Source organism: Mycobacterium parascrofulaceum ATCC BAA-614, from assembly GCF_000164135.1.
In the GTDB taxonomy this organism is placed as follows: domain Bacteria; phylum Actinomycetota; class Actinomycetes; order Mycobacteriales; family Mycobacteriaceae; genus Mycobacterium; species Mycobacterium parascrofulaceum.
The window spans coordinates 1,419,454-1,470,106 of record NZ_GG770553.1 but is presented as its reverse complement, the minus strand read 5'-3'; the positions used below and the strand labels follow the sequence as shown (position 1 = coordinate 1,470,106).

The following is a 50,653-nucleotide window of genomic DNA, read 5'->3' as shown; positions in this document are numbered from 1 at the left end:
CGGCGCGACGTCGGCCTGCCCGCAAGCCGCCGTCGCCAGCGCGGCGGCGGCGAGGCCGCCCGCCACGATCGCAGTCATTCTCATGGGCGCTTCTCTTCTGCGTGACTCGGCTTTACGGCGCTGGCAGTAAGACACGCCGGGTTCGCTACCGATCCCAAACAGACGCGTCGCGAACCGCGCCCTATGTATTCACATATGCGCATGGATGCACTAATGTGGCGGTGATGCCGCACGACGAGTGAAAGGATGTGTTCAACGTGTTCGAGTTCAGCGAATCGGTCGTGATCGCGGCACCCCACGCGCGGGTGTGGAGCGTGCTCAGCGACATCGACCGCTGGTGGCTGGCTTCCAACAGCGAGCACGGAAGCCTCGAACACCTCGACTCCTTGCCGGCGACGCAGGTCGGGGCGCGATTGCGGATCACCGAGAAGATCGGCGGGATACCCGGGGTGGCCGAGGGGACGATCACCGCCGTGGACCCGGGCACGGCGGTCACCTGGGAGGCCGACGCCCGCTACCGCTGGTTCGGCGTTTCGCTGGACGTGGGCGAGGGTGTGACCTGGAGCGTCGAACCGAGCGACGCGGCGAGCACCCGCGTCAGCGCGCGGGTGTGGGCCACGTTCCCGCGGCACCTGGTGGGGCGCGTCGCCGCCTTCGCCTTCGTGCACTTGCTCAACGGTGTCGTAAAGGATCGCGAGCACACCCGCACCGAGTTGCGCTATCTCAAACGGCTCATCGAAGAGCCGGCGGCGTAGGCGGGGCGCCTAGCCGGGGTGGCAGAACCCTTCGAGCACAAGGCATTCCGCGGCGGGTTCGCCACCGCAGTCGGCCTTCGAGGCCGTGATCAACCCCGCGATGCGGCTTTCGAGGGTCCGTAGTTCCGCGAGCTTCGCCCGCACCGCGGCGAGGTGAAGCTCGGCCAGGTCACGCGCCTCGAGGCAGGAGCGATCGGCGTCGTGGGCGAGTGCGACCAGATCGCGAACCTGCTCCACCGAGAAATCGAGGTCGCGGCAGCGCCGAATGAACGTCAGCCGCCGCACATCGTCGTCGTCATAGCGGCGCTGGCCGCCGACCCGCCGCGGGTCGGGCAGAAGACCGATGTGTTCGTAGTAGCGGATTGTCGGCGCGGTCGTCCCGGTCGCGTCGGCGAGCTGGCCGATTTTGAGACCCATCCGTCCATCGTCCCGCGCACGGTCTTGACCCTCAACCCGCTTGAGGTCTGATCCTGTAGCCATGCAGAAAAATCAGGACCCCGCGGCGGTTGCCTGCGCGCTGACCGCCTCCGACCGCGCGGCCCGGATCGCGTGGATCGAACAACTCAACGCGACGGCGCTGGACGGCTACCGGCGCGACGGTTGCCGAATCCGGCTGCGCTACCGGCCGGAGGCCGCCGCGCGGGCGCGCGAACTGGTGCGTCGCGAACGGCAGTGCTGCCCGTTTCTCCATTTCGACACCGAAGAAGACGACGACGCCTTCGTCGTGACAATCGATGCCCCAACCGGTTTGGCCGCCGACGCCGATGCCCTGTTCGCGCCGTACACCCGATCGGGGGGCCACGAATGATCGAGATCATGCGCGACAGCGACGGCGACGTGCTGGGCGTGCGCGCGACGAACAAGCTGACCGTGGGCGATTACCGCGACGTGCTTGAACCCGCGGTCCAGGCCCTGCTCGACCGCTTCGCCAAGGCGAAGGTGCTGTTCCTCATCGACGAGCCCTTCGACGGGTGGACGCTGCGCGCGGCATGGGTCAACACCGTGTTCGACATCAAGCGCCGCAACGACTTTGCCAAGGTGGCCGTGGTCGGCGCACCACGCTGGGAGCAATGGTGCGTCAACGTCGCCGCCGCGTGGCTGATGAGCGGCGAATTGCGCACATTCGACCGTGAACGGCTGGACACCGCCTGGGAGTGGGTGCGAGCGTAGAGGTCACCATGCGAATAGCGATCAGCGGTGCGGGCGTGGCCGGGGCTGCGCTCGCCCACTGGCTGCATCGCACCGGCCACACGCCGACGTTGATCGAGCAGGCCGCGGGCTTTCGCACCGGCGGCTACATGATTGACTTCTGGGGCGTCGGCTACCAGGTGGCCAAACGCATGGGCGTCGAAGAGCAGGTCCGCGCCGCCGGATACGAGATCCAGCGGCTGCATTCCGTCGGCTCCCGGGGCGAGGTCCTGGCCGACGTCGACGCCAGGGTCTTCAGCCGCATGGTCGGCGACGACTTCACCAGCCTGCCCCGCGGCGACCTGGCCGCCGCCATCTACCGCACCATCGAGGGCTAGGTCGAAACGATCTTCGGTGACAGCATCACCGCCCTCGACGAGCACAGCGACGGCGTCCGGCTGGCCTTCGAGAAGGGCGCGCCGCGCGATTTCGATCTGGTGATCGGCGCCGACGGGCTGCACTCGAACGTGCGCCGGCTCGCCTTCGGGCCGGAGCAGGATTACGACCACTACCTCGGTTGCAGGGTCGCGGCCTGCGTGGTGGACGGCTACCGGCCCCGCGACGAGTTGGTCTACGTCATGTACGCCACTCCCGGCCACCAACTGGCACGTTGCGCACTGCGCGACGACCGCACCATGTTTTTGTTCATTTTCCGCGCACCGCGCGAGGGCACCATCGCGGCACCGAAAGACCAGCTGCGCAACGAGTTCCGTGACGTCGGCTGGGAAGCCCGGGAGATCCTGGCGACCCTCGACGACGTTGAAGACCTGTACTTCGACGTCGTCAGCCAGATCCGCATGGATCGCTGGTCGCGCGGCCGGACGCTGCTGATCGGCGATGCGGCCGCGTGCATTTCGCTGCTGGGCGGCGAGGGCACCGGCCTGGCGATGACCGAGGCCTACGTGCTGGCCGGAGAGTTGGCGCGGGCCGGCGGCGACCACCGCCGCGCCTTCGATGCCTACGAGGCGCGCCTGCGCCCCTTCATCAAGTCCAAGCAATCCGGTGCGGAGAAGAACATTCCGTTCTTCGCGACGAAGACCCGCTTCGGCCTGTGGTTCCGCATCGTGGCCATGCGCACCATGAACTTCGCTCCGATGGCAAGGCTTTTCGCCAGCACCGTGATCGACGACTTCGACCTGCCGGATTACGGCATCTAGCCGGCGGGCCGGGCCGCGGGCGTCGGGGCGGGGACGTCCCTGAGCGCCCTGAGCCGGATGCGGGCGCCCCGATGCGGCACGAGCACAACGAATTTCAGCCGCTGCCGTTCGGCGGGCGCGGCAGTGGTGTCCAGCTCGACGCGGCGCAGGATCTCGCGCAGGACCACCCGCATCTCGACCATGGCGAAGCCGGCGCCCAGGCAGCGGCGGTTGCCGCCGCTGAACGGGAACCAGGTCGTCGGGCTCAGGGTGGCGCCGAGCATCCGGTCCGGGTCGAATCGGTGCGGATCCGGGTACACGGCGGCGCTGGTGTGCACCAGCCCGATACCGGGGGCCACCATGACCCCGGCGGGCAGCCGGTAGCCGGCGACGTCGGCCGGTTCGGTGAGCACCCGGCCCACGTCGAAAACCACCGGCCGGACCCGCAACGTCTCCTTCACCAGCGCGTCGAGGTACTCGTCGCCGGCCGGATCGCCCGCGGCACCGGCCTCGGCCGCGGCCACGGCCCTGGCCAATACGTCCGGGTGGCGGGTCAACCGCTCGAGCGCCCAGGACAAGCCGTTCGCCGTGGTGTCGTGGCCGGCCACCAGCAAGGTCATCAGCTGATCCCGCAGTTCGCGGTCGGACATCGTGCGCCCGCCGTCGTCGGCCCGCACCAGCATCGCCAACACGTCGGTGCGTTCGGCCACGCCGGGATCCGCGCGGCGTTCGGCGATCTCGGCGTACAGCAGGCGGTCGGCCTCGGCCATCGTGCGACGCAGCCCCCGCCACGGCCGGTAGCGCTGCAGCGCCGGCTTCGCCAGCGCCAGCGTCGCCCACGGCCCCACGCTGAGCAGCCGCGGCATGATCGCCCGCAGGGCGGCGAGCCGGGCGGGGTCCGTGGCGCCGATGACCGTCCGCAGGATCACCTCCAGGGTGATCTCCGCCATCTTCGGCGCGGCCGCGAAATTGGCGCCCACCGGCCACGTCGCGATGTTCGCCGCCGCGATCTCGGCCATCAGGCCGGCCTGGCGCGCGACGGCGTCGCGGTGAAAGGGCGGCAGCATCAGGCGGCGGCGATCCCGGTGGACGTCTTCGTCGATCACCAGCAGGGAGGTGTCGCCCAGCAGACCGCTCAGGATGGAATTCGCCTCGCCGGCATGGAAGACGCGCGGGTCGCCGGCGAACACCGTCTTGACGTCGGCCGGGTCGGCCAGATAGACCAGCGTGCCCATCCCCGCGACGCGCAGGGTGAACACGCTGCCGTAGCGACGGCGGCAGGCGGCGACGAAGTGCGACCCACGCTGCAGCATCAGAGCGGCCTGCACCGCCCGGGGCAGCCGGGGCCCCGGCGGAAGTGCCGTACGCGCCGCTGTGCGCATCGCCCCAAATTTTACGGCAGGGGCAGCTGGGCGCTCCCCGATTCGTGCCGGTCGGCGGTCGCGATGAAGTCCTCGATCAATTCCACCACCTGATTGGGCGCCTCCACCTGCGCGAAGTGGCCGACGTCGGGCAGGATCTCGAGCCTGGCGTCGGTGCGTGCCTCGTGGGCGGCGTACGCGTGATCGACCGGGATGATGGCGTCGCGCTCGCCCCAGATCGCCATGACCGGCAGGTCCTCCCGCAGCCGCAGCCTGGTCAGCGCGCTGACCGCCTGGCCTCGGTAGTCGACCACCGATCGCAGCGTGCGCAGGAACGACTGCCGGGTCTCGCCGTCGGACAACGACGAGTACGCGCTCCACATCTCGGCGCCGCGCGGCGAGTGGATGCCGGCGCCGCGCAGCCACGACCTGAGCCGGTTGCCGACGGCCAGCACGGGCTTGGGCGCGATGATCGGCAGCACCAGCTCGGCGCCGGGCGCCGACAGCAGCCGCAGCACCCAGCCGACGTCGGGACCCAGGCCGCCGCTGCTGATCAGAATCAACCGCTTGGCGTAGTCGGGGTGCTGGTAGACGAACTGCATCGCGACCCCGCCGCCGAGCGACTGACCGACCAGGGTGGCCTGGCTGACGCCGAGCTCGTCGAGCAGGTCACGCAGCCAGACCGCGAAGGCGCCCAGCGAATAGTCGGTGCGGGGTTTCGCCGATTCGCCGTGACCGAGCAGGTCGGGGGCGATGACCCGGAACTTCTTGGACAGCGGCGGTATCACCGACCGCCACGTCTCCGAACTGCCGGCCATGCCGTGGATGAGCAGGAGCACCTCTCCCTCACCCTCGTCGCGGTAGGCCACGCGATCACCGTGCAGCTCGAGAAACTTCAACTCACTCATTCCCCGGGTGTACCCGCTGGGGCGGCGCTTAGGGCCGCGATCGGCCGAATCGTGACGGAAACCGCTTCCGGCCTCCACAGTGCCGGACGCCTCAGCGATGATCTAGACCATGACCGAACCGGTTGCCGCCCGCGTGGCCGTCTACCTCGACTTCGACAACATCGTGATCTCGCGATACGACCAGGTCAACGGCCGCAGCTCGTTCCAGCGCGACAAGGCCAAGGGGCTCGAGCAGTATGCCAACCGGCTGGACCGGTCCACCGTCGACGTCGGCGCGATCCTCGACTTCGCGTCGTCATTCGGGATCCTGGTGCTCACCCGGGCCTACGCGGACTGGTCGGCGGACATCAACGCCGGATACCGCGGGCAGCTGGTGGCCCGCGCGGTCGACCTGGTGCAGTTGTTCCCCGCGGCGGCCTACGGCAAGAACGGGGCCGACATCCGCCTGGCCGTCGACGCGGTGGAGGACATGTTCCGGCTGCCCGACCTCACCCACGTGGTCATCGTGGCGGGCGACTCCGACTACATTCCGCTGGCCCAGCGCTGCAAGAGGCTCGGCCGGTACGTCGTCGGCATCGGGGTGGCCGGGGCGTCCAGCCGGGCGCTGGCGGCGGCCTGCGACGAGTTCGTCGTCTACGACTCGCTGCCCGGGGTGCCGGCGCTCGAACCGCAGGGCGCGGACGGCGAGGCGGAAACCAAGGCGTCGAAGCGACGCGGCGGGCGCGGCAAGGCGGCCGAACCCCAGGAACCCGAACCGCCGGACCCACAGGCCGCCGCCACGGCGCTGCTGACGCGCGCGCTGCAGATCGGCCTCGAGAAGGACGACGCCGACTGGCTGCACAACTCCGCGGTGAAGGCGCAGATGAAGCGGATGGACCCGTCCTTCAGCGAAAGGTCTCTGGGATTCCGGTCATTCAGCGATTTCCTGCGGTCCCGGTCCGATGTGGTGGAGTTGGACGAGACGTCGACGACGCGTATGGTCCGGCTTCGTGCGCCGCAGTGAGATTGCACCGCGGCCCCATTGGCTCACCCGCAACGTCCGGGTGCTCTCCGGGGTCTCGTTCCTGCAGGACACCGCCAGCGAGCTGCTGTACCCGCTGCTGCCGATCTACCTGACGGCGGTGCTGGGCGCGCCGCCGTCGGTGGTGGGAGCCGTCGAGGGCGCGGCCGAGGGCGCCGCGTCCCTGACGAAGCTGGCGTCGGGCCCGCTCGGCGACAGGTTCGCGCGCCGCCCGTTGATCGCCACCGGGTACGGGATGGCGGCGCTCGGGAAGGTCCTCATCGCGGTAGCCGCGGCGTGGCCGGGCGTGCTGGCCGGTCGCGTCGTCGACCGGCTCGGCAAGGGCGTCCGCGGTGCGCCGCGCGACGCGCTGCTGGTCGACGGGGTGGACGACGCCCTGCGCGGCCGGGTCTTCGGCTTCCATCGCGCGATGGACACCTTCGGCGCCGTCTTCGGCCCGCTGCTCGGGCTGGTGGGTTACGAGCTGCTGGACCACCGCATCGCGCCGTTGCTGTACGTCGCCATCGTGCCGGCCGTGTTGTCCGTGGCGCTGGTGCTGCTGGTGCGCGAGCGGCGTGACGGCCGACCGCGAGCGCGCCGGAAGTCCATGTGGTCCGGCGTGCGTTCGCTGCCGCAGCCGTATTGGCGGGTGACCGCACTCCTGGTGGTCTTCAGCGTGGTGAACTTCCCCGACGCCCTGTTGTTGTTGCGCCTCAACGAGATTGGCTTCTCGGTGGTCGGGGTGATCCTGGCATACGTCGGATACAACGCGGTGTACGCCCTGGCCAGTTACCCGGCCGGATCGCTGGCCGACCGGATAGGCCGGCCGGCGCTGTTCGGCGTCGGCCTGGCATTCTTCGCCATCGGCTACATCGGGCTGGGTCTGACCACCGACATCGTGACGGCATGGCTGCTGATCGGCGCCTACGGAATGTTCACCGGGTGCACCGATGGGGTCGGGAAGGCCTGGATTTCGGGGCTGGTCGACCCGGAGCACCAGGCCAGCGCGCAGGGCGTGTTCCAGGGCGGCATCGGGCTGGCCGTCCTGGTGGCGGGGTTGTGGGCCGGTTTCCTGTGGGGCGCCAACGGCCAACTGCCCCTGCTGGTTTCGGGGGTCACCGGGGGCGTGTTCGCGGTGGCGCTGATCGGCGGCCAACTGGTCCGCGGCCGGCGAAACGGGTAGTCGCCACACATCCCGTCGTTTTTGTATGGCGTATCGCGCGGCGCGTACCCGCGGATCGTTGACAGCTTCCCGGCACGGCCATACATTGTGTGAAAGTTGTCGCGGGCCGGTGGCCCGCGCGACCTCGAGGAGACCGTCATGACCGTCGGTACCGCTCCCACAAGCGTTTTCGATGCCGATCTGCCGACGCTGACCTACGACGCCGAGGAAACCCCCGCCGAGGTCTATCCGCGCCTGCAGGCGGCGCAACGGCGTGCGCCCGTGGCGATCGGACCCTATGGACCCGAAGTCCTGTCCTACCACCTCGTCCGCTCGGTGCTTCGCGACGCGCGGTTCCAGATCCCACCCGGGATCAACCTGCTCGCCCAGGGCGTGACGTCGGGCCCGCTGTGGGACAAGGTGGTCAACAGTCTGCTGTGCCTGGAAGGGGACGCGCACCACCGGTTGCGCAGCCTGACGTCCAAGGCGTTCACGCCGCGCGCGACCCTGCGGCTGCACGACACCATGGTCGACGTGATGAACGGGTTGGTCGACCGCGTCATCGACGCGGGTCGCTGCGACGTCGTCACCGACCTCGCCCGCCCCTACCCCGTCCCCATCATCTGCGCCTTGCTCGGCGCTCCCCGCGAGGACTGGCAACAGTTTTCGTTGTGGGCCGACGACGTCTTCAAGGCCTTCAGCTTCAGCGTCGACATCCGGGAGGTCGAGCCCGTCGTGATGCGGGCGTGGGGGGAGCTCGACGACTACGTCGACGAGATGGTCGCGCGGCGGCGGCACAGCCTGACCGACGATCTGCTCTCCGACCTGATCCGCGCCGAGGACCCGACTTTTCCAGGCGACCGGCTCGACACCGCCGAACTGCGGATGCTTGCGGGCGGCCTCCTCCTGGCGGGGACGGACACCACCCGCAACCAGGTGGCGGCCTCGGTGCAGGTCCTGTGCGAGCACCCCGGGCAGTGGACCCTGCTCAAGGAACACCCCGAACTCGCGATGCGCGCCGTCGAGGAGACGATGCGCCACTCGCCGATCGCGTGCGGAACGCTTCGGCTGGTGGCCGAGGATGCCGAGGTGGACGGCTACCTGTTTCCCGCCGGCACGATGGTCCTGGTCAACACCGCCGCCGCCAACCGCGACCCGGCGGTCTACGACGACCCGGACCGGGTCGACATCACGCGCGAGGGGGCGCCGCCGATCCTGACCTTCGGCGGCGGGGTGCACTACTGCCTGGGCGCCAACCTGGCGCGGCGGGAGATCGCCGAAGCGCTGAACGTCGTCGCGGGCCGCCTGCTCAACCCGCGCACCGCGGGACCGGTCCCGTGGAAACCGATGGTGAGCCTCAGCGGCCCCAGGAGCCTGCCCATCGAGTTCGACCGGTAAGCACCCGCGCGAGCAGACGCATACTCGCATTCTCCCGCCCGTAGTAGCGCGAGTTTGCGTCTGCTCGCCGCCAATGGCGCCGGGCCGGGCAACACGGTGTGACGAAGACCGCCTGACACAAGTCGCGGCCGACCCCCGCCCGCTTTACGCTCGTTGGTTACACGAACTTAACGGGGGTTTTCGATGCGGGCGTTCACGGGGCAAACTCTGCCCAAAATGCGGCGTGCCCTGGTCGCGTCGACCGCCTGCCTGGCCCTGGTGTCCTGTTCGGAAACCGCGTCCCCGCCCGCGGCGACACCGACCACCTCGACTTCCGCGCAGAAAAAGGCCGCCGGCACCGCCCCGGCGCCCGCGCCGATCACGGGTCCGCTGGAAAAGGACTGGAAAAGCTACGGCGGAACGGCGTACTTCGGCTGCCCCGACAAAATTTCGGTCAGCAAATCCGCACTCGAGGACATCCGGCCCAAAATTTTTGACCCGAAGACCGGGCAATACGTCGCGCCGGGCGTACCCGCGGTCGCCCCCGGCGAGAACCTCACCGGCGCCATCTGCGCGCTGACGGGCACCGCGGACGATATGCGGGTCGTCTACCTCGTCACGACCGCCAAACCCGGGCAACCGCAACAGCCCGAAGCCACCAAGACGACCGCGTACGCCTACGACTTCAAGGGCACGCAGCCGTTGGCGACCAAGGAACTGCAACCGCCGACCCCGGATCTGAAGCTGACCGCGGCGAAGGACTGGGGGCTGGCCTCGACGGCGTCGGGCGTGGCGTGGATCAACGCCTTCACCGACGGGCGCGCCCCCACCTCCCCGCCGCGGACCGTGATCCTGTCCGGCACCGACCTGTCGGTGCCGTGGAACGACCCGCAGTCCGGACGCGCCTGGCAGGACATCCTCGCCTTTCAACGCAACACCGACCCCGCCAAGACGTCGGGCGCCGAGCTGCGGCGCCCCAGCGGAGAGCCGATCTACCAGGACAACGACGTCCGCAGCGTGGACGCCGAATTATCCGACGGCCCGGACAAACTCGTGCAGATCACGCACTGGGATTCCTACCATCCCCCGGTGCTGTCGACCATGTTCTACGACCTGAACGCCAAGGCCGTCATCAAGATCGGCGACTCCGATCGCCTTCCCGGCGGCGGGCTGTCCGCGACGTTGTCCGACGGAAAATTGTTCGTCGACGCCCACGATTCGGACGACTCTTCGTTCGGATTCGGGGTGTGGAACCTGCGCAGCCAGCAATGGGACTTCCTGAAGACGCGCGACGAGGCGAAGCAGATGGGGATCGCCAAGGTGGCGTTCTTCGAAGACCACCTCTACATCACCAAGGTCGGCAATGCGTTTGCCGTGCTCGCCCTGCCCGCGACCGAACCGATCGCGACCACCTGGTCCGTGCGGCCCTTCGCGCGCATATCGGGCTGGACGCTGGTGTGCCGCGGCGAGAACGCCGCCGCCCTCAAGGGAGACTGCAAGGACATCGTGATGGTGCAGGACCAGGACGGCCACTATCCGGGTCCCTGGTCGTAGAACTTCGTCGCCCTCATCGCGGATCCCGCATCAGGTGGCGGCGCAGGAATTCCGCCTGCACCGAGCTGATCTCCTCGAACAGCGCGCCCGTGTAGACGTCGAAGTGCCCGACCGGATACCGGTGCAGCTCAACGTTTTTCATCCCCGACGCGACGCGGGTCGCGAACCTGGGCGACGCCTGCTGGTCGTGGTCCCCCACGCACATCAGGACGGGCATCCGAAGCCGCTCGGCGGTCCCCTCGCGGTAGCGCGGCAACGCGAACAGCATGCGGGGAGCCAGCGCATTGCGCCAGCCGACGGCTTCGCCCCCCAGCGCCTCGAACGCGGCCCTCGCCTCGGGCTCGGTGAATACGGCGGCCGCACCGGAATCGGCGACCACGGGAACCAGATGCGGCGGCCGGCCCAACTTCGCGCCGGCCAAGTCGCACACCGCCGCGACGACGAATTGCGCTGTCCGCCAAGTCACGTCCCAGTTGAGCCGCTCGCGGAGCGTGCGCCCGCGGTGCCAGCCGTCGATCAGCGGCACCTGCGACACCACCGCGGCGATGGCGGGGTCGGCGGCCGCCACCGCGAGCACGTGGCCGCCGCTCAGCGACGTGCCCCACAGGGCGACGCGGCACGGATCGATGTCGTCACGGCCGCGCACGTACCGGACCGCCGCCCGGTAGTCGTCCCGTTGTCCGGCGACGTCGATGACTTGACGCGGCTCGCCCGCACTCGCCCCGAAATTCCGGTAGTCGAACGCCAGCACCGCCACGCCCACCGCGGTGAACTTCGCGGCATAGGCGGGCAGGCCGAGGCGCTTGGTGGCGCTGCCGCCGTGCCCCATCACCACGCAGGCGAGTCCGTCGCCCGCGGTGGCGGGCCGGTAGAGGTCGCCCGCACACCGCACCCCACCGGACTGAAACGACACTTCCTCGGGGACTGACACGTCGGTTCCGTTCTAAGTCGGTGACCTCGCCCCTATTCGACGGTCGCGGTCATGACGCGGCCAGCGCCTTTTGAAACATCTGCTGGTGCGTCTTCTCGTCGCCGGCGATTTCCCGGAACAGGTTGGCGGCGGCCGGGTTTCCCGCCTGATCGGCTTGGCGCGCATAGTCGGGATACATCACGTCGGCCTCGTGCTGTTCGCCGTTGATCGCCTCTTGCAGGTTCGCGTTGGTGTCGGTGGAGACCAGCCCGGCGAGCGTGGCCAGCATCGCGAAATGCTCGTTCAACTCGAAGTTCGCGGTGTTCGTGAAGAGCTGCGCCACAGCCGAGTTGCCGTCTCGTCGTGCCTGATCGGCATAGCGCATGTATTTGGCGTAGGCGAATGCCTCGCCCTGCATCGCCGTGCGCAGATTCGCCAGCGTGGTCCCGGACGACCGCGGGGGTCCGGCGGTGATGGCCACCGGCGCCGGCGTTGCACCCGGGGGCACCGACGCGCCGCCGCCGGGACCGCTCACCGCGTCGAGTGCGGCCTGAAAGTCCTTGAGGTGGGTCGCCTCGTCGGCGCCGATCTCGCTGAAAGCCGAGGCCGCGGCCGGGTCGTTGTCAGCGGTGGCCTGCTTGGCGAAGCCCGGGTACATGGTGTTGGCTTCGTTGGTCTCGCCGTTGATCGCGTCACGCAGGTTGGCCTTGATATCGCTGCCCAGCCCGACCAGATCGGCCTCGCGGGCGAAGTGATCCATGTGCTCGGTCTGCGCGGCTTCGGTGAAGTCCCGCGCAACCTGCGTCCGCCCGGCCTGCTGTGCCTGGGTGGCGTACGCCAGGTACTTCGCGTGGGCGAGCGCCTCGCCGTGCATGGCCGCCAACGCATTCGATCGGGTGGAATCGGCCAACGGAGAGGCAGATGACGATGCCGGCGGCGCCGGGCGGCTCGAGCATGCCGCCACCAGCAGTGCGGCCGTGCAGACCGCGACCGCCAGCCCTCTAGCCTGATGCATGGTCAACCTCGCTGTTGTGGCGTCGATCGTCTCGCTGTGTCGCCGACGGTAGTTCTCGGCGCCCCGCCGGACCTAGGGGCGGAAGTCCCGTGATTGCATCGTTCCGATCGGGGCGGGGCGCGGCCGAAAAGCCGATCCGCGCCGGCGGCGCCACCCGATCGGGCGCGGTGGCGGAGGCGGTCGCGGAGCTGATCGGCGCGGGCTACGGGATCCATCAGCTGCCATGCCCGGAGCGGCTGGCGTGGGTCGCCGCGCTCGCACCGGACGACCGAATGACTTACTATCTGCGTATGCACGCAGGTAATCGGGAAAGGGCCGCGATGAGCACCGGTGGTCATGGTCATGTGCACGAGCACGACCATGGGCTTCGCGGTATCGTCACGCGATTTTTCGCCCCGCACAGCCACGACGCCGGCGACAGCGTCGACGCGGCCCTGGAGACCAGCGCCGTCGGCATCCGCGCGGTCAAGATCAGTCTGCTCGGGCTCGGCGCGACCGCGCTCGTGCAGGTGGTCATCGCGGTCGTTTCCGGGTCGATCGCCCTGGCCGCCGACACGATCCACAATTTCTCGGACGCGCTGACCGCCGTACCGCTCTGGATCGCTTTCGCGTTGGGTCGCCGCGCGGCCACCCGGCGCTACACCTACGGCTTCGGCCGGGCCGAGGATCTCGCCGGCCTGTTCGTCATCGGCATGATCACCATGTCGGCGGTCATCGCCGGCTACGAAGCCATCCGGCGGCTGATTCACCCAGTCGCGATCGAGCACCTGGGCTGGGTTGCCGCCGCCGGCCTGATCGGCTTCATCGGCAACGAGGTCGTCGCCGTCTACCGGATCCGGATCGGTCGCCGCATCGGCTCGGCCGCCCTCGTCGCCGACGGCCTGCACGCCCGCACCGACGGATTCACCTCGCTGGCGGTGCTTTTCGGAGCCGGCGGGGTCGCCCTCGGCTACCCGCTGGCCGACCCGATCGTCGGACTGGTCATCACGCTGGCGATCCTGGCGGTGCTGCGCGGGGCGGTCCGAGACATCTTCCGCCGGCTCATGGATGCCGTGGACCCCGAGCTCGTCGACACCGCGGAAGCCGCCCTGGCGGCCCGGCCCGGGGTCCGCGGCGTGCGCAGCATCCGGATGCGCTGGATAGGGCACCGCCTGCACGCCGACGCGGAACTCGACATCGACCCCGGCGCCAGCCTCGAGGATGCCCACCGCATCGCTCACGACGCCGAACACGAGCTGACGCACGCGGTGCCGAGGCTCGACAGCGCACTCGTGCACGCCTACCCGGCGCACCCGCGTATCTAGGCGTCGATCACCAGCCGGTCACCGTGCGCCCGGGAGACGCAGACCAGCATTTCGCCGTCCCCCTCTGCGGTGCGCCCGCGCCGATCGACTTTTCCGGCAAGCACTTTCACCTTGCATGTGCCGCAGAAGCCCTGCTGGCAGGAGTAGGCGGTCGTCGGGTCGCCGTCGCGCATGACGTCGAGCGCCGACCGGTTCGCCGGCACGCTGAGCACCCGCTGGGAACGGGCGAGTTCCAGCTCGAACGGCACGCCGTCGACGACGGGCGGCGGGCCGAAGCGCTCGTAATGCAGCGGCGCGTCCGCGTGTTGGTCGCGCGCGGTGCGCACCGATTCCAGCATGGCCGTCGGGCCGCACACGTAGACGGCCGTCGTCGGCCCGGCGCCGGCGAGCAGTTCCGCGGCGGTGGGCATGCGGCCGCGCTCGTCGTCAGCCCACACGGTGACCCTGTCGGGCGCGACCGCGAGCAACTCGCCGAGCAGCGGCATGTCCTCCCGGCTGCGCCCGGCATACACAGCGCGCCAATCGATTCCGCGCTGCTGGGCGAGCCGCACCATCGGCAGGATCGGTGTCACGCCGATGCCGCCGACCACGAACAGCACCTCGCGTTCATCGGTGACGAGGTAGAACGCGTTGCGGGGCCCCTCGAACTCGATTGTGTCGCCGACGTCGAAGCTGTCGTGCATTTCGATCGAGCCGCCGCCACCGTCGGCGATCCGGCGGACCGCGATGCGGTAGTCGGTGCGCCGCCCGGGCGGACCGCACAGCGAATACTGGCGGCGGCGGCCCGACGCCAGCCGAATGTCGATGTGCGCGCCGGGAGTCCAGGACGGCAGCAATCCGCCCTGCGCGTCGGCGAACGTCAGCGCCACCACGTCGGGCGTGAGGAGTTCGCGCTTGGTGACCACCGCGGTGGTGGTTCGCTGCACCGCAACGACGCGCGACGGGGCCCACCGCGAGGCGGACGCCAGGCCGCCGAACAGGGTGCCCACCCCCCACAACGCCGTGTAGAGCCGGTCGCGCTTGCGGCGACCGTACAGGTCGGCGGGCCTGCTACTCCAAATCGTCTGTGCCATAGTCACTTCCCTAGGCCTGACCGCTGCCGCCGGCCTGGTCGACCCACTCGGCCGTGAGCTTGGCGATGACGTCGGGGTGCGAGGACACCACCCAGTGTCCGCCCTCGATCGGGACGACCCTGCCGTGCCGCGGTATCGAACCGGTGAACCGCTGCAGCGGTGGCGACACGAAGTAGTCCCGGCGAGCCACCAACACCTGCACCGGGACGGTCGTCTGCGGCAGGTCCTCTCCCGGAAACAGGAATGGCCCAGGCATGTTGGCGCGGTACAGGTTGAGCCCGTTGAGGTAGTCGCGGGTCGACCGGGTGCCGGCCGCGCGCCGCCGGCGTTCGCCGCGGGGCCGGCCGATGAATTCCACCGCGGCGAACACGCTCACGCTGATGCGCGACCAGATCGCCAGTTCCGGCAGCCCAGGGCACAGGAAAAACCAGATGTACGACGAGGCCAGGGCCTGCTTGAGCACGTCGAAAACGCCGCGGGGCGTGCGCGCGGACCGCAGGAACTTGCCCGCGTAGTTCAGGTGCGGGCCGGAGATCGACGTGAACGAGGCTACTTTGGGCATCACCTTGTCGTCGGTGACCGCCGCCCAGGCCTGAATGGAACCCCAGTCGTGGGCGATCAGGTGCGCCCGGTCCACCCCGAGGCTGTCGATCACCGCGCCGATGTCCGAAACCAGTTGGGGCAGCCGGTAGTCAGAGCGCCGCGCAGGCTCGGACGAGTCGCCGGCGCCCCGCACGTCGAGGGCCACGAAGTTGAAGCGGCCACCGAGCTCCTCGGCGACCCCGTCCCACACGTGGTGGGTGTCCGGGTAGCCGTGGATCGCCAGGATCGTCGGGCGCGTTCGGTCGATCTCCGAGTGGGCGTGCACGGCCAGGGATACGCCGTCCGACGCGATTACGGTGCTGGACTGAGTCATTCGTGCGTGCACCCGAGGCTCAGTGCGCCGCGCGGGCCGCGGGTGAGCGGGCCAGGTAGTCGACCGCGCGGCCCACCCCGCCCAGTTTGGACGGGTGGAAGCTCGGCGTGTAGTAGGCGCCGATGACCCGCAGGAACTGGAAGGGCCCGGGCACCAGGCCGCGCCGCGCCGCGCTGAAGTAGTCGCGCCAGTGCGGCTTGCTGCCGGGCGGCAGGTACGGGTCGACCGAGTACATGAACCGCACGCCGCGGATGAACAACCACAGCAGCGCCGGCGTCACCAGCAGCTGGGTGCGCACCTGCCGCCAATACCCGGCGCGCAGGTGCTTCATGGTGTCGAACGCGACCGCCTTGTGTTCGACCTCTTCGGCGCCGTGCCAGCGCAGCAGGTCCAGCATCACCGGGTCGGTACCGAAGGCGTCGTGCTGCGGGGTGTCCAGGATCCACTCGCCCAGGATGGCGGTGTAGTGCTCGAGGGCCGCCACCATCGACACCCGCTCGAGCAGCCAGCTCTGCCGTCGCCGCCGTCCCCACCCGGGCCGGTCGCCGATGAGCCGGGAGAACAGCCAGGCCATCTGGTCGGTGAACGGCGTGACGTCCACCCCCTTGGCCGCGAAGTGGTCGAGCACCCCCGCATGCGCCTGGGAATGCATGGCCTCCTGGCTGATGAAGCCCTGCACGTCCAGCCGCAGCTGATCGTCCTTGATCAGCGGCAGCGTGTTCTTGAACGCGTCGACGATGAACTCCTCGCCGGCCGGCAGCAGCAGGTGCAGCACGTTGCAGAAGTGGGTGGTGAAGGGCTCGCCCGGTACGTAGTAGAACGGCAGCGCCGCCCAGTCGAAGTCGACGTCACGCGCCTGCAGGACGATGCGCTCGTGGTCGAGCGATGCGTCGTGCGGACCCGTCGCCTGGTCGTCGACGGTGAACATGGTGGACCCCCTTGGTCGTTGCGGCGCTAAGCGCTGCGTTGCGCCTCGGCCTCAGCCTCGGTGATCAGGCCCTCACTCCGCAAGAACCGGACGAGATTCTCGACCGTCTCGGTCAGCGCCGGTTCCCGCAGCCGCACGTCGGCCAGCGCGCGCGCACGCTGGTATTGGGCGTTGCCGTAGCGCTTGTCCCGCATCGCGGCGATCTTGTCCGCCGAGCGGGTGAGGAAGTCGACCAGCGGGTAGATCGGGTCGCGCGGGGTGCACCGCCGGTTCATCTCGGCGGCGAACGCCGGGATGTCGTGGTACTCGAAGCGGTAGCCGTAGCGCTCGGACAGCACCCGGGCTATGTCGGTCATGTTGTAGTAGTCGTCGGCGGTCATGTTGAACACGTCGCCCGCGCCGGCCGGCAACTCCATCAGCGCCACGATGTGGTCGGCGATCAGGTCCGCCGGCAACAGGCTGAGCTGGTTGAGCGCATTGGCGGCGACGCCGTGCTCGATCATGAACGCCACCGTGCGCACCAGGATGTCGTCCTGGCTGCCGAAGCCCGCGGCGGTCGGTGAGATCAGCGAGGGCCGGAAGATGCGCACGTCGAGCCCCTGGCGCTGGGCGGCGAAGGCCAGCTGCTCGGCCACCCACTTGGTCTGCGAGTAGCCGAAGTCCAGGGCGTTCATCTCCAGGTTGGCGTCGGACTCCCCCACCACCGGCTTGACGCTCCACCCGTAGATGAAGGTGCTGGAGACCAGATGGAAGGTCTTGCGGTGGGCGGTCATGGCCAGCCGCAGCAGCTCGTGCGTGCCGGCCACGTTGGCGGGCCGCAGGGCGTCGTAGGTCCGGACGTAGTTGACCAGGGCGCCGTTGTGGACGATGACGTCGACGCCCTCGGCCAGCCGCCGGAATCGCGGCGCGCCGAGGCCCAGGTGCGGCTCGGCGAGGTCGCCGCACACCACGCGCACCCGCTTGCGGACCTCGGCCTCCAGCGCCGGGGACCACAGCCGGGCCTTGCGCAACGCCGCAACGATCCGATCCAGCCCGTGGGCCTCGTCCGTCGCGCGGATCAGTGCGTGCACGGTGTATGACGTCCGGCCCAGCAGGCTGGCGACCAGGAACGGCCCCAGGAACCCGGTGGCGCCCGTCAGCAGGACGTCGCTGGGCGCGCCCGGCCGCGCCGGCGGCAGCGCCGGCAGGGGCAGCTGGGCGTCGGCCCGCATCCGTGCGACCTCGTAGGCCTCGTACTCCGTCGAGATCTGGTCCAGCGCCTGGCGCAGCGCGTCCAGCGGCTGCCCGGACCCCTCACCGAACTGCCGCATCAGCCTGAAGAATTCGGCCACCGTCAGGCGCTGGAGCAGGCGCGTGTTGACCTCCTCGGCCAGCTCCCCGGCGCCGTGCTCCTCCAGCAGGGCCTGCAGATCGGAGCGCAGCTCGGCGAGCGCCAGCGAGTCGATGCCGAGATCCGCGAAGGAGCAGTCCTCCTCGCCGGTGAGGTCGTAACTCTCGATCAGGTTGCGGAACCGGTCCAGCGGGCCCCGCTCCGCGTCCGGCAGGTCGTGGGGCTGATGCGTGTAGACCGACAGCACGGGCAGCTTGCCGTCCAGCCAGAGCTGCCGCGTCGACGAGCGCCTGATCTTCCCCGAGGTGGTCTTGGGAATGCTGTGCGGCGGCACGAACACGATGGTGTGCGGGTCGATGTGCCCGTGCCGCCGGATGGCGCGCGCCAGCGCCTTGCCGTCCGGCAGCGCGTGCTGGTCGCGGACCTCGGCCACCACCGTGAGCACCTCCTGCTCGTCGCGCTCCACCGCGAAGGCGGCGACGCAGCCGCCGCGGACCTGGGCGGCCGACCGCTCGACGATGCCCTCGATGTCGGAGGGGTAGCAGTTGACGCCGCGCACGATGATCAGGTCCTTGCTGCGACCGCAGACGAACAGCTCGCCCTCGTACAGGAAGCCGAGGTCGCCCGTCCGCAGATAGGTGTGGTCGTCATCGCCGGGGATGCGGGCCGCGAAGGCCTCCGCGGTGAGCGCGGGGCGGTTCCAGTAGCCGCCGCCCTTGGACGGCCCGTCCAGCCAGACCTCCCCGACCCGGCCCTCGCCGAGGGCCGACCCGGATTCTGGATCGACGATCCGCACGACGTTGCCGTCGATGGGCTTGCCGCAGCTGACCACCGGGGCCTGGTTGCTGTTCCGCGGTTGGGCCTTTTCGACCCGCGCCAGGTTGTTTTCCAGCGCACGCTTGTTCAGCGCCAGGGTCTGGCGGCCGCACAGCGAGACGATCAGGGTGTTCTCGGCCATGCCGTAGGCACCGGTGAGCGCGTTGGGCTGCAGCCCGTGGGGGGCGAACCGCTCCCGGAAGCGCGCGAACGTGCTGGCGCGCAGCGGCTCTGCGCCGACGACGATGTTCTCCAGGCTGCTCAGGTCGATGCCCTCCAGCTCCGAGCTGGGCAGCTTGTCCTCGCGCAGGCACAGCTCGAGCGCGAAGTTCGGCACCGGCGTGTGGGTGGCTCGGACGTCGCTGATCAGCCGCAGCCAGGACGACGGCCGCTTGAGGAAGTCCAGCGGCGACATCGCGTGGGTGGTCCCGCCGATCAGCGGGATGAACAGGTAGGCCGAGATCAGGCCCATGTCGTGGTGCTGCGGCAGCCAGCTGACCAGCACCTCTCCGCCGGCGAAGGCCGAGGCGTTGGCGATGACGTTGGCGTGGCTGACCACCACGCCCTTGGGGTCGCTGGTGGAGCCGGAGGTGTACTGCAGGAAGAGCACCGGCCCGGGCGTGTCGGGCACCGGGGTGCCGCCGAAGTCCTGCGTGCCGTCGGTTCCGAACCAGGGCAATTCGGGGGGCCGCCGGTCCCCCTGCCAGGGTGACCCGTCGTCGAGGTGGTTGAGCATCAGGCGGTAGTCGTACTCGAACTGCTTGGTCGACAGCACCGCCCTGGCCTGGCAGTCGCGCGCGATGAAGGCGAGCTTGGCCAGTCCGGACTCGAACGACATCGGCAACGGCGGGCTGACCGGCACGGCGATCACCCCGATGCGCGCGCAGGCGTAGAACGCCGCCACCATCTCCAGGCCGGGCGGGTAGACCAGCAGCGCGCGGTCTCCGGGGCGCAGCCCGGCCTCGGCGGTCAGGTAGGCGGCCAACTCACGCGTCCGCTCCGCGAAACTCTGGTACGTGTAGTGCTCCTGCTCGCGCCCCTCGTCGTCGACGAACCGGAAGAGGGTCTTGTCCGGCGTCAGGGCTTCCCTCATGTGCAGATGATCAATGAGCGTCTCCATCGCAGGAGCCACCCCCTTTCGGGTTCACTTTGAGCGATAAAAACTTTTGGATCAATTGATAAAGCCAATGTAGGTCGCGGGCGGTCGCTAAGCAAAGCGGATAATCGCCTTTTTGAGACCGCACATTAACTTCACAGGCTGGGCTTATCTACCGACGCGAATTTGGTGCCGGCGCCTTGCGGATCCACGGATTTCAGTATCTCAGGAACTCGCTCTAACAGCGTCGATGCCACGCCATGCGCTCCGCAAGCACGTGGATACTGACATACAGATTTGCGCCATTCCTGATTTATCAGTTGGCGCGCCGAGGCGGAATTCGCGCGCAATTTTGTATCGGCGGGCAAACGGCCTACAGGCGACCGATGGCGTCGAGCCGGAAGCGCGCCAATCGTGGCCCCGCCGGGTGATTTCCGCCACCGGGCAGACCCGGGGGCGATGCTGAACTACTGAGATACGGAGTCAGCCGGTCCGGGCGACGCGGATGAGCGGGCCGGCGCGGGCCACCAGCCGGGTGATGCCGACGAACCGCTCGCCGTCGATGATCGGCGACAGCGGCTCCCCCTCGGCCTCGATGACCATCTCGCGGCCGTTGACGTCGCGCACCCGCCGACCCCGGACCGTGCCATTGGTGAGCAGCGACGGGAGCCGCGCGACGATCCTCGAGGGCCGGACCTCGCCGGCCTGGAAATGCAGCGCGCCCGGATTCTCGGCCTTCGGGAAGAGCCGGAACGGCCCGCCGATCCGCAGGTCGATGGCGCCGGCGTGGAGCAGGCGGTGCGTCCGCGTCGGCACCTCCTCGCCGTCGATCACGACCCGGGCGCGGGTCGGGGCGAACAGCACGGACGCGTAATTGGCGTCCTGCGAGCGGCCGACCTTGGTGGCGAGGTAGTCGCGGAACGAGCGGCCGATTACCCGGGCGACCTCGCCGCGGCCGTGGTCGGGCTTCCCGTAATACATGTCGTAGAACCGGTTTCCGACGCCCCCGGCGGCCAGCCCGAAGCACAGGCGGTGGAACGGGGCGCCGTCGGCGGTCTGGCCGTCCAGCCGCAGGGTGTCCAGGCGAATCTCGGGCGGGGGCCGGTCCGCCTCGGCGGCGGCCGCCAGCGCGCGGATGACGGCATCGGGCCGGCCCCGCACCCGCGCCTTGCGGGCGACGGCGTTGACGCTGCCCCCGTTGGTGGGCACAAACGTCGGCCAGCGCTCCGGGTCGGTTTCGCAGCGCTCGATCTCGTTGATCAACCAGTGCAGCGCGCCGTCGCCGCCATCGCCGACGAGGTGGGTGACCCGCGGATGGAGCTGGTCCAGGGTCTTGCCGAGGTCGTCGGTGGAGGCGGTTTCGTGCACTTCGCCCCACGGCCCGACGATGCGGCGCAGCTCGGCGGCGCGGTCACCGCGGGCCCCGCGATTGCGGCGCGCGAGCGGATTCACGATGACCCCGAGGTACATCCGCCGGCGCCCAGGTGTGCTTCCGTCGGCCATCCCACGCACGATACCTGCGGCGTTCCGGTGCGCGAGATCGCCTGGTTAGGGTGGGCTGCATGCCTGGTTGGACCGCAGCAGACCTGCCCTCCTTCGCCGGACGCACCGTCGTGATCACCGGGGCCAACGCCGGACTGGGCGAGGTCACCGCCCGCGAATTGGCCCGCGTCGGCGCCCGCGTCGTGCTGGCCGTGCGCGACACGGAGAAGGGCAAGGCCGCCGCCGAACGGATGCCCGGCGACGTCGAGGTGCGCCAGCTCGACCTGCAGGACCTGGGCTCGGTGCGGCGCTTCGCCGACGAGATGACCGCGGTCGACGTTCTGGTCAACAATGCCGGCATCATGGCCACGAAGCACGCGGTGACCCCCGACGGCTTCGAGGGTCAGATCGGCACCAACCACCTCGGCCACTTCGCGTTGACCAACCTGCTGCTGCCCAGGCTGACCGACCGGGTGGTGACCGTGTCGTCGCTGATGCACCACTTCGGCTACATCAGCCTCAAAGACCTGAACTGGCGGTCGCGCCCGTACTCGGCATGGCTGGCCTACAGCCAGTCCAAGCTGGCCAACCTGCTGTTCACCAGCGAACTGCAGCGGCGCCTCGACGCCGCCGGCTCCCCCCTGCGCGCGCTCGCCGCCCACCCCGGCTGGTCGCACACGAACCTGCAGGGCAACTCCGGCCGCCGGCTCGGCGACGCTGCGGTGTTGGCCGTCGACCGCATCGTGTCCACCGACGCCGACTTCGGTGCACGGCAGACGCTGTACGCGGTGTCGCAGGATCTCCCCGGCGACACCTTCGTCGGCCCGCGCTTCGGCCTGTACGGCCGCACCCAGCCGACCTGGCGTAACTGGCCGGCCAAGCGGGCGGGCACCGCCACGGCGCTGTGGCACCTTTCCGAGCGGCTCACCGGCACCACGTTCCCCCTCTGAACCACGCTGGGCGGGCGGTTTGCCGGCGCCCGACTAGATTGGTGAGAAGTCAGTGACGCGTTTGCGGCGCGAGGAGGTCACCCATGTCGAGCGCTGATATGGCGGCGGTGCTCGCACTGTGCGCCGCGTTCGCGTCGGCGATCGGCAACGTGGTCCGCCAGCGATCCGCGCAGGAGGTCACCGACAAGCCGGTCGGCCACCTGGCGCTCTTCGGCATGCTGCTCCGCGACACCCGTTGGTGGATGGGCGGTCTCGGCGACATCGCCAGCTACATATTGCTGGCCGCCGCCCTGGACAAGGGCTCGGTGCTGTTGGTGATGTCCCTGCAGGTGACCGCGCTGCTGTTCGCCCTGCCGATCTACGCGCGGATGAGCCGCCACCCGGTCACCCGCGCGGAGTGGGTGTGGGCGGTGTTGCTGACCGCGGCGCTGGTGGTCGTCATCGCGGTCGGCGACCCGACCGGCGGCCAGCAGCGCGCCGCGGCCCACGTGTGGCTGATCGTGGCCATCGCGATGGGCCCGCTGCTGCTGCTCGGGTTGCTCGGCGCACGGATCTGGTCGGACCGCCCGGTGGCTGCGCTGTTGCTCGCGGCGGTCGCCGGCTCGTTGCTGGCGGCGTTCGCGGTGCTGATGAAGGGCGTCGTCGACATCATCGAACACAACCCCGAACAGTTGTGGACCAGGCCCGAGCTGTACGGCTGGGTGTTCTGCGGGGCGGCCGGGATGATCTTCCACCAATCGGCTTACCGCGCAGGCGCTTTGACCGCCTCGTTGCCGACGATCATCGCCGCCAAGCCCATCGTGGGCGCGATCCTCGGGATCACCGTGCTCGGCGAGACGCTGGACGCCCACGGCTTCGATTGGGTGGTGCTGGCGGTGGCGGCGGCCTTGGTGATCGTCTCGACCGTGGGCCTGGCCCGCGGCGAGGCCGCGACCGTCTCGGCGGGCGCCGGGCGCGACGTGAGAAGCGCCGACGAGGCGACAGCGTCGTCACCGCAACGCTTGCGCGGGTGAGGCTTCCGCACGTTGAAGTTCCGTGCCGCCCTCGATGCAGAGCAACGACGCACGCTGTCGCCGAACGGCCCGGCGCATGGTTTCGGCGGCCCGCTCCACGACGTGAACCGCTCTGCGGTGCGCTTCTGCCGCGGCCAATTTGGCGGCCTTCGCCCGCTGGAAGGCCTCCTCGACGTGGCGGAGCGCCGCGGCGTGGTCGAAGTCCTGCATCCCGTTCCCCGTAACACGAGCTGGTAGCTGTTACGGGCATTTGATATCCGCCCATTCGGGGCGTTAAACACGCCGAGAGTCATTCCTCCTCGGCGCGGGCCTCATCGTCGTGGGCCGCCGATCGATCGTGCCCGGCGGCGTCGCGGTGTTCCCGGGCGGCTTGCTGATGCGCGGCGGCATCCCCGACGTCCGCGGCGAGCGCGCGTTCGTGAACCGTGGCCGCTTCCTCATGCACGTCGGCCGACCGCTCGTGCGCCTCCGCGGCGGCACGATGGGCCGCGGCCGCCCGCACGTGCGCCTCATCCGCGTGCTGGGCGGCGCGTTCCGCGTCCTGAGGACTGATCGGTCCGCCGGAGTCGAGTTCGGCTTGCCGTCGGGCAAGCTCCGCACGACGTGCGGCGGCCGCGCGGTCGGCGTCAGAGGACATCCTCCAAGGGTAAACCCGCGGGGGCGGAGCGCCGACGCTCGCGCCGTAACGAACCTTGGTGGCAGGTACAGGATTCGAACCTGTGAAGCTTTCGCGACGGATTTACAGTCCGCTCCCATTGGCCGCTCGGGCAACCTGCCGCCAGACAGGTTACAACGAGGGGGTAGACAAAGCACAAACGGCCATCACGGGATGAAGGGACGGATCGCATGGCGGACTCATCGTTCGACATTGTCAGCAAAGTCGAGCGCCAGGAGGTCGACAACGCACTCAACCAGGCCGCCAAGGAGTTGGCCACCCGCTTCGACTTCCGCGGCACCGACACCACGATCGCGTGGAAGGGCGACGAGGCCATCGAGCTGAAGTCGTCGACCGAGGAGCGCGTCAAGGCGGCCGTCGACGTCTTCAAGGAGAAGCTGATCCGCCGCGACATCTCGATGAAGGCGTTCGACGCCGGCGAACCGCAGGCGTCGGGCAAGGCCTACAAGGTCAGCGGCACGCTCAAGCAGGGCATCGACAGCGAGCACGCCAAGAAGATCACCAAGCTGATCCGCGACGACGGGCCCAAGGGCGTCAAAACGCAGATCCAGGGCGACGAGATCCGCGTGACCAGCAAGAAGCGCGACGACCTGCAGGCGGTCATCGCGATGCTCAAGCAGGCCGACGTGGACGTCGCGCTGCAGTTCGTCAACTACCGCTAGCCGCCGACCTCACCGCGAGCCCGGCGTCGAGCTACGCGTCCACGGTGCGCTGGGCCGAGGCGGCGCACGGGGCCGGGCTGGACGGGCTGGTGTGGATGTCGCGGCACTGCAACGACGCGAAGGCCTACGTCTTCTTCGGCGACCGGTGCACGAAAGCCCTCGCCCAGGACCCGTCGCATGCGCGCATCTTCGCCGGCCCCGCCGACCAGCTCTGGCTGATCGACCGCTGCGCGCCGCTGCACGTCGACGTGTTGCTGGAGCCGTCCTGACGATTACTGGCCCGGCCAACCGGCGGGTGCCTAATGTAGTGACCAGTCCCACAATGTGAGCGAGGTTCACGATGACCCCTAGCGAGGCCGACTACTCCGACGTCATCATCGTCGGCGCCGGCATCTCCGGCATCGACGCGGCCTACCGGATCAGCGAGCGCAACCCGGGGCTGTCCTACACCATCCTGGAGCGGCGCGCGCAGATCGGCGGCACGTGGGACCTGTTCCGCTACCCCGGCGTGCGTTCGGACAGCAGCATCTTCACGCTGTCCTTCCCATTCGAGCCGTGGACCCGAAAGGAAGGCGTCGCCGACGGCGTCCACATCCGCGAGTACCTGGTCGCCACGGCGCGCAAGTACGGCATCGATCGCCACATCCGGTTCAACAGCTACGTCCGCTCGGCCGACTGGGATTCGTCCACCGACACCTGGACGATCACCGTCGAGCAGGACGGCGCGCAGCGGCTCTACCGCGGCCGGTTCCTGTTCTTCGGCAGCGGTTACTACAACTACGACGAGGGGTACACCCCCGACTTCCCGGGCATCGAATCGTTCGGCGGGGTCGTGGTGCATCCCCAGCACTGGCCGGAAGACCTCGACTACACCGGCAAGAGGGTGGTGGTGATCGGCAGCGGGGCCACCGCGGTCACGCTGCTCCCGTCGCTGTCGGACCGGGCCGCCAAAGTGACCATGTTGCAGCGGTCGCCGACGTATCTCATCTCGGCGTCCAAGTACGGCAAGGTCGCCGCCGTCGCGCGTAAAGTGCTGCCGCGCAAGCCCGCTCACCTCGTTGTCCGGATGTACAGCGCGCTGACCGAGGCGGTGTTCTTCGCCCTGTCCCGCAAGGCGCCGGGGCTGGTGCGGTGGCTGTTGCGGCGCAAGGCGATCAGCAGCCTGCCCGAGGGCTACGACGTCGACACCCACTTCAAGCCGCGCTACAACCCGTGGGACCAGCGGATGTGCCTGATCCCGGACGCGGACCTGTACAACGCCATCGCCGCCGGCCGCGCCGAGGTGGTCACCGATCACATCGACCATTTCGACACAGGCGGCATCGCGCTGAAATCCGGCGGACACCTCGACGCCGACATCATCGTCACCGCCACCGGCCTGCAGCTGCAGGCGCTGGGCGGGACCGCGATCAGCCTGGACGGCACCGAGATCAAGACCAACGACCGCTTCGTCTACAAGGCGCACATGCTCGAGGACGTGCCCAACCTGTTCTGGTGCGTCGGCTACACCAACGCATCCTGGACGCTGCGCGCCGACATCACCGCCCGGGCCACCGCAAAGCTGCTGGCGCACATGGGCGCTCACGGTTACACCCACGCCTACCCGCACCGCGGCAACGAGCCGATGACCGAGAAGCCGTCCTGGGACATCAACGCCGGATACGTGCTGCGGTCGGTGCACGCGCTGCCGAAGTCGGGCACCAAGCGGCCGTGGAACGTGCGACAGAACTACCTCGCCGACGCCATCGACTACCGCTTCGACCGCATCGAGGAGGCGATGGTGTTCGGCCGGGCGTCCAACCGGACGCCCCTGGCGGGCTGAGCGCGATCCGGCCGCCCCCGAAGTTCGTGAACTGCTACTAAATCTGAGGTGTCGGCAATACGCTGATCGCCATGGCAGTGCAGACGCGCGAACCCAACGTCGTTGTCCTCGGTGGCGGTTCCTGGGGAACCACGGTGGCGTCCATCTGCGCGCGCCGCGGACCGACGCTGCAGTGGGTGCGCTCGGAGGAGACCGCGAAGGACATCAACGAGAACCACCGCAACAGCCGCTACCTCGGCAACGAGGCGGTGCTGAGCGACACCCTGCGCGCCACCACCGACTTCGCCGAGGCGGCCAGCTGCGCCGATGTCGTGGTGATGGGCGTGCCCTCCCACGGGTTCCGGGGCGTGCTGACCGAGCTGGCGAAGGAACTGCGGCCGTGGGTGCCGGTGGTGTCACTGGTCAAGGGGCTCGAGCAGGGCACCAACATGCGGATGTCGCAGATCATCGAGGAGATACTGCCGGGCCATCCGGCGGGCATCCTGGCGGGGCCGAACATCGCCCGCGAGGTCGGCGAGGGCTACGCCGCGGCGGCGGTACTGGCCATGCCCGACCAGCATCTGGCGACCCGGCTGTCCGGACTGTTCCGCACCCGGCGCTTCCGCGTGTACACCACCGACGACGTGATCGGGGTGGAGATGGCCGGGGCGCTGAAGAACGTCTATGCCATCTCGGTCGGGATGGGCTACTCGCTGGGCATCGGGGAGAACACCCGTGCCCTGGTGATCGCCCGCGCGCTGCGCGAGATGACGAAACTCGGCGTGGCCATGGGCGGCAACCCCGATACCTTCCCCGGCCTGGCCGGCCTCGGCGACCTCATCGTGACGTGCACCAGCCAGCGCAGCCGCAACCGCCACGTGGGCGAGCAACTGGGCGCCGGCAAGCCGATCGACGAGATCATCGGCTCGATGAACCAGGTCGCCGAGGGCGTCAAAGCCGCCAGCGTGATCATGGAGTTCGCCAACGAGTTCGGACTCAACATGCCGATCGCCCGCGAAGTCGATGCGGTGATCAACCACGGTTCGACCGTCGAGGACGCCTACCGCGGCCTGATGGTCGAGGTGCCCGGGCACGAGGTCTACGGCTCGGGGTTCTGAGCCGGGCTTCCGCCGGCGCAGAATTCAAATCTTTGCATTCCATATGGGCCGCGCCCGTCCGCTTGACCGGGGTTTGCCAGCAAAATACGGTCGATAGGCAGCCAGGGGTTCCCGGTCATGATCGTGTGGGTCTGGCCGGGTCGTAACCGTTTGTGCGCCAAGAGTTTACGCCGACGTAATACAGCGCAGCAGGGGCGGGTATCGGAGCATCCCCCGCAAACGCCTAACGAGGGACGCGACCGTGCAGAACATCGAAGAGCTCGGCAATCAACCTCACCACCGGGGCAACGAATCGCGCAGGGACCGGTTGCAATCGATCGTCCGGCACGATCTGCCCGCGTCGCTGGTGGTCTTCCTGGTCGCGCTCCCATTGTCGTTGGGGATCGCGATCGCTTCCAACGCCCCGGTGCTCGCCGGGCTCGTCGCCGCGATCGTCGGCGGGATCGTGGTCGGCGCCATCGGCGGGTCGCCACTGCAAGTCAGCGGCCCCGCGGCCGGACTGACGGTAGTGGTCGCCGACTTGGTGTCCGACTTCGGTTGGGGTATCACGTGTTTGATCACCGTGGCCGCGGGCGTCCTGCAGGTGCTGCTGGGGCTCAGCCGCGTCGCGCGGGCGGCATTGGCCATCTCACCGGTGGTGGTGCACGCCATGCTGGCCGGCATCGGCATCACGATCGCCCTGCAGCAGGCGCACGTGCTGCTGGGCGGAAAGTCCAAGAGCACCGCCTGGCACAACCTCATCGGGCTGCCGGGCCAGATCGTCGCCGCGCACCGGCCCGGGGTCATCATCGGCGTATTGGTGATCGCCATCCTCGTGGCGTGGCGATGGGTCCCGGCCAAGGTGCGCCGCGTTCCGGGGCCGTTGGTCGCGATAGTGGCCGCCACGGTGGTGTCGGTCGTTTTTCCGTTCCACGTGCGCCGGATCGACCTCGAGGGGTCACCGCTGGACGCGTTGCAGCTGCCCGACGTTCCGCACGGCAACTGGGGTGCGGTCGCGATCGGGGTGATCACCGTCGCGCTCATCGCCAGCGTCGAGAGCCTGCTGTCGGCGGTGTCGGTCGACCGCATGCACAACGGGCCCCGCACCGAGTTCAACCGCGAGTTGGTCGGGCAGGGCGCCGCCAACATCGTGTCGGGCACCGTCGGCGGGCTCCCGATCACCGGGGTCATCGTCCGCAGCTCGACGAATGTCAACGCCGGCGCGAAATCGCGCGCCTCGGCCTGCCTACACGGCGTGTGGATCCTGCTGTTCACCATCCCGTTCGCCGGCCTGGTCGACGAGATCCCCACCGCCGCGCTCGCGGGGCTGCTCATCGTGATCGGCGTTCAGCTGCTCAAGCCGGCCCACATCGAGACCGCGATGAAGCACGGCGATCTGGCCGTGTACGTCGTGACCGCCGTCAGCGTCGTCTTCCTCAACCTGCTGCACGGGGTGTTGATCGGACTGGCGCTGGCCATCGCGCTGACCGGTTGGCGGGTGATCAGGGCCAAGGTCGAGGCGCTGTCCGTCGACGGCGAGTGGCACGTGACGATCGAGGGCGCGGCGTGCACGTTCCTCGCGCTCCCCCGGTTGACGCGTGTGCTCTCGTCCATCCCCGCCGGAACCGTTGCCACGGTGGATGTTTCGGTGCACTACCTGGATCACGCGGCGCACCAGGCCATCAGCGACTGGCAGCGCCAGCACGAGGCCAACGGCGGCACGGTCCGCATCCGGGGAAGGCTCGAGACGGGCCATGCCGCCCGCCAGACGGTGCGCGAGTCCGTCGAAGCCGAAAGACCCGAAGCGGCCGCGTGATCGGCTAATCGAACCCCGAGAGACCGAAGGTGCTGCTGGGCGCCCGGCCGCTGAGCTTCTGCACGATCCACTGGTTCATCGGCACCCCCTGCTCGGTGGCCTCCAGCGCCAGCCGGGCATGTAGCTCCGGCGACGTCCTGACCAGGAATTTGCCGCTGTAGCGGCGTTCGGAGAACGAGGTGGGGACGTCCTCGCCGGCGGCGCGCAGGCCCGCCACATGCTCCTCGACGGCCTCCTCGACGGCGGCCACCGCCTCCGGGGCGGTCGGCGCTTCCCGTCTCATGTAGGGCAATTCGACACACACGCCCAGGTAATCGCCGTAGTCGGGTAACCACTGGGCGCGATAGGTGTATCGGTCCACGCGGGATTTGATAGCACGGGTGCTATCAAAAACGGGAGTCACTCATCCCCAGGGTGGGGGCGACCCGGGGGAAGCCGGCACCCCGCGATTTGATAGCGCGGGCGCTATCAAAATCGGCGGCGCGGTCATCCTTGGGGAGACGCCGGCTCCGGAAGCATATGAACGCCCGCGAATTTGATAGCGCGGGCGATATCACATCGCCTAACCGCGTGCCATCGCCTCCAGCCGGCGGATGCGGTCCTCGATCGGCGGGTGCGTCGAGAACAGCGACCCGATTCGCTCGCCCGCGCGGAACGGGTTGGCGATCATCAGGTGCGCCTGGCTGGCCAGCTGCGGCTCGGGCGGCAACGGGGCGGCCTGGACACCGCCCGAGATCTTGCGCAGCGCCGACGCCAGGGCCAGCGGATCACCCGTCAACACCGCGCCCGACTCGTCGGCCTGGTACTCCCGCGACCGGGACACCGCCAGCCGCACCACGGTGGCGGCGATCGGGCCCAGCAGCGAAACCAGCAGCAGCGCAGCGGGATTGCCCTCGTCGTCGCGGTTGCCGCCGAAGAACATCGCCATGTACGACAGGGCGGTGATGATCGACGCCATCGCGCCGGCGATGCACGAGATCAGGATGTCGCGGTTGTAGACGTGGGAGAGCTCGTGACCCAGCACCGCGCGCAGCTCACGCTCGTTGAGGATCCCCAAGATGCCGGTGGTGCAGCACACGGCGGCGTTGCGCGGGTTGCGGCCGGTCGCGAAGGCATTGGGCGCGTTGGTGTCGCTGATGTACAGCCGCGGCATCGGCTGGTGCGCGGCGGTGGCCAGCTCGCGCACGATCCGGTACATCATCGGCGCCTGCAGCTCGGACACGGGTTGGGCGTGCATCGCCCGCAGCGCGAGCTTGTCGCTGTTGTAGTACGTGTAGATGTTCATCCCGACGGCGAACAGCACCGCGAGGAACATGGCCGTCCTGCCGAACAGCGATCCGACAAACACGATCAACGCGGACATTCCGACCAGCAGGAAGAAGGTCTTGGCCCTGTTGGCATGGGGATGCCAGGTCATCGGTGCCCTCCTAGAGCCCGTTCGTTGCTTGACTGCTGTCAATTGAACGCGCGAGATGACCTTCCGGGTTCCAGCGACGCGCTAGCCGTGCCGGCTGATCGTGTAGTCGACCAGCGTCTGCAGCGCGCGGCGGCCGGGGAGGTCGGGCAACAGGGCCAGCTCGTCGCGCGCCTGCGCCGCGCATTCCGCCAGCGTCTGCTTGGCCCGCGCCATGCCCGGGGAGGCCCGCAGCAGCGCGAGCGCCTCGGCCACCGCGTCGTCGTCGTCGGTGGGTCCGGCCAGCAGTTCGGCCAGCCGCGCCGCGGCGGGGCCGGGTTCGCGCAGCGCGTAGAGCATCGGCAGGGTGTGCACGCCCTCGCGGATGTCGGTGCCGGGCAGCTTGCCGGACTCGTGCGAGTCGCTGTCGATGTCGATGATGTCGTCGGAGATCTGGAAGGCGGTGCCCACGATGCCGCCGAGCCGGCTCAGCCGCTCGACCTGCTCGGCGTCGGCGCCCGAGAACATGGCGCCGAACCGGCCGGCCGCGGCGATCAGGCAGGCGGTCTTCTCGTACACCACCTTCAGGTAGTGCTCGACGGGGTCGGCGCCCTCGGCCGCCCCCGTCAGCCCGCGCGTCTCGCGCATCTGCCCCGTCACCAGCTGGGCGAACGTCTCGGCGATCAGCCGCACCGCCTCCGGCCCTAGTAGCGAGACCAGCCGCGAGGCGGTGGCGAACAGGTAGTCCCCGGCCAGGATCGCGACGTTGTTCCCCCAGCGCACGTTGGCGGTGGGCGCGCCGCGGCGTACCTCCGCCTCGTCCATCACGTCGTCGTGGTAGAGCGTCGCCAGGTGCACCAGCTCGATCACCGCACCGGCGATGGTCACCTCGTGCGCGTCGGGGTTCGGCCCGATCTGGGCGGACAGCACGGTGAACAGCGGGCGGAACCGCTTGCCGCCGGCCTTGAACAGGTGCGTCAGCGAGTCGGTCATCACCTCGTCGGCGCTGCACAACTCGGTGTCCATGAGCTGCTCGATCCGCCCGACGCCGTCGCGCACCGTCGCGGCGAACCCGGGGTCACCGAAGTCGACGCCCGCCACCACCGTCGCCGGAGTACTCACCCGACCAACATACTGGTGAGCGTGGAGACCAAAGCCGACCTGGTGGTCGTCGGCGCCGGACCGGCCGGTTCGGCGGCCGCCGCGTGGGCCGCGCGCGCGGGCAACGACGTGCTGGTCATCGACTCCGCCAGCTTCCCCCGCGACAAGGCGTGCGGTGACGGGCTGACCCCGCGCGCGGTCACCGAGTGCGAGCGCCTCGGCCTGGGCGATTGGCTGGACAGCCGCGTCCGGCACCGGGGCCTGCGGATGAGCGGGTTCGGCGGCGAGGTGGAAGTCGGCTGGCCGGGCCCCTCGTTCCCGTCGACCGGCAGCGCGGTGGCCCGCCTGGAGTTGGACGACCGGATCCGCAAGGTCGCCGAGGAGTCCGGCGCGCGGATGATGTTGGGCACCAAAGCCGTTGCGGTGCAACATGACTCGTCGGGACGAGTGGTGTCACTGGTCTTGGCCGACGGCACAGAGGTGGGTTGCCGCCGACTGATCGTGGCCGACGGGGCCCGGTCGTCGCTGGGCCGCAAGCTGGGCCGGCGCTGGCACCAGGAGACGGTGTACGGCGTCGCCGCCCGCGGGTACCTGGCCAGCCCGCGCGCCGACGACCCGTGGCTGACGTCGCACCTGGAGCTGCGCGGACCCGACGGCTCCACGGACAAAGTGCTGCCGGGCTACGGCTGGATCTTCCCGCTCGGCAACGGCGAGGTGAACATCGGGGTCGGGGCCTTGTCGACGACGAAACGGCCCGCCGACCTGGCGTTGCGGCCGCTGATCAACTACTACACCGACCTGCGCCGCGACGAGTGGGGCTTCGACGGGCCGCCGCGGGCGGTGGCCTCGGCGCTGCTGCCGATGGGCGGCGCGGTGTCCGGGGTGGCCGGGCCGAACTGGATGCTGATCGGCGACGCCGCGGCGTGCGTCAACCCGTTGAACGGCGAGGGCATCGACTACGGGATGGAAACCGGGCGGCTGGCCGCCGAGCTGCTGGACTGCTGTGGCCTGTCTCAAGACCTTTCGCAAGTGTGGCCGTCGCTGCTGCAGGAGCACTACGGCCGGGGGTTCTCGGTCGCCCGCAGGCTGGCCTTGCTGCTGACCTTTCAGCGGTTCCTCCCGGCGACGGGCCCGATCGCGATGCGCTCCCCGAGGCTGATGACCATCGCCGTGCGGGTGATGGCCAACCTGGTCAGCGACGAGGACGCCGACTGGGTGGCGCGCGCCTGGCGGGGCGGCGGACGGCTGTCCCGGCTGCTCGATCGCCGGGAGCCGTTCAGCTGAGCTGCCCGCTCACCGTCGTTGACCTGCGAAACCCGCACCGCGTCCCGAATGTGGCCGCCGGTGATTTTCCACGCGGTTAAGGCGGGCGGTGTATAGTCCGGCTAATGAAGGGAACGAAGCTGGCTACTATCGGCGGCCTGGCCGCCGCCGCCGTCGCGCTGGCCGCGCCCGCGCTCGCCTCGCCGCCGCCGTCCAACGACGGTGACGTCTCATTCAAGAACACCGTCAACGGCTTCGGCATCTACCAGCCGCAGGACCAGCTGGCGTGGATGGGCAAGATCACCTGCGACCGGATCGGCAAGGGCGTGGACGGCGACCCCTATAAGTCGGCCACTTTCATTCAGCGCAACCTGCCGCGCGGCACCACTCAGGGCCAGGCGTTCCAGTTCCTGGGCGCGGCGGTGGACCACTACTGCCCCGACCAGATCGGCTTCGTGCAGCGGGCCGGCACCCACTAGCTCGTTCTCAGCGCAGGGGCTTGTATCCCGCGTGTAGGGCGACGATGCCGCCGGTCAGGTTGCGCCACCGCACCGCGGCCCATCCGGCCCGCGAGATGTCGCGCGCCAGCCCCTCCTGGTCGGGCCACGCCCTGATCGATTCCGCCAGGTAGACGTAGGCGTCGGGGTTGCTGGACACCGCGCGCGCCACCCGCGGCAGCGCCCGCATCAAATACTCCTTGTAGGCGGTGGCGAACAGCGCGTTGGTGGGCGTGGAGAACTCGCAGACCACCAATCGGCCACCCGGGCGGGTGACCCGCGCCATCTCGCGCAGCGCCGCCTGCGGGTTGACCACGTTGCGCAGCCCGAAACTAATTGTGACAGCGTCGAATACGCCGTCCCCGAACGGCAGCCGGGTGGCGTCGGCCCCGACCTTGGGCACGTTGCGCGCGGCACCGGCCGCCAGCATCCCGACCGAGAAATCGGCCGCCACACACCACGCCCCCGACTTCTGCAACTCGACCGTGGACACCGCGGTGCCCGCGGCCAGGTCCAGCACCTTGTGGCCGGGTCCGATCGTCAACGCCGACCGGGTCGCCCTCCGCCAGAAGCGGTCCTGGCCGAGCGACAGCACGGTGTTGGTCAGGTCGTAGCGGCGGGCGACGCCGTCGAACATCGACGCGACGTCCCGGGGGTCCTTGTCCAACGCCGCGCGACTCATGACGAAGACGCTACCCGGGAGGGAATTAGGTGGCGGGATCGGCGTTGCAACACGGGTGCCTGAAAAAGTTTGGTTTATCACCGGTACATCGCGGGGCTTCGGACGGGCGTGGGCCGCAGCGGCGCTGGAGCGCGGCGACAGGGTCGCTGCGACGGCACGCAACACGGCATCGCTGGACGACCTGGCCGAGCGCTACGGCGACGCCCTGTTGCCCATCCGGCTGGACGTCACCGACCGGAACGCGGACTTCGCCGCGGTCAAGCAGGCGCGCGACCACTTCGGGCGTCTCGACATTGTCGTGAACAACGCGGGCTACGGCCAGTTCGGGTTCATCGAGGAACTCTCCCAGCAAGAGGCGCGCGATCAGATCGAGACGAATGTCTTTGGGGCGCTGTGGATCACCCAGGCCGCGCTGCCGTACCTGCGCGAGCAGGGCAGCGGGCACATCATCCAGGTGTCCTCGATCGGGGGCATCACGGCGTTCCCGTTGGTCGGCATGTATCACGCGTCGAAGTGGGCGCTGGAAGGGTTTTCGCAGGCGCTGGCGCAGGAGGTCGCCCCGTTCGGCGTGCACGTCACGCTGATCGAGCCGGGCGGCTTCGACACCGACTGGGCCGGGGACTCGGCGAGGCACGCCGATCCGCTGCCGGCATACGACGACGTTCGCGCCGCCGTGCAGGCCGAGCGCAGCAGGCGGTGGGCCAGCCCGGGAAATCCGGAGGCCTCAGCGGCCGCGCCTGCTGCGGGTGGTCGACGCCGAGAAGCCGCCGCTGCGAGTGTTTTTCGGCTCGTCTCCGCTGGAGACGGCCAAGGCAGACTACGAGAGCCGGCTCCGCACCTGGGCGGAGTGGCAGCCCGTCGCGGAGCTCGCGCAGGGCTGACCGCCGGTTCACTCGCCCTGTGCGTACCGCTTGGCGAACATCCGCCGGCGGGTGAACGGGGAGAGCACCGCCTCGTAGTGGCCGAGCAGCTCGTCGCAGATGACCGGCCAGCTGCGGCCGAGCACGCTGCGCCGCGCGGCCAGTGCGTAGCGCTGTCGTTGGTCGATCAGATGGGTGACGGCGGCCGGCAACTTCGCCTCGAACTCGTCGACGCCCAGTAACAAACCGGTGCGCCACGGCGTGACGAGGTCGCGTGGGCCGCCGGCGTCGGGGGCGATGACCGGCAACCCCGACGCCAGCGCTTCCTGCACGACTTGGCAAAACGTCTCGTGCTCGCCGGGATGCACGAAGACGTCCATGCTGGCGTACGCCGCGGCGAGTTCGTCGCCGTACAACGCACCCGTGAAAACCGCTGTCGGCATGGCCTTCTGCAACTTCTTGCGGTCGACGCCGTCGCCGACGATGACCAGTTGCACGTCGTCGCGCGCCGCCAACGGAACCAGCCGCTCGACGTGCTTCTCGGGCGCCAGCCGGCCCACGAAGCCGACGATCGGCTTGCCATGCGGCGACCACCCGCGTCGCAGCGCCTCGTCACGCCCGGACGGGGCGAACCGCAGCACGTCCACCCCGCGAGCCCACCGGTGCACCCTCGGAAAGCGATGTGCCACGAGCGATTCCATCGTCACACTGGACGGCGCCAGGGTACGGTCGGCCAGGCTGTGCAGGTGGCGGAACCACGCCCACGCGGCCCGCGCCGTCATCGGAATGCCGTAGCTCGCCGCGAAACCCGGGACGTCCGTTTGGTACACCGCCACCGTCGGCACACCCAACCAGCGCGCCGCCTTCACCCCGCCGTAGCCCAGCAGGGCGGGCGAGGCCAGATGCACGACGTGCGGGTCGAATCCGCGCAGCACGCTCACCATCCGCGGCGTGGGCACGCCCAGCGGCAGCGTGGTCACCTTGGGGAACATGCGCGAGGGCACCCGATGCACCCGGATCCCGTCGTAGATGCGATCCGCCGGGACGCCACCGGGAGGGGTGTCCGGGGCGATGACGAGGGCTTCGTGGCCGGTCCGGCGCAAATGCTCCAGCACCCGGATCACCGAGTTGCTGACACCATTGACTTCCGGCAGGAACGATTCGGCGACGATGGCAACGCGCACGACACCACAGTGTCAGCGCCGACTTTCGGCAAGGTTGCCTAAGGGCATACGTCGTGCGAAATCTGCTGGTCGGACCCCTCCGCGCGCCGGTCCAGCAGCTTGTCCAGCAGCGCCAGGCCGACCAGCAGCGCCGCCGCGACCAGCCAGCACACCACCGCGATCGACCCCGCCGGGATGATGGCCAGCCCGGCATTGCGATGCTGCACGCGAACCAGATTGGGATCGTTCTTGTTGTACTCGACGTAGATCCGCATCCCCGTCGCCAGATGTGACGGATACAACACGCCGAGCTCCGGACGGTACGTGACGCGCTCGGGTGTGACGAATTCGATGGTGGAGCGCCGCTGCCCGGCGCTGAGCACCTCCGCCTGCGCCACCCCCATGTTGTGTCCGATCGCCAGGTCGTCGCGCCAGGCGCCGGCGACCAACAGCACCGACTGCAGCGTGACCAAGCCGGTCACGATCAACACCGCGATCCGGGCCCAGCGCAACGCAATCCGCGACGGGGTGTTCGGCGGCCGGTCGCTGCGACCGTGAATCAGGATGTGCAGCAGCCTTTTCGCGCGGTTCACGAGCCGCTCACAGGGCCGCCTTGATGGCGGCATGCAGTTGCCGCAGCGAGGACCGGTCCGCCTTGACCTCCAGCACCCGCATGCCGGCCGCCGGTTCGTCGAGGGCCGCGCTGAGCTGGTCGACCTCGATCTGGCGGCTCTCCACGTGATAGGCGCGGCACAGCGCGCCGACGTCGACGTCGTGCGGCGTCCCGAAGATCCGCGAGGACACGTCGGAGAACCGCGGGTCGCCCTGCTCGAGCAGTTCGAAGATGCCGCCGCCGTTGTCGTTGGAGACCACGATGGTCAGCCGGCGCGGGGTCGGCTCGGTGGGGCCGATCAGCAGCCCGGAGCTGTCGTGGACGAACGTCAGGTCGCCGATCAGCGCGACGGTGCGGCCGTCGTGGGCCCCCTCATGCGCCAAAGCGGCCCCGATCGCGGTGGAGACGGTGCCGTCGATGCCCGCGACCCCGCGGTTGGAGCGGACCCGGATGCCGTGGGTGTCCAGGCCGACCAGCGCCGCGTCGCGGACGGGGTTGGACGCGCCGAGCACCAGCTGGTCCCCCGGGCGCAGCGCGTCGGCCACGGCCGCCGCGACGTGCAGACCGGTGGTGAGCGGGTGGGCCTCGAGTTGACCGCGCACCGCGTCGTTCGCGTGCCGGTTGATCTCCGCGCAGCGCGTCAGCCAGGCGGGGTTCGGGGTCCCGGTGGTGACCGCCCGGGTGCCGGTCGCCTGTGAGTTGCCCGAGACGTCCGGCCAGCGCGGTCCGGTGGTCAGCGCGTACACCGGCACCTTGGGGTCGGCCAGCAGCGCGGACACCGGCCGGTGCAGGGTCGGGCGGCCGAGCATGATCACCTGCTTGGGGCGCAGCAGCGGCAGGGCCAGCGGGTGCAAGGGGTTGCCGGGGGCCGGTGCCGTCGGCTCGGCGACGGTCGGCAACTCCGCGAGGTTGGGGTGCGCGCCGGCGCCGTGACCGGCGATGACGACCGTGTCGGGCGTCACGTCGATGTCCAGCGGCTGGTCGAACGTGACCGGCGGCGTGTAGGTCCACGGCCGTCCCCCCGGCCGGCCCGGCGGGATCGCGGCGCCGCGGGGCTCGGGATCCGGCACCAGCGGTTCGCGCAGCGGGATGTCGAACTGCACGGGGCCGGCGTTGGCGGCGCGAGACCCCGTGGCGGCCACCAGGACTCGACACGTCGCCGAGCGCCAGGTGGCGTTGAGGGCGTCCAGCCGTTCGGGGGCGTCCTCCGCCAGGCCGAGGCTGATGGCGGCGCGCACCTGGGTGCCGAAGTACCCCAGCTGCTCCATGGTCTGGTTGGCCCCGGTGCCCAGCATTTCGTAGGGCCGGTTGGCCGACAACACGATCAGCGGCACCCGCGCGTAGTTCGCCTCCACCACGGCCGGGCCGAGGTTGGCCACGGCGGTCCCCGACGTCATCGCGACGCACACCGGGGCGCCCGCGGCGATCGCCAGCCCGATGGCCAGGTAGCCGGCGGTGCGCTCGTCGATGCGGACGTGCAACCGGATGCGGCCGGCGCTGTCGGCGTCGGCCAGCGCGAACGCGAGCGGCGCGTTTCGCGAGCCGGGGCACAGCACCACGTCGCGGACGCCGCCGCGAATCAGCTCGTCAACGACGACGCGCGCCTGTGTCGTCGAGGGGTTCACCACTACAGCCTGTCACAACCCGCGAGCCGGGCGCCCGACGTCGGGTTGCCGGTCTCAGTTGCCGGCGAAGAACTTCAGCACCGCCTCGTTGACGGCGTCCGGGCGCTCGAAGAACCCGAGGTGGCCGGCGTCGGGGATCTGCACGTAGCGGCCGTTGGGCAGCGCGTCGGCGACCTCACGCCCCAGGTAGGGGGGCGTCAGCACGTCGTCGGAGAAGCCGATCACCAGGACCGGCGTCGCGATGCTGCGATAGGCCGGCAGCCGATTGGTGTAGGGGGCGATATCCAGCTGGCACCGCGTCCCCGGCGTGGACTTGACCGGCCACATGGAAAACATCGCGATCCAGTCCGCCACCGCGACGTCGTCGTTGAGCGTCTTGTGCGAAAAGTTTTCCAGCAAGCGGATTTTCGCCTCGTACGAGCTCGGCACCTGGACACCGGCGTCGGCCAGCTCGGCCTCGGCGTCGCGGAAGAACTCGCGGGTCTTGTCCATGCGGCCCCGGGTGCCCATCAGCACCGCGGAGCTGACGAGTTCGGGCCGCGCGAGCATGAGTTCCTGGGCGATGAACGCCCCCATCGACATCCCGACGATGCGGGCGGGCGCGGCGTTCAGGCCCTCGATCAGCGCCGCGGTGTCGGCGACCATGGTCTGCGTGGTGAATCCCTGGGCGTTCTCGGTGGCGCCGATCCCGCGGTTGTCGAAGGTGATGACGCGGTAGCCGGCCTCCAGGAACGCGGGGACCTGATAGGGGTGCCAGGTCCGGCCGGCTCCGCCGTGGCCGCTGATGAACACGACCGGCTCGCCGGAGCCGCGGTCGTCGTAAGCCAGGTTGATCACTCGGTCGACGGTACAAGGAGCGCGTGGCAGGCCGTGACCCGGTCGATCCACCACCGGCGCCGCTCCGGGGGCGCGGCCAGGGTCCGCAACCGCGCCGGATCGGGCGTGACGGGCCCGACCGCCAGGGCGCCGTCGACGGGCGCGGCGACGTCGGCGACGTCCTCGACGAACAGCCCGCCGGTGCCCAGCCCGCACGCGTGCCGCAGCACCGGCAGCGCCGCGGCGGCGGCCAGCCCCGCGGCGATGCCCACCGCGGAATCGATGGCGCTGGAGACCACCACGGGGATGTCGATCTGGGCGGCGATCGACAGCATGGCCGAAATGCCGCCCAGCGGCGCGACTTTCAGCACGGCGATGTCGGCGGCGCGGGCGCGGACCACGGCCAGCGGGTCGTCGGCCTTGCGGATGCTCTCGTCGGCGGCGATCGGCACGCGTCGCATGTCCGGTCGGCGGCGCAGGGCCGACAATTCGTCGACGGTCGCGCACGGTTGTTCGAGGTACTCCAGCGGGCCGTCGGCGGTCAGGGCGGCGGCCGCCCGCGCCGCCTGCTCGACGCTCCAGCCGCCGTTGGCGTCCACCCGCACGGTCGGCACGAGCTCGCGCACGGCGTTGACGCGGTCGACGTCGTCGGCCAGCGTCTGGCCGGGCTCGGCGACCTTCACCTTGGCCGTGCGCGCCCCGGGGAACCGGGCCAGCACCTCGGGGACGGCGGCGGCGGGGACGGCCGGCACGGTGGCGTTGATCGGGATGCGGTCGCGCCGCGGCGGCGGCGGCTCGCGGTAGGCGGCCTCGATCGCCGACGCCAGCCAGTGCGCCGCCTCGGGCGGCGCGTATTCCAGGAAGGCGCCGAACTCGCCCCAGCCCGCGGGGCCCTCGATGAGGGCGACCTCGCGGGTGGTGATGCCGCGGAACCGCACCCGCATCGGCAGCGCGACCACGTGCAGGCGGTCGAGCAGCTCGTCGAGGGGAGGCCTCACCGGCCGTAGACCCGGCGGCCCGCCAGATACGTCGCGCGCACCTCCAGGTCGGCGATCCGCTCGGGCGGCACGGTCCGCGGGTCGGCCGAGAGCACCACCAGGTCGGCGTACTTGCCGACCTCCAGCGAGCCGATCACGTCGTCGGCGAACAGCTGCCAGGCCGCGTCGATGGTCTGCGCGCGGATCGCCTGCTCGACCGTCAGCCGCTCCTCGGGTGCCAGCACCCGGCCGCTGGGCGCCGTCCGCGTCACGGCGACGCTGATGTTGCGCAGCGGCTCCTCGGGCGTGACCGGCGGGTCGTTGTGCAGCGAGATGCGCATGCCGGTGGCCACCGCGGAACCCGCTGGCATCCAACGGGATCCACGCTCGGGACCGAACAGCCCGTCGACGATGATGTCGCCCCAGTAGTGGATCTGGTCGACGAAGATGCTGCAGGTGACCCCGAGGCCGGCGGCCCGCTGCAGCTGCTCGGGCCGGATGGCGCCGACGTGCTCGAGCCGCAACCGGTGATCGTCGCGCGGATGGCGGCGCAACGCTTCCTCGTAGACGTCCAGGATGGTGTCCACCCCGGCGTCGCCCTGCACGTGGCAGGCCATCTGCCAGCCCAGCGGGAGGTAGGCCTCGACGATCTCGGTCAGCTGCTCGCGGGTGTAGTTGGCGCATCCGCAGGATCCGGGAGTCACGCCGATGGCGCGGGTGGCGGCGGTGTCCAGGTAGGGGAAGGACAGGTCGATGTTGCCGACCCACGGGGAGCCGTCCACCCAGATCTTGATGCCGACCTGACGGAGCATGTCGTCGCCCTGGCCGGGGGTGGCGTCGGTGCGCATCCGCGGGTTGGAGATCTCGTAGGTGCGCAGCCGGACCGTCAGCTCGCCGCTCAGTCGGGAGACCGCCGGCCCGAACGCCGGGTCGAAGGCCATCTCCGAGCAGGTGGTCAGGCCGGCGCGGTTCAGCCGGGCGCATTCGGCCAGCAGCATCGCCGGGTAGTCGGCGGGCGCGATGGCCCCGGCCAGCAACGGGAACACCGCGCCCGTTTCCTCGGCGGTGCCGTCCAGGTCGCCGCGCGCGTCGCGGCCGAACCGGGCGCCCTTGGGATCCGGGGTGTCACGGGTCAGGCCGGCGCGCTCGGCCGCGTGCGAGTTGAAGTAGGCCTTGTGCCCGGAGTTGTGGATGATGACCAGCGGCCCGCCCGGGGCGATCTCGTCGAGCCAGGCCAGCGTCGGCTGGGGCAGGCCGTCCTGCAGCAGCGGATCCCAGCCGTTGAGGTAGGCGCCGGCCGCTCCCCTGGCGGCGACCTCGCGGCGGACCGCGGCGACGACGTCGTCGGCCTCCCGGATGGTGACTGGCCGGATGTCGACGATGCGGTCCGAGAGCGCGAGCGCCTCCATCAGCGGATGACCGTGCGCCTCAACGAATCCCGGCATCACGCAGCCGTCACCGACGTCGATGGTGTGGGTGCCGGGGCCGACGTACGCCTCGACGTCCGACCGGCTGCCGACGGCGACGATCCGCCCGTCGGCGACGGCGAGCGCCTCGGCGGTGGGCCGCTTCTCGTCGACGGTCAGCACGGTTCCGGTGATGACGAGATCTGCGGCGGCCATGAGCAGGGATGCTAGTGGTCCGGTGTCACGGAGGGCCCGGCTGACCCGAATTGCAACACGTTCTAGTCTTGCCAACATGAGTGACGAGCTGCTGCGCCATCCCATTCATTCCGGACACCTGACCGTCGGTGCGCTCAAGCGCAACAAGGACAAGCCGGTGCTGCATCTGGGCGACACCACGCTGACCGGTGGTCAGCTCGCCGAGCGCATCAGCCAGTACATCCAGGCGTTCGAGGCGCTGGGCGCGGGCACCGGCGCGACCGTCGGGCTGCTGTCGCTGAACCGGCCCGAGGTGCTGATGATCATCGGCGCCGGCCAGACGCAGGGTTACCGGCGGGTGGCGCTGCACCCGCTGGGCTCCCTGGACGACCACGCCTACGTGCTGGGCGACGCCGGCGTCACGTCGCTGATCATCGACCCCAACCCGATGTTCGTCGAGCGGGCGCTGGGCCTGCTGGAGAAGGTGCCGGGCCTCAAGCAGGTCCTGACCATCGGCCCGGTCCCCGAAGCGCTGGGCGCCTCCGCGGTGGACCTGGTCGCCGAGGCCGCGAAGTATTCGCCGAAACCGTTGGTGGCGGCCGAACTTCCGCCCGACCACATCGGCGGGATGGCGTACACCGGCGGCACCACCGGCAAGCCCAAGGGGGTGCTGGGCACCGCGCAGTCGATCACCACGATGACCACGATCCAGCTCGCCGAGTGGGAGTGGCCGGAGAACCCGCGCTTTTTGATGTGCACCCCGCTGTCGCATGCCGGGGCGGCGTTCTTCGTGCCGACGATCATCAAGGGCGGCGAGCTGGTGGTCTTGACCAAGTTCGACCCGGCCGAGGTGCTGCGGGTGATCGAGGAGCAGAAGATCACCGCGACCATGCTGGTGCCGTCGATGATCTACGCGTTGATGGACCACCCCGATTCGCACACCCGCGACCTGTCCTCGCTGGAGACGGTCTACTACGGTGCCTCGGCGATGAACCCGGTGCGGCTGGCCGAGGCCATCCGCCGCTTCGGTCCGATCTTCGCCCAGTACTACGGGCAGTCCGAGGCGCCGATGGTGATTTCGTACCTGGCCAAGAAGGACCACGACGAGAAGCGGCTCACCTCGTGCGGGCGGCCCACGCTGTTCGCCCGCACCGCGCTGCTGGACGCCGACGGCAACCCGGTGCCGCAGGGCGAAGTCGGCGAGATCTGCGTGTCCGGACCGCTGCTGAGCGGCGGGTACTGGAACCTGCCGGAGGAGACGGCCAAGACGTTCTCCGGCGGCTGGCTGCACACCGGCGACATGGCCCGCGAGGACGAGGACGGCTTCTGGTTCATCGTCGACCGGGTCAAGGACATGATCGTTACGGGCGGGTTCAACGTGTTCCCGCGCGAGGTCGAGGACGTCGTCGCCGAGCACCCGGCCGTCGCGCAGGTGTGCGTGATCGGCACGCCGGACGAGAAGTGGGGTGAGGCCGTCACCGCGGTGATCGTGCTGCGGCCCGACCACCCCTCCGACGACGAGGCGGTGACGCGGGTGACCGTCGAGATCCAGGCCGCGGTCAAGGAGCGCAAGGGCTCGGTGCAATCGCCCAAGCAGGTGATCGTCGTCGACTCGGTGCCGGTGACCGCGCTGGGCAAGCCCGACAAGAAGGCCGTGCGCGCGCAGTTCTGGGAGGGCGCCGGCCGGGCGGTCGGCTGAGTTTCGGCGCTCGGGCGTCACGCTGGCGTGACGCTCGGTGGCGACGGCCACGCTGGCGTGACGCTCGGTGAGAGGTCGTTAGCGCTCGGCGCTCGTTAGCGCCCAGTCACCCCCGCCACCAGCAGGTCGAGCATGCGAGCCGTTTGCTCCGGCGAGCCGCTGGCCAAAAAGATGCCGATCAGGCTGGACACCACGTCGTCGGCCTGGACGTCCGGGCGCAGGCTGCCGTCGTCGGCGCCGGCCCGCAGCAGCAGGTCGACGGCGCCGACGATGCTGTCGCGGGTCTGGCCGGCCTGCATGGCGCCGGAGGCGAAGATCGCCTGCAGCGACTCCGCCATGCCGCGCTTGGCGGCCACGAATGAGGCGTAGCGATCCATCCAGCGGCGCAGGGCCTCCCTGGGCGGGTGGCGCTTGAGCAGCCGTTCGGCCGTCGCAGCCACTTCGTCGAGCTCGGTGCGGTAGATCGCCTCGACCAGCGCCTCTCGATTCGGGAAGTGGCGGTAGAGCGTGCCGATTCCGACGCCGGCGTCGCGCGCGATCGACTCCAGCGACACGGACCTGCCCTGGGAGAACGCCGCCGTCGCCACCTCGAGCAGCTTCTCGCGGTTCCGGCGCGCGTCGGATCGAATCTCGGCCAAAGCGGAGGGTCCTCCGTTTCTGCTACGCTCCGGATAAGCGGAGGGCCCTCCGCATTTTCTCCAGTGTGACACGAAGGAGCACCATGACCGACCAACCACGGCCCGGCGGCCTCGGCACCATCGGCGCGTCGACGGTCGCCCGCGTGGGCTACGGCGCGATGCAGCTGTTCGAGGCCACACCGGACGAAGCGACGGCGGTGCTGCGCCGCGCGGTCGAGCTCGGCATCAACCACATCGACACCGCGTCCTTCTACGGCCCCGGGGAGGTGAACCGCCGGGTCCGCGCCGCGCTCGCGCCGTACCCCGAAGACCTCGTGATCGTCAGCAAGGTCGGCGCGCGCTACACCGGCGAGCAGCCGATCCCCCTGGCCGCGGCGCAACGGCCCGCCGAACTGCGCGCCGCGGTGGAGGACGATCTGCGCCAGCTCGGCCTGGACTGCGTGCCGGTGGTCAACCTGCGGCGCATGGACCTCGGGCCCGGCGTGGCCGCCGAGGGCGACCAGGTCGTCGACGTCGACGACCAGCTCGCGGAGATGATCGCGCTGCGCGACGAGGGCAAGATCGGCGCGATCGGCATCAGCGCCGTGCCGTTGGACGTGTTGCGCCGGGCGTTGCCCGCGGGGATCGCCTGCGTGCAGAACGCCTACAGCCTGCTCGACCGGTCGCAGGAGGAGACGCTGCGCGTCTGCGCGGCCGAAGGCATCGCGTGGGTGCCCTACTTCCCGCTGGGATCGTCGTTCCCCGGTTTCCCCAAGGTCGCCGACCATCCGGCGGTGGCCGAGATCGCCGGCGATCTCGGCGTGACGGGCGCCCAGGTCGGCCTGGCCTGGCTGCTGGGCCACACGCCCAACACGTTGCTGATCCCGGGGACGCGGTCGGTCGCACACCTGCAGGAGAACGTCGCCGCGGGGGACGTCACGCTGAGCGCCGCCGCGCTGGAAAGGCTGGACGCCGCCGGCACGACGGAGCCCCAGCCGCACGGGGTCGAACCCTTCCAGAGGTAACGTCGCTGCCTATGGGAAGCGGCAAGCCGATCAAGCCGCCGTGGTGGCTGAAACCGGCCAACAAGGTCTTCATCCAGATGTCGCGGCTGGGAATGAGTTTCGGCGGCGAGAGCCCCGTCGTGCTGACGGTGACCGGCCGCAAGTCCGGCGCGCCGCGCTCGACACCGGTGACCCCGATGACGGTCGACGGCCGACAGTACGTCGTCGCCGGGTCTCCCGGCGCCGACTGGGTGGCCAACGCGCGGGCCGCCGGTGCGGCGACGATCGCGCGCGGCCGCCACGTGCGGCGGGTGCGGATGGCCGAGCTGTCCGCCGACGACGCGCGACCGATCCTGCGGCTGTTCCCCACCGAGGTGCCGACGGGCGTCGGCTTCATGAAGCGGGCGGGATTCGTCACCGAGGGCCGCCCGGAGGAGTTCGAGGCCCTGGCCGGCCGCTGCGCGGTGTTCCGGCTCGACCCGGTATAGGAGTTCAAACATTTTGACCGACAATCCCTTTGACGCACAGGCCTGGCGGCCGGTGGCCGGGTTCGACGACCTGACCGACATCACCTACCACCGCCACATCACCGACGCCACGGTCCGGGTGGCGTTCGACCGGCCCGAGGTGCGCAACGCCTTCCGGCCGCACACCGTCGACGAGCTCTACCGGGTGCTCGACCACGCGCGGATGTCCCCCGACATCGGCGTGGTGCTGCTGACCGGCAACGGCCCCTCGCCCAAGGACGGCGGCTGGGCGTTCTGCTCCGGCGGTGACCAGCGCGTCCGCGGGCGCTCCGGCTACCAGTACGCCAGCGGGGACACCGCCGAGACCGTCGACCCCGCCCGCGCCGGCCGGCTGCACATCCTCGAGGTTCAGCGGTTGATCCGGTTCATGCCCAAGGTGGTCATCTGCCTGGTGAACGGGTGGGCCGCGGGCGGCGGGCACAGCCTGCACGTGGTCTGCGACCTCACCCTGGCCAGCCGCGAGCACGCCCGGTTCAAGCAGACCGACGCCGACGTCGGCAGCTTCGACGGCGGCTACGGCAGCGCGTACCTGGCGCGCCAGGTGGGCCAGAAGTTCGCCCGCGAGATCTTCTTCCTGGGCCGCACCTACACCGCCGAGCAGATGCACCACATGGGCGCGGTCAACGCGGTCGTCGGCCACGTCGACCTGGAGGCCGAGGCGATCCAGTGGGCCGCCGAGATCAACGCCAAATCCCCGCAGGCGCAACGCATGCTCAAGTTCGCCTTCAACCTGCTCGACGACGGGCTGGTGGGCCAGCAGCTGTTCGCCGGCGAGGCCACCCGGCTGGCGTACATGACCGACGAGGCCGTCGAGGGGCGCGACGCCTTCCTGGAGAAGCGGCCGCCGGACTGGAGCCGGTTCCCCCGCTACTTCTGAGCGCCGGGGCGCTGCTGGCGCCCGAGCGTCACGCTGGCGTGGCGCTCGGCGCCCGGCGTCACGCTGGCGTGACGCTCGGCGCCGCCGCGCCGCCCTAGACTCCCCACGTGAGCAAGAGTCCCCTGCGCCGTTTGACCGATCAGCTCGTCCTGGCCACCATGCGCCCCCCGATGGCCCCCCAGGTGCTGGTCAACCGGCCCGCGATCAAGCCGGTCGACCTCGCCGGCAAGCGGGTGCTGCTCACCGGGGCGTCCTCGGGCATCGGCGAGGCGGCGGCCGAACTACTGGCCCGCGAGGGCGCGACGGTCGCGGTCGTGGCCCGGCGGCAGGAACTGCTGGACGCGCTGGCGCAGCGGATCACCGCGGCGGGCGGCACCGCGCTGTCCATGCCCTGCGACGTCTCCGACATGGGCGCCGTCGACGCGCTGGTCGCCGACGCCGAGAAGCGGCTCGGCGGGGTGGACATCCTGATCAACAACGCCGGCCGCTCCATCCGCCGGCCGCTGGCCGAGTCGCTCGAGCGCTGGCACGACGTCGAACGCACCATGGTGCTCAACTACTACGCACCGCTGCGGCTGATCCGCGGCCTGGCGCCCAAAATGCTCGAGCGCGGCGACGGCCACATCATCAACGTCTCCACCTGGGGCGTGCTCTCCGAGGCGTCGCCGCTGTTCGCGGTCTACAACGCGTCGAAGGCGGCGCTGTCGGCGGTGAGCCGGGTGGTGGAGACCGAGTGGGGCCACCAGGGCGTGCACTCGACGACGCTGTACTACCCGCTGGTGGCCACACCGATGATCGCGCCGACGAAGGCCTACGAGGGCATGCCGGCGCTCACCTCGGAGGAGGCCGCCGAATGGATGCTGACCGCCGCCCGCACCCGGCCGGTGCGGATCGCGCCGCGGATGGCGATCGCCGCCAAGGCGCTGGACACCTTCGGGCCCCGCTTCGTCAACGCGATCATGCAGCGACAAAGCATCCAGCCCAACCGTGAAAACGGCAGCTGAGCCGGCGCGTGTGATAGACACGACGCTATGGAGATCCTCGCCAGCCGGGTGCTGTTCCGGCCGGCGGACTATCAGCGGTCGTTGAGCTTCTATCGGGACCAGATCGGGCTCGCGATATTCCGCGAATACGGCGGCGGCACAGTCTTTTTCGCCGGCCAGTCGCTGCTGGAGCTGGCGGGCTACGGCTCTCCGGACCACTCCCGGGGCCCCTTCCCCGGCGCGCTGTGGCTACAGGTCCGCGACATTGAGGCGACGCAGGCCGAGCTGCGGGGCCGCGGCGTCCCGATCGCCCGCGAGGCGCGCCGGGAACCGTGGGGCTTGCACGAGATGCACGTGACCGACCCCGACGGGATCACGCTGATCTTCGTGCAGATACCGCCGGAGCACCCGCTACGCCGCGACACCCGAAGTGAACGGCAGGGAAATTCCGGTTAACTGAGAGGTAACATCTGGCGACGACTCAAAATACACCCGTATTTCGCCTTTCCCACCGTTCGACAATCGAATCTCCCAACCACGAGAATCAGGCGCTGTGAACATCCAATTGTTCCTCCTCAGCATTGTCGTAATCACGGCACTCGCTTTCGATTTCACGAACGGCTTCCATGACACCGGCAACGCGATGGCCACCTCCATCGCCAGCGGCGCGCTCAAGCCCAAGGTGGCGGTCGCGCTGTCCGCGGTGCTGAACCTGGTGGGTGCGTTCATGTCGACCGCCGTCGCCGCCACCATCGCCAAGGGCCTCATCGACGGGCACATCGTGACACTGGAGCTGGTGTTCGCCGGCCTGGTCGGCGGCATCGTGTGGAACCTGCTGACTTGGCTCTTCGGCATCCCGTCCAGCTCGTCGCACGCGCTGATCGGCGGCATCGTCGGCGCCACGATCGCCGCCGTCGGTGGACACGGGGTGATCTGGAAGGGCCTGGTGTCCCACGTACTCATCCCGGCGGTGGTCGCTGCGATCCTGGCCATCGCCGTCGGGGCGATCGCGACCTGGCTCGTGTACCGGATCACCCGCGGCATCCCGATCAAACACACCGAATCCGGGTTCCGTTACGGCCAGTGGGGCTCGGCGTCGCTGGTCTCGCTGGCGCACGGGACCGGCGACGCGCAGAAGACGATGGGCATCATCTTTCTGGCGCTGATGTCATACGGCTCGATCAGCCGGAACGCCGCCATGCCGCCCCTATGGGTCATCGTTGCGTGCGCGCTGTCCATGGCGGCGGGCACCTACCTGGGCGGCTGGCGCATCATCCGCACCCTGGGCAAGGGGCTGGTGGAGATCCAGTCGCCCCAAGGCATGGCGGCCGAGTCGTCCTCGGCCGCGGTTATCCTGCTGTCCACCCACTTCGGCTACGCGCTGTCGACGACGCAGGTCTGCACGGGCTCGGTGCTGGGCAGCGGGCTGGGCAAGCCCGGCGGCGAGGTGCGCTGGGGCGTGGCCGGCCGCATGGCCGTCGCCTGGCTGGTGACGCTCCCGCTGGCGGGAGTGGTCGGCGCGGTCACCTACTGGATCGTGCACCTGATCGGCGGATACCCCGGGGTCATCGTCGGCTTCGGGCTGCTGGTCGCCGTCTCGGCCACCATCTACATCCGGTCGCGCAAGGTCAAGGTCGACCACAAGAACGTCAACGCCGAATGGAAGGGCGACCTGACGGCAGGGCTTCAGGACGCCGCCGAGCACCTGCCGCCGTCGGACGTGCACCCGACGAACGGCAGCGGCGCGCCTGGCCGGTACGACTCCGACGACCCGACGATGAAGGCGAACGCTTGATGAGTCACTTCAGCGACTGGTTCAACTACCAGGCATCCCTCAAGATCCTGCTCTTCTCCATGCTGGCCGGGGCCGCGTTGCCGGGGCTGTTCGCCCTGGGGCTGCGATTCCACGCGGTAGGCGCCGGGCAGGGCGGCTCGCAGCAGAAGAACCCGGCGCTGCTCGCGCTCGCCTGGCTGATCTATGCGGTGGTACTGGTGGTGATCGCCTTCGCCCTGCTGTACATCTCCAGGGACTTCATCGCCCACCACACCGGCACCGCTTTCCTGGGAGCCACGCCGAAGTAGCATCGACTGATGCTCACCGCGTTACGGAGCCGGACACCGGGGGGAGCTGTACCAGCGTGAACGGATTTCTCAACTCGATCGTCTCGTGGCTGCGCGCGGGATACCCCGAAGGCGTCCCGCCGACGGACACCTTCCCGGTGCTCGCGCTGTTGGCCCGCCGGCTGTCCAACGACGAGGTCAAAGAGGTGGCCTGCGAGCTGATCCGGCGCGGCGAGTTCGACGACGTCGACATCGGGGTGCTGATCACCCAGATCACCGACGAGTTGCCGACGCCCGAGGACGTCGAGCGGGTGCGGCTCCGGTTGGCGGCCCAGGGCTGGCCGTTCGACGACGCGGACGAGGTCGAGGACCCCGCATAGCCGTACTGCGCGCCCTCACCGTTCCCCCGGGTGCGGCCGTCTCGTCGCTGCTGCCCGCCCTGGAACGGGTGCTGGACGGCCGCGACCCCGCGCTGGTCGCCCTCGCCCCGGGCTCCGACGCGCTGGCGGCGGGGCTGCGGGTCGGGGAACCGATCGACGACGACGTGGCCGTGGTGGTGACGACGTCGGGCACCACGGGCACCCCCAAGGGGGCGCTGCTGAGCGCGGCCGCGCTGACGGCCAGCGCGACGGCCACCCATGACCGCCTCGGCGGGCCGGGCAGCTGGCTGCTGGCGCTGCCGCCGCATCACATCGCCGGCCTGCAGGTGCTGGTGCGCAGCGCGCTCGCCGGCTCGACCCCCGTCGAGCTGGACGTCACAAACCCCTCCAAGGGCTTCGATATCGGCGAATTGCCCGGCGCGACAGCGCGATTGGGGCCCGGCCGGCGGTACACGTCGCTGGTCGCCGCGCAGCTGGCCAAGGCGCTGACCGACCCGGGGGCCGCGGCCGCCCTCGCGGAATTGGACGCGGTGTTGCTCGGCGGCGGCCCGGCCCCGCGGGGCGTGCTCGACGCCGCGGCGGCGGCCG

The 50,653-nt window shown here is 69.9% G+C and carries 49 protein-coding genes, 1 tRNA gene and 3 pseudogenes; 30 read left to right on the top strand and 23 right to left on the bottom strand.

The features are described from left to right. Positions 1-257: 257 nt before the first annotated feature. On the top strand, positions 258-755 hold the full coding sequence (locus HMPREF0591_RS06950) for an SRPBCC family protein (protein ID WP_157137481.1): 498 nt from the start codon (positions 258-260) through the stop codon (positions 753-755). Between the two features lie 9 nt (positions 756-764). Here HMPREF0591_RS06950 and HMPREF0591_RS06945 read toward each other — a convergent pair whose 3' ends face one another. Continuing rightward, the gene (locus HMPREF0591_RS06945) at positions 765-1,172 is read right to left on the bottom strand and encodes a MerR family transcriptional regulator (RefSeq protein WP_007167754.1); all 408 of its coding nucleotides are present in this window, start codon (positions 1,170-1,172) and stop codon (positions 765-767) included. Positions 1,173-1,233: 61 nt separating this feature from the next. Here HMPREF0591_RS06945 and HMPREF0591_RS06940 point away from each other — a divergent pair, with 61 nt between their 5' ends. The 3 genes and pseudogenes from HMPREF0591_RS06940 (at position 1,234) to HMPREF0591_RS06930 (ending at position 3,100) form a co-directional block, all read left to right on the top strand. Beyond that, positions 1,234-1,563: a hypothetical protein gene (locus tag HMPREF0591_RS06940; protein ID WP_007167753.1), complete on the top strand. Its 330-nt coding sequence runs from the start codon at positions 1,234-1,236 to the stop codon at positions 1,561-1,563. A gap of 8 nt (positions 1,564-1,571) precedes the next feature. After that, positions 1,572-1,925, top strand: a complete 354-nt coding sequence (locus tag HMPREF0591_RS06935) for a SpoIIAA family protein (protein ID WP_244268792.1) — start codon at positions 1,572-1,574, stop codon at positions 1,923-1,925. 8 nt (positions 1,926-1,933) lie between these two features. After that, positions 1,934-3,100: pseudogene (locus HMPREF0591_RS06930) on the top strand (FAD-binding domain). On the opposite strand, the gene HMPREF0591_RS06925 reads toward HMPREF0591_RS06930, so the two are convergent. After that, a complete protein-coding gene (locus HMPREF0591_RS06925) occupies positions 3,097-4,461 on the bottom strand; it encodes a cytochrome P450 (RefSeq protein ID WP_040621327.1) in 1,365 nt (454 codons plus the stop codon). The pseudogene HMPREF0591_RS06930 and the gene HMPREF0591_RS06925 overlap by 4 nt on opposite strands. An 11-nt stretch (positions 4,462-4,472) precedes the next feature. Further along, positions 4,473-5,348 carry an alpha/beta fold hydrolase gene (locus tag HMPREF0591_RS06920; protein ID WP_007167748.1) on the bottom strand — a complete coding sequence of 292 codons (876 nt, stop codon included), beginning with the start codon at positions 5,346-5,348 and terminating at the stop codon, positions 4,473-4,475. 109 nt (positions 5,349-5,457) lie between these two features. On the opposite strand from HMPREF0591_RS06920, the gene HMPREF0591_RS06915 reads away from it, so the two are divergent. From HMPREF0591_RS06915 to HMPREF0591_RS06900, 4 genes are all read left to right on the top strand, one after another. Beyond that, positions 5,458-6,351, top strand: coding sequence for an NYN domain-containing protein (locus HMPREF0591_RS06915; protein ID WP_007167747.1), 894 nt, complete (start codon positions 5,458-5,460; stop codon positions 6,349-6,351). After that, on the top strand, positions 6,338-7,531 hold the full coding sequence (locus HMPREF0591_RS06910) for an MFS transporter (RefSeq protein ID WP_007167746.1): 1,194 nt from the start codon (positions 6,338-6,340) through the stop codon (positions 7,529-7,531). Before HMPREF0591_RS06915 ends, HMPREF0591_RS06910 begins: the two co-directional genes overlap by 14 nt. Before the next feature lie 138 nt (positions 7,532-7,669). Then, positions 7,670-8,908, top strand: coding sequence for a cytochrome P450 (locus tag HMPREF0591_RS06905; protein WP_040621985.1), 1,239 nt, complete (start codon positions 7,670-7,672; stop codon positions 8,906-8,908). 216 nt (positions 8,909-9,124) lie between these two features. Continuing rightward, on the top strand, positions 9,125-10,441 hold the full coding sequence (locus HMPREF0591_RS06900) for a hypothetical protein (protein WP_040621324.1): 1,317 nt from the start codon (positions 9,125-9,127) through the stop codon (positions 10,439-10,441). A 13-nt stretch (positions 10,442-10,454) separates the two neighbouring features. Here the strand turns inward: HMPREF0591_RS06900 and HMPREF0591_RS06895 are convergent, their stop codons facing one another. Beyond that, positions 10,455-11,372: an alpha/beta hydrolase gene (locus HMPREF0591_RS06895; protein ID WP_007167743.1), complete on the bottom strand. Its 918-nt coding sequence runs from the start codon at positions 11,370-11,372 to the stop codon at positions 10,455-10,457. A gap of 49 nt (positions 11,373-11,421) precedes the next feature. Further along, positions 11,422-12,366 (bottom strand): rubrerythrin family protein, encoded by a 945-nt coding sequence (locus tag HMPREF0591_RS30755; RefSeq protein ID WP_007167742.1) that lies wholly within the window; start codon positions 12,364-12,366, stop codon positions 11,422-11,424. A gap of 320 nt (positions 12,367-12,686) precedes the next feature. Here HMPREF0591_RS30755 and HMPREF0591_RS06880 point away from each other — a divergent pair, with 320 nt between their 5' ends. Then, the gene (locus HMPREF0591_RS06880) at positions 12,687-13,670 is read left to right on the top strand and encodes a cation diffusion facilitator family transporter (RefSeq protein WP_167310138.1); all 984 of its coding nucleotides are present in this window, start codon (positions 12,687-12,689) and stop codon (positions 13,668-13,670) included. Here HMPREF0591_RS06880 and HMPREF0591_RS06875 read toward each other — a convergent pair. The 5 genes from HMPREF0591_RS06875 to HMPREF0591_RS06855 all read right to left on the bottom strand — a co-directional run bounded on the left by HMPREF0591_RS06875 (position 13,667) and on the right by HMPREF0591_RS06855 (position 21,299). Then, the gene (locus HMPREF0591_RS06875; protein WP_007167740.1) at positions 13,667-14,743 is read right to left on the bottom strand and encodes a PDR/VanB family oxidoreductase; all 1,077 of its coding nucleotides are present in this window, start codon (positions 14,741-14,743) and stop codon (positions 13,667-13,669) included. The two genes, HMPREF0591_RS06880 and HMPREF0591_RS06875, sit on opposite strands and share 4 nt — an antisense overlap. Positions 14,744-14,753: 10 nt before the next feature. Continuing rightward, positions 14,754-15,659 carry an alpha/beta fold hydrolase gene (locus HMPREF0591_RS06870; protein ID WP_007167739.1) on the bottom strand — a complete coding sequence of 302 codons (906 nt, stop codon included), beginning with the start codon at positions 15,657-15,659 and terminating at the stop codon, positions 14,754-14,756. A gap of 19 nt (positions 15,660-15,678) precedes the next feature. Continuing rightward, positions 15,679-16,587, bottom strand: a complete 909-nt coding sequence (locus HMPREF0591_RS06865; protein ID WP_007167738.1) for a metal-dependent hydrolase — start codon at positions 16,585-16,587, stop codon at positions 15,679-15,681. Positions 16,588-16,613: 26 nt separating this feature from the next. After that, the gene (locus HMPREF0591_RS06860) at positions 16,614-19,853 is read right to left on the bottom strand and encodes a thioester reductase domain-containing protein (RefSeq protein WP_007167737.1); all 3,240 of its coding nucleotides are present in this window, start codon (positions 19,851-19,853) and stop codon (positions 16,614-16,616) included. A gap of 459 nt (positions 19,854-20,312) precedes the next feature. Beyond that, positions 20,313-21,299: a diacylglycerol/lipid kinase family protein gene (locus HMPREF0591_RS06855; RefSeq protein ID WP_040621311.1), complete on the bottom strand. Its 987-nt coding sequence runs from the start codon at positions 21,297-21,299 to the stop codon at positions 20,313-20,315. 92 nt (positions 21,300-21,391) lie between these two features. Here HMPREF0591_RS06855 and HMPREF0591_RS06850 point away from each other — a divergent pair, with 92 nt between their 5' ends. The 3 genes from HMPREF0591_RS06850 to HMPREF0591_RS32195 all read left to right on the top strand — a co-directional run bounded on the left by HMPREF0591_RS06850 (position 21,392) and on the right by HMPREF0591_RS32195 (position 23,511). Further along, positions 21,392-22,261: an oxidoreductase gene (locus HMPREF0591_RS06850; protein ID WP_007167735.1), complete on the top strand. Its 870-nt coding sequence runs from the start codon at positions 21,392-21,394 to the stop codon at positions 22,259-22,261. A gap of 83 nt (positions 22,262-22,344) precedes the next feature. Continuing rightward, complete coding sequence (locus HMPREF0591_RS06845) at positions 22,345-23,274, top strand: DMT family transporter (protein ID WP_007167734.1); 930 nt, start codon at positions 22,345-22,347, stop codon at positions 23,272-23,274. Positions 23,275-23,286: 12 nt separating this feature from the next. After that, positions 23,287-23,511, top strand: a complete 225-nt coding sequence (locus tag HMPREF0591_RS32195) for a hypothetical protein (RefSeq protein WP_157137480.1) — start codon at positions 23,287-23,289, stop codon at positions 23,509-23,511. Positions 23,512-23,563: 52 nt separating this feature from the next. Here HMPREF0591_RS32195 and HMPREF0591_RS06835 read toward each other — a convergent pair whose 3' ends face one another. Further along, on the bottom strand, positions 23,564-23,911 hold the full coding sequence (locus HMPREF0591_RS06835) for a hypothetical protein (protein ID WP_007167732.1): 348 nt from the start codon (positions 23,909-23,911) through the stop codon (positions 23,564-23,566). A gap of 56 nt (positions 23,912-23,967) precedes the next feature. Further along, positions 23,968-24,051 (bottom strand) — tRNA-Tyr (locus tag HMPREF0591_RS06830). Between the two features lie 69 nt (positions 24,052-24,120). On the opposite strand from HMPREF0591_RS06830, the gene HMPREF0591_RS33730 reads away from it, so the two are divergent. From HMPREF0591_RS33730 to HMPREF0591_RS06805, 5 genes and pseudogenes are all read left to right on the top strand, one after another. Continuing rightward, entirely contained in the window at positions 24,121-24,612 is a 492-nt protein-coding gene (locus tag HMPREF0591_RS33730; protein WP_007167731.1) for a YajQ family cyclic di-GMP-binding protein, read from the top strand. A gap of 32 nt (positions 24,613-24,644) precedes the next feature. Beyond that, a pseudogene (locus HMPREF0591_RS33725) lies at positions 24,645-24,881 on the top strand (RES domain-containing protein); the annotation flags it as partial. 71 nt (positions 24,882-24,952) lie between these two features. Then, a complete protein-coding gene (locus HMPREF0591_RS06815; protein ID WP_007167729.1) occupies positions 24,953-26,434 on the top strand; it encodes a flavin-containing monooxygenase in 1,482 nt (493 codons plus the stop codon). A gap of 71 nt (positions 26,435-26,505) precedes the next feature. Next, the gene (locus HMPREF0591_RS06810) at positions 26,506-27,531 is read left to right on the top strand and encodes an NAD(P)H-dependent glycerol-3-phosphate dehydrogenase (RefSeq protein ID WP_007167728.1); all 1,026 of its coding nucleotides are present in this window, start codon (positions 26,506-26,508) and stop codon (positions 27,529-27,531) included. Between the two features lie 241 nt (positions 27,532-27,772). Beyond that, positions 27,773-29,326 carry a SulP family inorganic anion transporter gene (locus HMPREF0591_RS06805; RefSeq protein WP_007167727.1) on the top strand — a complete coding sequence of 518 codons (1,554 nt, stop codon included), beginning with the start codon at positions 27,773-27,775 and terminating at the stop codon, positions 29,324-29,326. A 4-nt stretch (positions 29,327-29,330) separates the two neighbouring features. Here HMPREF0591_RS06805 and HMPREF0591_RS06800 read toward each other — a convergent pair whose 3' ends face one another. The 3 genes from HMPREF0591_RS06800 to grcC1 all read right to left on the bottom strand — a co-directional run bounded on the left by HMPREF0591_RS06800 (position 29,331) and on the right by grcC1 (position 31,841). Beyond that, a complete protein-coding gene (locus HMPREF0591_RS06800) occupies positions 29,331-29,687 on the bottom strand; it encodes a type II toxin-antitoxin system HicB family antitoxin (protein ID WP_007167726.1) in 357 nt (118 codons plus the stop codon). 201 nt (positions 29,688-29,888) lie between these two features. Then, a complete protein-coding gene (gene htpX / locus HMPREF0591_RS06795; protein ID WP_007167725.1) occupies positions 29,889-30,743 on the bottom strand; it encodes a zinc metalloprotease HtpX in 855 nt (284 codons plus the stop codon). Positions 30,744-30,824: 81 nt separating this feature from the next. Beyond that, positions 30,825-31,841, bottom strand: a complete 1,017-nt coding sequence (gene grcC1 / locus HMPREF0591_RS06790) for a nonaprenyl/(2E,6E)-farnesyl/geranylgeranyl diphosphat synthase (RefSeq protein ID WP_040621307.1) — start codon at positions 31,839-31,841, stop codon at positions 30,825-30,827. 15 nt (positions 31,842-31,856) lie between these two features. Here grcC1 and menJ point away from each other — a divergent pair, with 15 nt between their 5' ends. Together menJ and HMPREF0591_RS06780 are read left to right on the top strand one after the other, a co-directional pair. Then, positions 31,857-33,104: a menaquinone reductase gene (gene menJ, locus HMPREF0591_RS06785; RefSeq protein ID WP_007167723.1), complete on the top strand. Its 1,248-nt coding sequence runs from the start codon at positions 31,857-31,859 to the stop codon at positions 33,102-33,104. A gap of 104 nt (positions 33,105-33,208) precedes the next feature. Next, positions 33,209-33,562, top strand: a complete 354-nt coding sequence (locus tag HMPREF0591_RS06780; protein ID WP_007167722.1) for a DUF732 domain-containing protein — start codon at positions 33,209-33,211, stop codon at positions 33,560-33,562. Between the two features lie 7 nt (positions 33,563-33,569). Here the strand turns inward: HMPREF0591_RS06780 and HMPREF0591_RS06775 are convergent, their stop codons facing one another. Continuing rightward, a complete protein-coding gene (locus HMPREF0591_RS06775; RefSeq protein WP_007167721.1) occupies positions 33,570-34,262 on the bottom strand; it encodes a demethylmenaquinone methyltransferase in 693 nt (230 codons plus the stop codon). Between the two features lie 55 nt (positions 34,263-34,317). Here HMPREF0591_RS06775 and HMPREF0591_RS30750 point away from each other — a divergent pair. After that, positions 34,318-35,143: pseudogene (locus tag HMPREF0591_RS30750) on the top strand (SDR family oxidoreductase). A gap of 8 nt (positions 35,144-35,151) precedes the next feature. On the opposite strand, the gene HMPREF0591_RS06765 reads toward HMPREF0591_RS30750, so the two are convergent. From HMPREF0591_RS06765 to HMPREF0591_RS06740, 6 genes are read right to left on the bottom strand one after another with little or no spacing between them, the layout of a single operon-like run. Then, the gene (locus tag HMPREF0591_RS06765; protein WP_007167718.1) at positions 35,152-36,306 is read right to left on the bottom strand and encodes a glycosyltransferase family 4 protein; all 1,155 of its coding nucleotides are present in this window, start codon (positions 36,304-36,306) and stop codon (positions 35,152-35,154) included. A 38-nt stretch (positions 36,307-36,344) separates the two neighbouring features. Further along, entirely contained in the window at positions 36,345-36,911 is a 567-nt protein-coding gene (locus HMPREF0591_RS06760) for a DUF3592 domain-containing protein (protein WP_050789982.1), read from the bottom strand. Further along, positions 36,886-38,523 carry a 2-succinyl-5-enolpyruvyl-6-hydroxy-3-cyclohexene-1-carboxylic-acid synthase gene (gene menD, locus HMPREF0591_RS06755; protein WP_040621973.1) on the bottom strand — a complete coding sequence of 546 codons (1,638 nt, stop codon included), beginning with the start codon at positions 38,521-38,523 and terminating at the stop codon, positions 36,886-36,888. Before menD ends, HMPREF0591_RS06760 begins: the two co-directional genes overlap by 26 nt. 54 nt (positions 38,524-38,577) lie before the next feature. After that, positions 38,578-39,360: an alpha/beta fold hydrolase gene (locus HMPREF0591_RS06750; RefSeq protein ID WP_007167715.1), complete on the bottom strand. Its 783-nt coding sequence runs from the start codon at positions 39,358-39,360 to the stop codon at positions 38,578-38,580. After that, positions 39,357-40,337 (bottom strand): o-succinylbenzoate synthase, encoded by a 981-nt coding sequence (locus HMPREF0591_RS06745; protein WP_007167714.1) that lies wholly within the window; start codon positions 40,335-40,337, stop codon positions 39,357-39,359. The genes HMPREF0591_RS06750 and HMPREF0591_RS06745 overlap by 4 nt, the downstream gene beginning before the upstream one ends. After that, positions 40,334-41,938 (bottom strand): amidohydrolase, encoded by a 1,605-nt coding sequence (locus HMPREF0591_RS06740; protein WP_007167713.1) that lies wholly within the window; start codon positions 41,936-41,938, stop codon positions 40,334-40,336. Before HMPREF0591_RS06740 ends, HMPREF0591_RS06745 begins: the two co-directional genes overlap by 4 nt. Before the next feature lie 76 nt (positions 41,939-42,014). On the opposite strand from HMPREF0591_RS06740, the gene fadD8 reads away from it, so the two are divergent. Next, on the top strand, positions 42,015-43,616 hold the full coding sequence (gene fadD8, locus HMPREF0591_RS06735; RefSeq protein ID WP_007167712.1) for a fatty-acid--CoA ligase FadD8: 1,602 nt from the start codon (positions 42,015-42,017) through the stop codon (positions 43,614-43,616). 95 nt (positions 43,617-43,711) lie between these two features. Here fadD8 and HMPREF0591_RS06730 read toward each other — a convergent pair whose 3' ends face one another. Then, the gene (locus HMPREF0591_RS06730; protein WP_007167711.1) at positions 43,712-44,254 is read right to left on the bottom strand and encodes a TetR/AcrR family transcriptional regulator; all 543 of its coding nucleotides are present in this window, start codon (positions 44,252-44,254) and stop codon (positions 43,712-43,714) included. A gap of 83 nt (positions 44,255-44,337) precedes the next feature. On the opposite strand from HMPREF0591_RS06730, the gene HMPREF0591_RS06725 reads away from it, so the two are divergent. The 9 genes from HMPREF0591_RS06725 to HMPREF0591_RS06685 form a co-directional block, all read left to right on the top strand. After that, complete coding sequence (locus HMPREF0591_RS06725; protein WP_007167710.1) at positions 44,338-45,258, top strand: aldo/keto reductase; 921 nt, start codon at positions 44,338-44,340, stop codon at positions 45,256-45,258. 11 nt (positions 45,259-45,269) lie between these two features. Further along, complete coding sequence (locus tag HMPREF0591_RS06720) at positions 45,270-45,725, top strand: nitroreductase family deazaflavin-dependent oxidoreductase (RefSeq protein WP_007167709.1); 456 nt, start codon at positions 45,270-45,272, stop codon at positions 45,723-45,725. A 13-nt stretch (positions 45,726-45,738) separates the two neighbouring features. Next, complete coding sequence (locus HMPREF0591_RS06715; RefSeq protein WP_007167708.1) at positions 45,739-46,641, top strand: 1,4-dihydroxy-2-naphthoyl-CoA synthase; 903 nt, start codon at positions 45,739-45,741, stop codon at positions 46,639-46,641. Between the two features lie 107 nt (positions 46,642-46,748). After that, complete coding sequence (locus HMPREF0591_RS06710; protein WP_040621298.1) at positions 46,749-47,645, top strand: SDR family oxidoreductase; 897 nt, start codon at positions 46,749-46,751, stop codon at positions 47,643-47,645. Positions 47,646-47,672: 27 nt separating this feature from the next. Further along, positions 47,673-48,080: a VOC family protein gene (locus HMPREF0591_RS06705; RefSeq protein WP_007167706.1), complete on the top strand. Its 408-nt coding sequence runs from the start codon at positions 47,673-47,675 to the stop codon at positions 48,078-48,080. Between the two features lie 97 nt (positions 48,081-48,177). Further along, positions 48,178-49,419: an inorganic phosphate transporter gene (locus HMPREF0591_RS06700; protein WP_007167705.1), complete on the top strand. Its 1,242-nt coding sequence runs from the start codon at positions 48,178-48,180 to the stop codon at positions 49,417-49,419. Further along, positions 49,419-49,706, top strand: coding sequence for a hypothetical protein (locus tag HMPREF0591_RS06695; RefSeq protein ID WP_007167704.1), 288 nt, complete (start codon positions 49,419-49,421; stop codon positions 49,704-49,706). The genes HMPREF0591_RS06700 and HMPREF0591_RS06695 overlap by 1 nt, the downstream gene beginning before the upstream one ends. Before the next feature lie 56 nt (positions 49,707-49,762). Next, positions 49,763-50,065, top strand: a complete 303-nt coding sequence (locus HMPREF0591_RS06690) for a DUF3349 domain-containing protein (RefSeq protein WP_007167703.1) — start codon at positions 49,763-49,765, stop codon at positions 50,063-50,065. A gap of 68 nt (positions 50,066-50,133) precedes the next feature. Further along, positions 50,134-50,653: AMP-binding protein (locus tag HMPREF0591_RS06685; protein WP_007167702.1), on the top strand; the 520-nt coding region annotated here is incomplete at its 3' end.

Excerpts from the sequence above, each read along its gene's own strand:
- HMPREF0591_RS06945 (WP_007167754.1), bottom strand. The coding sequence starts at position 1,172 with ATGGGTCTCAAAATCGGCCAGCTCGCCGACGCGACCGGGACGACCGCG.
- HMPREF0591_RS06940 (WP_007167753.1), top strand. The coding sequence starts at position 1,234 with ATGCAGAAAAATCAGGACCCCGCGGCGGTTGCCTGCGCGCTGACCGCC.
- HMPREF0591_RS06935 (WP_244268792.1), top strand. The coding sequence starts at position 1,572 with ATGCGCGACAGCGACGGCGACGTGCTGGGCGTGCGCGCGACGAACAAG.
- HMPREF0591_RS06925 (WP_040621327.1), bottom strand. The coding sequence starts at position 4,461 with ATGCGCACAGCGGCGCGTACGGCACTTCCGCCGGGGCCCCGGCTGCCC.
- HMPREF0591_RS06920 (WP_007167748.1), bottom strand. The coding sequence starts at position 5,348 with ATGAGTGAGTTGAAGTTTCTCGAGCTGCACGGTGATCGCGTGGCCTAC.
- HMPREF0591_RS06915 (WP_007167747.1), top strand. The coding sequence starts at position 5,458 with ATGACCGAACCGGTTGCCGCCCGCGTGGCCGTCTACCTCGACTTCGAC.
- HMPREF0591_RS06905 (WP_040621985.1), top strand. The coding sequence starts at position 7,670 with ATGACCGTCGGTACCGCTCCCACAAGCGTTTTCGATGCCGATCTGCCG.
- HMPREF0591_RS06900 (WP_040621324.1), top strand. The coding sequence starts at position 9,125 with ATGCGGCGTGCCCTGGTCGCGTCGACCGCCTGCCTGGCCCTGGTGTCC.
- HMPREF0591_RS30755 (WP_007167742.1), bottom strand. The coding sequence starts at position 12,366 with ATGCATCAGGCTAGAGGGCTGGCGGTCGCGGTCTGCACGGCCGCACTG.
- HMPREF0591_RS06880 (WP_167310138.1), top strand. The coding sequence starts at position 12,687 with ATGAGCACCGGTGGTCATGGTCATGTGCACGAGCACGACCATGGGCTT.
- HMPREF0591_RS06875 (WP_007167740.1), bottom strand. The coding sequence starts at position 14,743 with ATGGCACAGACGATTTGGAGTAGCAGGCCCGCCGACCTGTACGGTCGC.
- HMPREF0591_RS06870 (WP_007167739.1), bottom strand. The coding sequence starts at position 15,659 with ATGACTCAGTCCAGCACCGTAATCGCGTCGGACGGCGTATCCCTGGCC.
- HMPREF0591_RS06865 (WP_007167738.1), bottom strand. The coding sequence starts at position 16,587 with ATGTTCACCGTCGACGACCAGGCGACGGGTCCGCACGACGCATCGCTC.
- HMPREF0591_RS06860 (WP_007167737.1), bottom strand. The coding sequence starts at position 19,853 with ATGGAGACGCTCATTGATCATCTGCACATGAGGGAAGCCCTGACGCCG.
- HMPREF0591_RS06855 (WP_040621311.1), bottom strand. The coding sequence starts at position 21,299 with ATGTACCTCGGGGTCATCGTGAATCCGCTCGCGCGCCGCAATCGCGGG.
- HMPREF0591_RS06850 (WP_007167735.1), top strand. The coding sequence starts at position 21,392 with ATGCCTGGTTGGACCGCAGCAGACCTGCCCTCCTTCGCCGGACGCACC.
- HMPREF0591_RS06845 (WP_007167734.1), top strand. The coding sequence starts at position 22,345 with ATGTCGAGCGCTGATATGGCGGCGGTGCTCGCACTGTGCGCCGCGTTC.
- HMPREF0591_RS06835 (WP_007167732.1), bottom strand. The coding sequence starts at position 23,911 with ATGTCCTCTGACGCCGACCGCGCGGCCGCCGCACGTCGTGCGGAGCTT.
- HMPREF0591_RS33730 (WP_007167731.1), top strand. The coding sequence starts at position 24,121 with ATGGCGGACTCATCGTTCGACATTGTCAGCAAAGTCGAGCGCCAGGAG.
- HMPREF0591_RS06815 (WP_007167729.1), top strand. The coding sequence starts at position 24,953 with ATGACCCCTAGCGAGGCCGACTACTCCGACGTCATCATCGTCGGCGCC.
- HMPREF0591_RS06810 (WP_007167728.1), top strand. The coding sequence starts at position 26,506 with ATGGCAGTGCAGACGCGCGAACCCAACGTCGTTGTCCTCGGTGGCGGT.
- htpX (WP_007167725.1), bottom strand. The coding sequence starts at position 30,743 with ATGACCTGGCATCCCCATGCCAACAGGGCCAAGACCTTCTTCCTGCTG.
- HMPREF0591_RS06780 (WP_007167722.1), top strand. The coding sequence starts at position 33,209 with ATGAAGGGAACGAAGCTGGCTACTATCGGCGGCCTGGCCGCCGCCGCC.
- HMPREF0591_RS06775 (WP_007167721.1), bottom strand. The coding sequence starts at position 34,262 with ATGAGTCGCGCGGCGTTGGACAAGGACCCCCGGGACGTCGCGTCGATG.
- HMPREF0591_RS06760 (WP_050789982.1), bottom strand. The coding sequence starts at position 36,911 with ATGCCGCCATCAAGGCGGCCCTGTGAGCGGCTCGTGAACCGCGCGAAA.
- HMPREF0591_RS06740 (WP_007167713.1), bottom strand. The coding sequence starts at position 41,938 with ATGGCCGCCGCAGATCTCGTCATCACCGGAACCGTGCTGACCGTCGAC.
- fadD8 (WP_007167712.1), top strand. The coding sequence starts at position 42,015 with ATGAGTGACGAGCTGCTGCGCCATCCCATTCATTCCGGACACCTGACC.
- HMPREF0591_RS06725 (WP_007167710.1), top strand. The coding sequence starts at position 44,338 with ATGACCGACCAACCACGGCCCGGCGGCCTCGGCACCATCGGCGCGTCG.
- HMPREF0591_RS06720 (WP_007167709.1), top strand. The coding sequence starts at position 45,270 with ATGGGAAGCGGCAAGCCGATCAAGCCGCCGTGGTGGCTGAAACCGGCC.
- HMPREF0591_RS06705 (WP_007167706.1), top strand. The coding sequence starts at position 47,673 with ATGGAGATCCTCGCCAGCCGGGTGCTGTTCCGGCCGGCGGACTATCAG.
- HMPREF0591_RS06695 (WP_007167704.1), top strand. The coding sequence starts at position 49,419 with ATGAGTCACTTCAGCGACTGGTTCAACTACCAGGCATCCCTCAAGATC.